The sequence below is a fragment of the Pseudomonas sp. NPDC090755 genome, from assembly GCF_044769005.1.
In the GTDB taxonomy this organism is placed as follows: Bacteria; Pseudomonadota; Gammaproteobacteria; order Pseudomonadales; family Pseudomonadaceae; genus Aquipseudomonas.
Genome location: NZ_JBIVXC010000021.1, coordinates 1 through 56,915, shown reverse-complemented (window position 1 = coordinate 56,915; position 56,915 = coordinate 1). Strand labels below are relative to the sequence as shown.

General features: G+C 60.2%; 51 protein-coding genes and 2 pseudogenes (1 of these 53 running past the window's edge). 24 read left to right on the top strand and 29 right to left on the bottom strand.

The window, feature by feature from the left end:
- The 11 genes from ACIQUS_RS23595 to ACIQUS_RS23545 form a co-directional block, all read right to left on the bottom strand.
- On the bottom strand, positions 1-89 hold the start of the coding sequence (locus tag ACIQUS_RS23595; RefSeq protein WP_403052299.1) for a FecCD family ABC transporter permease. It extends 973 nt beyond the left edge of the window; 89 of the gene's 1,062 nt are visible here — the first part of the coding sequence; the start codon lies at positions 87-89; the stop codon falls past the left edge of the window.
- Positions 86-1,267: an ABC transporter substrate-binding protein gene (locus ACIQUS_RS23590; RefSeq protein WP_403052296.1), complete on the bottom strand. Its 1,182-nt coding sequence runs from the start codon at positions 1,265-1,267 to the stop codon at positions 86-88. The genes ACIQUS_RS23595 and ACIQUS_RS23590 overlap by 4 nt, the downstream gene beginning before the upstream one ends.
- A gap of 60 nt (positions 1,268-1,327) precedes the next feature.
- Complete coding sequence (locus tag ACIQUS_RS23585; protein WP_403052293.1) at positions 1,328-3,742, bottom strand: TonB-dependent siderophore receptor; 2,415 nt, start codon at positions 3,740-3,742, stop codon at positions 1,328-1,330.
- A 100-nt stretch (positions 3,743-3,842) separates the two neighbouring features.
- A complete protein-coding gene (locus ACIQUS_RS23580) occupies positions 3,843-4,820 on the bottom strand; it encodes a FecR domain-containing protein (protein ID WP_403052290.1) in 978 nt (325 codons plus the stop codon).
- Entirely contained in the window at positions 4,821-5,336 is a 516-nt protein-coding gene (locus ACIQUS_RS23575) for a sigma-70 family RNA polymerase sigma factor (RefSeq protein WP_403052287.1), read from the bottom strand. It abuts the gene before it with no gap.
- Positions 5,337-5,421: 85 nt separating this feature from the next.
- Positions 5,422-6,606: an aminotransferase class V-fold PLP-dependent enzyme gene (locus tag ACIQUS_RS23570; RefSeq protein ID WP_403052284.1), complete on the bottom strand. Its 1,185-nt coding sequence runs from the start codon at positions 6,604-6,606 to the stop codon at positions 5,422-5,424.
- 16 nt (positions 6,607-6,622) lie between these two features.
- On the bottom strand, positions 6,623-7,867 hold the full coding sequence (locus tag ACIQUS_RS23565; RefSeq protein WP_403052281.1) for an MFS transporter: 1,245 nt from the start codon (positions 7,865-7,867) through the stop codon (positions 6,623-6,625).
- A gap of 13 nt (positions 7,868-7,880) precedes the next feature.
- Positions 7,881-9,731: an IucA/IucC family protein gene (locus ACIQUS_RS23560; protein ID WP_403052278.1), complete on the bottom strand. Its 1,851-nt coding sequence runs from the start codon at positions 9,729-9,731 to the stop codon at positions 7,881-7,883.
- A 38-nt stretch (positions 9,732-9,769) separates the two neighbouring features.
- Positions 9,770-10,930 (bottom strand): NAD/NADP octopine/nopaline dehydrogenase family protein, encoded by a 1,161-nt coding sequence (locus ACIQUS_RS23555; RefSeq protein WP_403052275.1) that lies wholly within the window; start codon positions 10,928-10,930, stop codon positions 9,770-9,772.
- A 28-nt stretch (positions 10,931-10,958) separates the two neighbouring features.
- Positions 10,959-12,002, bottom strand: coding sequence for a PLP-dependent cysteine synthase family protein (locus ACIQUS_RS23550; RefSeq protein WP_403052272.1), 1,044 nt, complete (start codon positions 12,000-12,002; stop codon positions 10,959-10,961).
- Positions 12,003-12,016: 14 nt separating this feature from the next.
- Complete coding sequence (locus ACIQUS_RS23545; protein WP_403052269.1) at positions 12,017-13,411, bottom strand: Y4yA family PLP-dependent enzyme; 1,395 nt, start codon at positions 13,409-13,411, stop codon at positions 12,017-12,019.
- 524 nt (positions 13,412-13,935) lie between these two features.
- On the opposite strand from ACIQUS_RS23545, the gene ACIQUS_RS23540 reads away from it, so the two are divergent.
- The 5 genes and pseudogenes from ACIQUS_RS23540 to ACIQUS_RS23520 form a co-directional block, all read left to right on the top strand.
- Positions 13,936-14,916 carry an HpcH/HpaI aldolase/citrate lyase family protein gene (locus ACIQUS_RS23540; RefSeq protein WP_403052266.1) on the top strand — a complete coding sequence of 327 codons (981 nt, stop codon included), beginning with the start codon at positions 13,936-13,938 and terminating at the stop codon, positions 14,914-14,916.
- A gap of 25 nt (positions 14,917-14,941) precedes the next feature.
- On the top strand, positions 14,942-15,343 hold the full coding sequence (locus ACIQUS_RS23535; protein WP_403052263.1) for a ParB N-terminal domain-containing protein: 402 nt from the start codon (positions 14,942-14,944) through the stop codon (positions 15,341-15,343).
- Positions 15,344-15,453: 110 nt separating this feature from the next.
- Positions 15,454-17,694, top strand: coding sequence for a TonB-dependent receptor (locus tag ACIQUS_RS23530; protein ID WP_403052260.1), 2,241 nt, complete (start codon positions 15,454-15,456; stop codon positions 17,692-17,694).
- A 67-nt stretch (positions 17,695-17,761) separates the two neighbouring features.
- Positions 17,762-18,136 (top strand): fe2+ zn2+ uptake regulation protein, encoded by a 375-nt coding sequence (locus tag ACIQUS_RS23525; protein WP_403052257.1) that lies wholly within the window; start codon positions 17,762-17,764, stop codon positions 18,134-18,136.
- Positions 18,137-18,529: 393 nt separating this feature from the next.
- Positions 18,530-19,000 (top strand): annotated as a pseudogene (locus ACIQUS_RS23520) (type VI secretion system baseplate subunit TssF); the annotation flags it as partial.
- 3 nt (positions 19,001-19,003) lie between these two features.
- On the opposite strand, the pseudogene ACIQUS_RS23515 reads toward ACIQUS_RS23520, so the two are convergent.
- Both ACIQUS_RS23515 and ACIQUS_RS23510 read right to left on the bottom strand, forming a co-directional pair.
- A pseudogene (locus ACIQUS_RS23515) lies at positions 19,004-19,720 on the bottom strand (type VI secretion system Vgr family protein); the annotation flags it as partial.
- Entirely contained in the window at positions 19,701-19,895 is a 195-nt protein-coding gene (locus tag ACIQUS_RS23510; protein ID WP_403052412.1) for a hypothetical protein, read from the bottom strand. The pseudogene ACIQUS_RS23515 and the gene ACIQUS_RS23510, both read right to left, overlap by 20 nt.
- Before the next feature lie 910 nt (positions 19,896-20,805).
- Between ACIQUS_RS23510 and ACIQUS_RS23505 the strand changes: the two genes are divergently transcribed.
- From ACIQUS_RS23505 to ACIQUS_RS23480, 6 genes are all read left to right on the top strand, one after another.
- Positions 20,806-21,372 (top strand): putative adhesin, encoded by a 567-nt coding sequence (locus ACIQUS_RS23505; protein WP_403052254.1) that lies wholly within the window; start codon positions 20,806-20,808, stop codon positions 21,370-21,372.
- Between the two features lie 315 nt (positions 21,373-21,687).
- Entirely contained in the window at positions 21,688-22,239 is a 552-nt protein-coding gene (locus ACIQUS_RS23500) for a putative adhesin (RefSeq protein ID WP_403052251.1), read from the top strand.
- 505 nt (positions 22,240-22,744) lie between these two features.
- On the top strand, positions 22,745-23,326 hold the full coding sequence (locus ACIQUS_RS23495; RefSeq protein ID WP_403052248.1) for a putative adhesin: 582 nt from the start codon (positions 22,745-22,747) through the stop codon (positions 23,324-23,326).
- A gap of 222 nt (positions 23,327-23,548) precedes the next feature.
- Entirely contained in the window at positions 23,549-23,992 is a 444-nt protein-coding gene (locus ACIQUS_RS23490) for a CopD family copper resistance protein (protein WP_403052245.1), read from the top strand.
- 29 nt (positions 23,993-24,021) lie between these two features.
- On the top strand, positions 24,022-25,212 hold the full coding sequence (locus ACIQUS_RS23485) for an NnrS family protein (protein ID WP_403052242.1): 1,191 nt from the start codon (positions 24,022-24,024) through the stop codon (positions 25,210-25,212).
- Positions 25,213-25,444: 232 nt separating this feature from the next.
- Complete coding sequence (locus ACIQUS_RS23480) at positions 25,445-25,660, top strand: DUF3079 domain-containing protein (protein ID WP_403052239.1); 216 nt, start codon at positions 25,445-25,447, stop codon at positions 25,658-25,660.
- Between the two features lie 34 nt (positions 25,661-25,694).
- Here the strand turns inward: ACIQUS_RS23480 and ACIQUS_RS23475 are convergent, their stop codons facing one another.
- The 3 genes from ACIQUS_RS23475 to ACIQUS_RS23465 form a co-directional block, all read right to left on the bottom strand.
- Entirely contained in the window at positions 25,695-25,943 is a 249-nt protein-coding gene (locus ACIQUS_RS23475) for a hypothetical protein (protein WP_403052236.1), read from the bottom strand.
- A gap of 119 nt (positions 25,944-26,062) precedes the next feature.
- Positions 26,063-27,106 (bottom strand): LLM class flavin-dependent oxidoreductase, encoded by a 1,044-nt coding sequence (locus tag ACIQUS_RS23470; protein ID WP_403052233.1) that lies wholly within the window; start codon positions 27,104-27,106, stop codon positions 26,063-26,065.
- A gap of 94 nt (positions 27,107-27,200) precedes the next feature.
- A complete protein-coding gene (locus ACIQUS_RS23465; protein ID WP_403052230.1) occupies positions 27,201-27,686 on the bottom strand; it encodes a flavin reductase family protein in 486 nt (161 codons plus the stop codon).
- 319 nt (positions 27,687-28,005) lie between these two features.
- Here ACIQUS_RS23465 and ACIQUS_RS23460 point away from each other — a divergent pair, with 319 nt between their 5' ends.
- Positions 28,006-29,403 (top strand): purine-cytosine permease family protein, encoded by a 1,398-nt coding sequence (locus ACIQUS_RS23460; protein ID WP_403052227.1) that lies wholly within the window; start codon positions 28,006-28,008, stop codon positions 29,401-29,403.
- Positions 29,404-29,484: 81 nt separating this feature from the next.
- Here the strand turns inward: ACIQUS_RS23460 and gloA are convergent, their stop codons facing one another.
- Together gloA and ACIQUS_RS23450 are read right to left on the bottom strand one after the other, a co-directional pair.
- On the bottom strand, positions 29,485-30,006 hold the full coding sequence (gloA, locus tag ACIQUS_RS23455) for a lactoylglutathione lyase (protein ID WP_403052224.1): 522 nt from the start codon (positions 30,004-30,006) through the stop codon (positions 29,485-29,487).
- A 212-nt stretch (positions 30,007-30,218) separates the two neighbouring features.
- A complete protein-coding gene (locus ACIQUS_RS23450; protein ID WP_403052221.1) occupies positions 30,219-30,578 on the bottom strand; it encodes a histone-like nucleoid-structuring protein, MvaT/MvaU family in 360 nt (119 codons plus the stop codon).
- Between the two features lie 363 nt (positions 30,579-30,941).
- Here ACIQUS_RS23450 and ACIQUS_RS23445 point away from each other — a divergent pair, with 363 nt between their 5' ends.
- Both ACIQUS_RS23445 and cobF read left to right on the top strand, forming a co-directional pair.
- Positions 30,942-32,231, top strand: a complete 1,290-nt coding sequence (locus ACIQUS_RS23445; RefSeq protein WP_403052218.1) for an OprD family porin — start codon at positions 30,942-30,944, stop codon at positions 32,229-32,231.
- Between the two features lie 68 nt (positions 32,232-32,299).
- The gene (cobF, locus tag ACIQUS_RS23440; RefSeq protein WP_403052215.1) at positions 32,300-33,049 is read left to right on the top strand and encodes a precorrin-6A synthase (deacetylating); all 750 of its coding nucleotides are present in this window, start codon (positions 32,300-32,302) and stop codon (positions 33,047-33,049) included.
- On the opposite strand, the gene ACIQUS_RS23435 is transcribed toward cobF, so the two are convergent.
- Positions 33,015-34,334, bottom strand: coding sequence for a glycosyltransferase (locus ACIQUS_RS23435; RefSeq protein ID WP_403052212.1), 1,320 nt, complete (start codon positions 34,332-34,334; stop codon positions 33,015-33,017). The genes cobF and ACIQUS_RS23435 overlap by 35 nt on opposite strands.
- Before the next feature lie 113 nt (positions 34,335-34,447).
- Positions 34,448-34,789 carry a response regulator gene (locus ACIQUS_RS23430; RefSeq protein ID WP_403052409.1) on the bottom strand — a complete coding sequence of 114 codons (342 nt, stop codon included), beginning with the start codon at positions 34,787-34,789 and terminating at the stop codon, positions 34,448-34,450.
- Positions 34,790-35,026: 237 nt separating this feature from the next.
- Between ACIQUS_RS23430 and ACIQUS_RS23425 the strand changes: the two genes are divergently transcribed.
- From ACIQUS_RS23425 to ACIQUS_RS23405, 5 genes are read left to right on the top strand one after another with little or no spacing between them, the layout of a single operon-like run.
- Positions 35,027-38,500, top strand: coding sequence for a response regulator (locus ACIQUS_RS23425; protein ID WP_403052209.1), 3,474 nt, complete (start codon positions 35,027-35,029; stop codon positions 38,498-38,500).
- A complete protein-coding gene (locus ACIQUS_RS23420; protein WP_403052206.1) occupies positions 38,497-39,318 on the top strand; it encodes a CheR family methyltransferase in 822 nt (273 codons plus the stop codon). Before ACIQUS_RS23425 ends, ACIQUS_RS23420 begins: the two co-directional genes overlap by 4 nt.
- Positions 39,315-39,890 carry a chemotaxis protein CheB gene (locus ACIQUS_RS23415; protein ID WP_403052203.1) on the top strand — a complete coding sequence of 192 codons (576 nt, stop codon included), beginning with the start codon at positions 39,315-39,317 and terminating at the stop codon, positions 39,888-39,890. The genes ACIQUS_RS23420 and ACIQUS_RS23415 overlap by 4 nt, the downstream gene beginning before the upstream one ends.
- Positions 39,884-41,110: an ATP-binding protein gene (locus tag ACIQUS_RS23410; RefSeq protein ID WP_403052200.1), complete on the top strand. Its 1,227-nt coding sequence runs from the start codon at positions 39,884-39,886 to the stop codon at positions 41,108-41,110. The genes ACIQUS_RS23415 and ACIQUS_RS23410 overlap by 7 nt, the downstream gene beginning before the upstream one ends.
- A gap of 44 nt (positions 41,111-41,154) precedes the next feature.
- Positions 41,155-41,532, top strand: coding sequence for a response regulator (locus tag ACIQUS_RS23405; protein WP_403052197.1), 378 nt, complete (start codon positions 41,155-41,157; stop codon positions 41,530-41,532).
- Positions 41,533-41,569: 37 nt separating this feature from the next.
- Here ACIQUS_RS23405 and ACIQUS_RS23400 read toward each other — a convergent pair whose 3' ends face one another.
- From ACIQUS_RS23400 to ACIQUS_RS23390, 3 genes are read right to left on the bottom strand one after another with little or no spacing between them, the layout of a single operon-like run.
- Positions 41,570-42,163 carry a TetR/AcrR family transcriptional regulator gene (locus ACIQUS_RS23400; RefSeq protein ID WP_403052194.1) on the bottom strand — a complete coding sequence of 198 codons (594 nt, stop codon included), beginning with the start codon at positions 42,161-42,163 and terminating at the stop codon, positions 41,570-41,572.
- A 12-nt stretch (positions 42,164-42,175) separates the two neighbouring features.
- A complete protein-coding gene (locus tag ACIQUS_RS23395) occupies positions 42,176-43,024 on the bottom strand; it encodes a 3-hydroxybutyryl-CoA dehydrogenase (RefSeq protein ID WP_403052191.1) in 849 nt (282 codons plus the stop codon).
- Positions 43,025-43,041: 17 nt separating this feature from the next.
- A complete protein-coding gene (locus ACIQUS_RS23390; protein WP_403052188.1) occupies positions 43,042-44,226 on the bottom strand; it encodes an acetyl-CoA C-acyltransferase family protein in 1,185 nt (394 codons plus the stop codon).
- Between the two features lie 168 nt (positions 44,227-44,394).
- Between ACIQUS_RS23390 and ACIQUS_RS23385 the strand changes: the two genes are divergently transcribed.
- On the top strand, positions 44,395-45,414 hold the full coding sequence (locus ACIQUS_RS23385; RefSeq protein ID WP_403052185.1) for an AraC family transcriptional regulator ligand-binding domain-containing protein: 1,020 nt from the start codon (positions 44,395-44,397) through the stop codon (positions 45,412-45,414).
- 3 nt (positions 45,415-45,417) lie between these two features.
- On the opposite strand, the gene ACIQUS_RS23380 is transcribed toward ACIQUS_RS23385, so the two are convergent.
- From ACIQUS_RS23380 to ACIQUS_RS23370, 3 genes are all read right to left on the bottom strand, one after another.
- On the bottom strand, positions 45,418-46,944 hold the full coding sequence (locus ACIQUS_RS23380; protein WP_403052183.1) for a catalase: 1,527 nt from the start codon (positions 46,942-46,944) through the stop codon (positions 45,418-45,420).
- A gap of 183 nt (positions 46,945-47,127) precedes the next feature.
- Positions 47,128-48,012 carry a dihydrodipicolinate synthase family protein gene (locus ACIQUS_RS23375; RefSeq protein WP_403052180.1) on the bottom strand — a complete coding sequence of 295 codons (885 nt, stop codon included), beginning with the start codon at positions 48,010-48,012 and terminating at the stop codon, positions 47,128-47,130.
- A 38-nt stretch (positions 48,013-48,050) separates the two neighbouring features.
- Positions 48,051-48,833, bottom strand: coding sequence for an aldolase (locus tag ACIQUS_RS23370; protein WP_403052177.1), 783 nt, complete (start codon positions 48,831-48,833; stop codon positions 48,051-48,053).
- Positions 48,834-48,993: 160 nt separating this feature from the next.
- Here ACIQUS_RS23370 and ACIQUS_RS23365 point away from each other — a divergent pair, with 160 nt between their 5' ends.
- Positions 48,994-49,536 (top strand): helix-turn-helix domain-containing protein, encoded by a 543-nt coding sequence (locus ACIQUS_RS23365; protein WP_403052174.1) that lies wholly within the window; start codon positions 48,994-48,996, stop codon positions 49,534-49,536.
- 5 nt (positions 49,537-49,541) lie between these two features.
- Positions 49,542-50,327 carry a helix-turn-helix domain-containing protein gene (locus tag ACIQUS_RS23360; RefSeq protein WP_403052171.1) on the top strand — a complete coding sequence of 262 codons (786 nt, stop codon included), beginning with the start codon at positions 49,542-49,544 and terminating at the stop codon, positions 50,325-50,327.
- Here the strand turns inward: ACIQUS_RS23360 and ACIQUS_RS23355 are convergent.
- Positions 50,316-50,903 carry a LysE family translocator gene (locus ACIQUS_RS23355; protein WP_403052168.1) on the bottom strand — a complete coding sequence of 196 codons (588 nt, stop codon included), beginning with the start codon at positions 50,901-50,903 and terminating at the stop codon, positions 50,316-50,318. The two genes, ACIQUS_RS23360 and ACIQUS_RS23355, sit on opposite strands and share 12 nt — an antisense overlap.
- A gap of 357 nt (positions 50,904-51,260) precedes the next feature.
- Here ACIQUS_RS23355 and ACIQUS_RS23350 point away from each other — a divergent pair, with 357 nt between their 5' ends.
- Positions 51,261-52,832: a transporter associated domain-containing protein gene (locus ACIQUS_RS23350; RefSeq protein WP_403052165.1), complete on the top strand. Its 1,572-nt coding sequence runs from the start codon at positions 51,261-51,263 to the stop codon at positions 52,830-52,832.
- Here ACIQUS_RS23350 and rarD read toward each other — a convergent pair.
- Together rarD and ACIQUS_RS23340 are read right to left on the bottom strand one after the other, a co-directional pair.
- Complete coding sequence (rarD, locus tag ACIQUS_RS23345; RefSeq protein ID WP_403052162.1) at positions 52,795-53,682, bottom strand: EamA family transporter RarD; 888 nt, start codon at positions 53,680-53,682, stop codon at positions 52,795-52,797. The genes ACIQUS_RS23350 and rarD overlap by 38 nt on opposite strands.
- Before the next feature lie 38 nt (positions 53,683-53,720).
- Entirely contained in the window at positions 53,721-55,286 is a 1,566-nt protein-coding gene (locus ACIQUS_RS23340; RefSeq protein WP_403052159.1) for an EAL domain-containing protein, read from the bottom strand.
- Between the two features lie 308 nt (positions 55,287-55,594).
- On the opposite strand from ACIQUS_RS23340, the gene hppD reads away from it, so the two are divergent.
- Positions 55,595-56,671: a 4-hydroxyphenylpyruvate dioxygenase gene (hppD, locus tag ACIQUS_RS23335; RefSeq protein ID WP_285863915.1), complete on the top strand. Its 1,077-nt coding sequence runs from the start codon at positions 55,595-55,597 to the stop codon at positions 56,669-56,671.
- Positions 56,672-56,915: the final 244 nt, after the last annotated feature.

Below are 56,915 nucleotides of genomic sequence, written 5' to 3'. Positions count from 1 at the left end.
ACCAGCCCCGCCAGGATCAGGCGCTTGCGCAATACCAGACGACGATAGGTCTCGCGCTGTACAACCACGGCGTCAGTCAACGAACTCATGGTTTGACCTCTGGCTGGCGCAAGCTGACAAAGTAGCCAGACTTATACGGTAACGGCAGGAAGCGCTCATGCAGCTCGCGAAATGACGCATCCGGATCAAGATCGGTGAACAGCTCGGGATGGAACCATTTCGCTAGTTGCTGGATTGCCACAAACTGATAGGGACTGTTGTAGAACTGATGCCAGATGGCGTGAAAAGCCTGGTGGTCCTGAGCCTTGATGCCGACATAGGCCGGACGCTGGGTGTACCAGGCGAGTTTTTTTTGCGCCTTATTCATGTCCGCGCCAGGACCGACACCGACCCAATGGCCGCCGGGGGCAAAGGCTTCCCAGTTGGCGGTGGTGACCACCACGTGGGCCGGATTGGCGACGATCACTTGCTCGGGATTCAACTGGCCGAATGTGGTCGCAATGATGCGCCGGGCGATGTTGTTGCCTCCGGCCATATCAACGAACAGACCGAAGTTCTCGTTGCCGAAACTCAGGCAGCAATCATCGGTGTAGCCGCCGATACGTTCGATGAATACGCTGGGACGCTGTGGGTGCAGTTTCTCGATGACGTCGGTGACTCGGTGAATCTGCTGGTTGCGAAAATCGATGAAGGCCTGCGCACGTTGTTCCTTACCAAACAGTTGGCCGAACAGGCGCATCGTCGGCTCGGTGTTCTGGATTGGGTTGTTGCGAAAGTCGACGTACACCACAGGAATGCCCAGTGCGTCGAGCTTTTCAATGTACCGCGCATCTTCAGTGGCGTATTGCGCCTCGATGTTGAGGATGATCACATCCGGGCGTTGGGAGATCGCTTGCTCGATGTCGAAGGTGCCGTCTTCAAAGCCGCCGAAGGTGGGGACTTTGGCGATGTCGGGGAATTTGCGCAGGTATGCGTTGTAGGTGTCCGGATCCGACTGAATCAGATCCTTGCGCCAACCGACGATGCGTTCAATGGGGTTTTGCGTGTCGAGGGCGGCGACTAGATACAACTGTCGTCCTTCGCCAAGAATGACGCGTCTGACCGGCAGGTGAACCTTGACCTTACGCCCCAGCAGATCAGTCACCTCGGTCCGCGCTGTATCTGCATCGGCGGCGTGCACATTACGCGGTACCAGGAAGAACAGACCCAGCAGTCCTGCCAGTAGCAGCGCAGCAAATGCGTAGCTGCGTCGATCAAAAATCACCATGGTCAAAGCCTTTGCAAAGTCAGATCGTTCAGCGGTTCACACGCCGACCGACTGAACGTTTCAGAAATCGACAGTTGCCGACAGTAATAAAGTGCGCGGTGAACCCTGAGAGAACGCGCCATATGAGGCGACGCCCGACCAGTATTCTTTGTCGAACGCGTTCTGCACGGTGGCGCGAAATGTGGTCGGTCGTTCGTCGATGCGCGTGGTGTAACGTGCGCCGACGTCGAAACGGGTCCAGTCATCAAGTTTTTGAGTGTTGGCCTGGTTCACGTACTGGCTTGCGGTATGGATCGCACCACCTGTCAGCGTCAGTCCTTCGAGCCACGAGGTATCCCATTCGGCCCACAGATTGGCTTGCACCTCGGGTACGCCTACCGGCTTATTGCCACGGTTGCCAGCCACCGAGGTTTTGGTCAACTGCGCATCGAGCAGGGTCACGCCACCGAGCAGCCGAGTTCCAGGGGCGACTTCGCCGAACACATTCAACTCCAGGCCGCGATTGCGTTGCTCGCCCTGCACAGAAAACACCCCGGAGGCCAATTCGCCGCTCGGTTTGGTGATCTGGAAAAGAGAAAGGGTGGAGCTGAAGGTGCCGTAATCGGCCTTGACCCCGAGTTCATGCTGACGGGAAACGTAAGGGGCAAAAACTTCACCGGCGTTCGATGCAGTGGACGGCGCAATGTCGCCTTTGCTCAGACCCTCAATGTAGTTGTAGTAGAACGAAACGTGGTCCCAGGGTCTGATCACCACGCCGTAGAGCGGCGTGATCCGGCCGTCGTCGTAGGACGTGGTGACGACTCCGGCGGCGTTGTAGTTGTCGGATTTGATGTTCTGCTGGCGTACGCCGACGGTTAGCTGCACCCGTTCATCGAGCACTGACAGCGTGTCAGCCAGTGCCACGCCAGTCTGTTCGCTCTCGGATACTTTCGGTGTGTCCGGCTTGGGGATGTTGGGCTTTGGACGATCCACCGGGTGATAGATGTTCGACAGGATCGGAGCGCCGGATATGATCCCGCGCGACAGCACATCGCGATAGCGGCTGACTTGCAGGGACGTGCGGTGATTGATCGGCCCGGTGTCGAAATGCAGGCGTGCACCGGCATCGAGGGTGTAGCGCTCGACTTCGAACTTGTAATAGCCGGGAATCGACGAGGTATCACCCGCGGCATTGACGATGGTCGGCGTCTGGTCGGACATCCGGGCGACATCCGACTTGCCGCCGCCAGCGTGGGCGAAGACAGTCAGTGCGTCGCTCAGATCGTATTCGCCGCTGAGCAGGGCGGATTTGTCACGGGTTCGCGACCAGCCCCATTCCTGGCTTACATTGGTACGGCCGTTGGCCGCCGAGGGAATGTCCACGCCTGGGGCGATCAGAAAGGGCCGCGAGGCGGCGTCGAACTGCTCCTCCTGATTGAGCCAGTCGAAGCTGGTGCGCAGGCGCTCACCTTGATAATCAAGGGATAGTGCACCGATATCGACATGGCGCGTTTGATCGTTGATCACGGTGTCGCCCTGTTGCGTGCTGCCATTAAGGCGCACGCCGAACCGGCGTTCTTCACCAAAACGTCGGCTGACGTCGAGGTGGCCGCCGAGTTGCGAGTCCATGGCGTAGCTGGCGGTGAAGCGGGTCAGGTCTTCATCGAGGGAGCGCTTTGGCACCACGTTGATCACACCGCCGACCGCATTGTTAGGCGACATGCCATAGAGCAAGGCCCCGGGGCCTTTGACCAGTTCGATGCGCTCGGCGTACTCGGTGAACACCCGGTAGTTGGGGGCCACACCGTAGACGCCATCGAACGCCAGTTCACCGAGGTTGCCTTCACCAACGGGAAAACCACGGATGAAAAACGAGTCGACGATGCCCCCGGTTTGCCCGGTGGAGCGCACCGAGGAATCACGCTCCAGTACATCGGCGACGGTGACGGCCTGTTGATCTTTGATCAGCGTCGAGGTGTAGGTGCTCACGCTGAAAGGGGCATCCATTATATCGGTATTGCCGAGGATGCCTAAGCGTCCTCCATTGGCCACTTGTCCGCCAGAATACACTGGTGGCAAAGAGTCGCCGCGCTTGTAGGTGCCGATTACTGCCGTTTCGTCCAGCGTAAGCTGACGCGGAACCAGGGTGTAGCTGCCATCGCTGCGCAAAACCATTTCCAGGCCACTGCTTTGCAGCAGGCGATCAACTACCTCCTGAGTCGAAAAATTGCCAACCAGCGCAGGGCTGGACAGGCCTTCGGTCAACGAAGGTTGGAAGGACAGGGCAATGCCAGCGTCGACGGCAAAACTCGACAGGGTCGCGCCAAGCGGCCCTGCGGGAATGTTGTAGGCACGAACCGCGACAGCGTCCAACTGCACCGGCACGTCGGCCAGGACAAACGGGCTGACGGTTCCGATCAGGACAAGACTGAACAACGCACTGCGAATAACTGGTTTGAACTGACGATCCGGACGCAGATGGCGTGCAGCAGGCATGAATGGATGAACCTATAAACAGGACGGTAAAGTTCTTCTCCCCAATAGCCAGTCGAGATCAAAAAAAGTATCACCGGTACGGCAATTTTTTTTCGACGACTCAGGAGGGGGAAAGCATGACCCAGAAGCCATTCAGATGGTCGCTGACAAGGATCGGGTAGGTTTGCGCCAGCATGTTCAAGGTACGCTGGGTGTCGCTGATGGGGTAGGCACCGGAAATGCGCAGGTCGGCAATTGACGGGTCGAGGCGCACAAACCCACGGTGATAGCGCGTCAGCTCGCCGACAAAGTCGGACAGGCGCATCTTGTCAACCATCAACATGCCTTTCGTCCAGGCGCCGACGTAGCGGTCGGCAACGGTGATCTGGCCAAAGGTGTGGGAAGAAAAATCGGTGCGTTGCCCGGCATTGACGATCAGCGGTGGTCCCAGGCGATTTTCTGCCAGTTCTACCTTCACTGCTCCTTCTAGTACGGCAAGGTGCGTGCGTGGTTGCAGTTCGCGAACAGTGAAGCGCGTGCCCAGAGCCTGCATTCGGCCCTGGCGGGTGCTGACCAGAAATGGCCGGGGCGACGGTGAGTTGTCTGGCGCGGTCTGCACCAGTATTTCGCCTTCGCGCAGATGTATGAGGCGTTGGCTAGCGTCGAACAGCACGTTGATGGCGCTGTCGGTGTTAAGGGTGATTCGCGAACCGTCGGCCAGGGTCAGTTCGCGTCGCTGGCCAACAGCGCTGCGATAATCGGCCGACCATTGCAGGGACTCTGCCAGCTTCCAGCTGCCCCAGCCGGACGGCAGGATCGCCAGGATCATCGCCAGTTTACCCAGCGCTGCACGACGCCCCGGGCTGTTTGGTCGATCAAGCGCCGACATCGCCAGAGACGGCGGTAGGCCGCCGAGCTTGCTCTGCAACAACTGCGCCCGCGCCCAAGCACGACCGCGCTCGGGAGTGCTGGCTTTCCAGCATTCCCATTCGGCATGTTCAAGGTTACTGAGTTCGCCTTCACTCAAGCGAATCAGCCAGTCGGCGGCTTCTTCAAGGGACTGCTGATCGGAGGGAGGCGTGTTGCGACGGGTGAGCATTCACTCCACCAGCAACAGACATTGCACGAAGGCTTGCTTCATGTAGCGTTTGACGGTGATCAGCGATACGTCCAGTTGCTCGGCAATGTCGTGGTATTTCAGGCCGCTAATCTGCGAGAGCAGGAACGCACGTTTGACGAGCGGCGGCAGTGCATCGAGCATCGCGTCAATTTCGTGCAGCGTCTCCAGGACCATAAAGCGCAATTCCGGCGAAGGCACTTCCGGTGAGGGCACATGGGCAAGAGCGTCCAGATAGGCGCGTTCCAGTGCCTTGCGCTGATACCAGTTGGACAGGATGCCCTTGGCCACGCAGCTCAGGTACGCACGAGGCTGCTCGATTTCAGTGACCCGTGAGGCGAGGATGCGGGTGAAGGTATCCTGTGCCAGATCCGCTGCATCCATGGCGCTACCCATTTTTTTTCTCAGCGTCTCGTACAGCCAGCCGTGATGGCCGCTGTACAGGGCTTCGATCGCGAGCAGGTGGTTGTCGTTATTCGCGGGAAGGGTTTCACTCATGGCTGCAGATTTTCATGCAATTGAGAAGTATTCCCAATGCTAAATTACAAACCGGCTTTGACGCAAGCGCCGATTGGTGTCCCGTTCAAACTCTCGGCAGACGGCCAAGCGCAGTGATCATCGCATCGATTTCCGCTTCGGTATTGTATGCATGAAGCGAAGCGCGACTGACTTCCAGCAAGTTCCTTTCTTGCATATCGAGCAAGGTCGAACGGAACGTCGAGGTCGTCACGTTGATGCGTTTGCCCTGTGCGGCCAGCCACTGCTGAACCTGCGCTGCGCTGCTGCCCTGATGAGTGAATGTTACGATGCCAGATTTGACGCTGCCGACGTCGCACGGTGAGATGCCCGGGATATCCGCCAGACGCTGACGCAGGTAGCCGGCCAGATGTTGAATGTGCAACCACATCGGTTCGATGCCTTGTGCCAATGCGTACTTCACCGCAGCACCGAGGCCCAGCTTGGCGGCGACGTTGCATTCCCAGTTCTCGAAGCGGCGGGCATCGGCGCGAATATTGAAGGTGTCGGCTGTCTGCAACGATGCAGCGTGCAGGTCGAGCAACACCGGCTCCAGGTTCTGGCACAAAGACCTTTCCACATACAGAAATCCCATGCCGCGCGGTCCGCGAAGGTACTTGCGGCTGGTGGCTGCGAGCATGTGACAACCGATTTTCTGCACATCGATCGGCATCTGCCCGACACCCTGGCAGGCGTCCAGCAGAAACAGCACGCCGGCAGCGCGGGCGAGGGCGCCAATCTGTTCGATGGGCTGCACCGGCCCTCCGTTCGTGGCGATTACCGGCAAGGAGATCAATGCGACGCGCTCGTCCTCGAGCATTTTTTTCAGTGCCGGCAATGACACCTGGCCGTGTTCATCGTTTGGTATGACGCGTATTTCAATGCTGCGCCGTTGCTTCAATTGCAGGTAAGGAATGTAGTTGCCGGCGTACTCGGTAGTCGAGGTCAACACCACATCACCGGGTTGCAAAGGCAATGAATAGAAGGCCATGTCCCAGGCGCGCGTCGCGTTCTCGATAACGGCGATTTCGTCTGGTTGAGCGTTGATCAACCGCGCTATGGCGCCATACACGTTTTCCAGTTCGGCCGCGCATTGCCCAGCCGCTTCATACCCGCCAAGGCTGGCTTCGAGCTGGATATGGCGGGTCACGGTTTCGATCACCGGCGTCGGCATTAGCGCCGCGCCGGCATTGTTGAAGTGGATCAGTTGCGCGACAGCGGGCGTATCGGCGCGCAGTTGTTCAATGTTCAAAGCACAAACTCCTTAATCAATCCCTGGGCGGGGCATGACTCGGTTGTATGACCGCCGGCCAGTAGCGCAGCGCGACAATCGGGATCAACGCCACCACGTAGGCCAGGCAAACGAACAGGTAGGTGTATTGCAAGCCGTAAACCTGGCTGAGTAAGCCACCGGCTGAAATCCCCGCGATGGAGGCAAATTGTGCCGTGCCCTGGGCAATTCCCAGCACGTGACCTTGTTGCGAGCTGTCGGCGGCTTTCGAGATCAGCGCCATCAGCACCGGCGTAGTAGCACCGAGCAGTACGCCCCAAATGAAGTAGGCGACAACGAACACGACCGGATTACGCGTGACACCCGCCACAGCTGTCAGGGCGATGCAGCCAAGCACAACGTAGGTCATGCGATGCAGGGTGTCCTGCTGGCCGCGGTGTTCGAAATAGCGCGACCAGGCCGTGGCCGAAAGAATGAATCCCAGAGCCAGCAATCCGTAGCACAGGCCGACTACCGAGTTGCTGACCTCGAACACCGAGCTGACATACAGCGAAAAAGAAGTCTGTGGCAGCATCCGCGCAAGCAACAGAATGCCCATCACAGTGAGCAGCGACAGTAGGGGCGAGCCTTGCCAGATACTGCCCGTACGGTCGGCGGGGGGAGTCTTGTCGCAAGCCGGGGCTTTCTTCATCGGCGGTACATCCGGCAAGGTCACAGCGGCGATCACGGTGCATACCGCACACAGTGCCGAAGCGATGATGTTGATCCAGAAGAATGTCGCGTAATCAAGGATCAAACCACCGATCACGGCGCCGAGCAACGAACCGACATTGGTCGAAATTTGCAGGATGGCAAACAATCGTGCCCGCCGTGATGGAGCCTCGATGCTCACGCCATAAGCCTGCGCCGGAGCGATGTAGCCGGCGAAAGCGCCTTGCAAGAAACGCAGGATCAGAATGATCCAGATGTCACTGAACAGGGCCAGCCCAAGTTGGGTCAACGACAAACCGGCGAGGGCACGGATCATCATCAGCTTATGGCCATAACGGTCGCCGATACGGCCCCAGAATGCGCTGGTCAGAATAATGCCCAGCATCGGCCCGACGTACACGGCGATGCTGGCGAAGCTGAAAACCGACTCCGAAGTGGTCAGCCCATGCAGGTGGACAGGCCAGAACGGCCCGCTCATTTCCATCGCACCCATCGATACCAGCTGGATCGCAAATAGAAGATAAATCAGGATTCGTACTCTCGAACCCTGGATGACACCTGCTTGGGACATGAGTCAGCCTCGGTTAAACGCTAGCGAGCGGGTTGGTCAGGGTGTGTTGCAAACGATAGTTGCTGTATTGCATCAAGTGCATTCGCAGCAACGACCGGGTTGGCCACGGATCTTCGACGAACGCCTTGTGTTCAGTCTCCCACAACGCCGGCGAAACACGGTGGCGTACGGCTTCGAAGGCCAGATCGGTTTCTTCGCGCAACACCTGCCACAACCGGGTGTTGTTCAACCCGTACTCCTTGGTCAGCCACAACGCCATCTCGTGCAGATGTGTGAGGAATGCGGCATCGAGCACGAACATGCGCACCGGTTCGATATCATCCCAGAACACCGTCGGCAGAATACCCGGCTGGACATGCGGTTGCAGGCTGTATCCACGCCCTTCCAGTAGCGGCGCGTAAGTGCGGCCATCGCCGAAATCACGGATCAGTAGGCTCCGTGCCTGGCCGTCTGGGGAGAACAGCACCATGGTGTTTTGTTGATGCGCTTCAAGGCCGATGCCATACATCAAGTAGATCGCCACCACCGGCTGAGTGACTACTTTTGCGTATTCGCGATACCAGTTTTCTACCTGGGCCGCGTTGGCCCGCACGCCGTCACGTTCGATCAGATCCGTGAATAATGGACGACCATTGCCGGGCAGTCGGGTAAACAATGATGCCACGGTAATTGGCAGACGATCGTCGTTGCGCTCAAACGCAGGCTTGCTGGAGCGATAGACCACAGACAAGTGGCGGCCGGGATGATCGTCTTGAGTGACCGCGTTCTTGTAGCGCACGCCGATTTCTTCCGGGAAGATTTCCAGATGCTGATCGAAGCCGTTTTCCACCTCCAGAATCTTGGTGATCACCGTGCTGATGCGCGGGCCCATGTGTATCGATTTGGCTTGCAGGCTGCGCAGCTCACTGGTCATCCACACGGCAATCGGCAGCTTGATCAGCGGCGCGCAGTCATCCAGCACCGGCATCATGGTGCGATAGGACATGGTCGGCAGGGTGGAAATGTCCGGCCCGTCGGTGATCAGGATGCCTTCTTCGATTTCCGCTGCGAATGTCTTCAGGACGTAGGCTTGCAAGTGCCAGGCGTGAATCGGCAACGGCAGCCACTGGCTCTCGTCCAGGCCTTTGCTGTTGAGCGAAGCTTTCCATTGCTCCCATTGCGCTGGGAAATTGCTGGCGAACCAGTCGTGGTAACTGGTCACGTGCGGCATGCTTTCGCTTTTAGCGTTGTCGGCACGCAGCGAGGCGATACGAAGCGGCACCTGCGCATTGAACTCGGGGGACAGTTGATTGACTTCGGCATCGGTCAGACCCGGGCGCGATTTCCACGTCGGGTAGTACGGATGACCTTCCAGTGAACCCCACTGATCAAGCAGGATTGCGGCGTCCTTGGTTCTGGCATGCTGGCGCAGGTAGTCGGTAAAGCTGTCGAGGCCCTGATCCCGGGCGGCCTGTTGCAGCTTGGCGTTCCATTGCTGGCGATGCTGACGGGCGTGGGCATCGTTGGTCAGGCTGTTTTCCATGTCTGACTTGAGCCCTGCCACACCTTCGTCAGTGGGGTCGAAGTCGAAGCTGTCGCGCAACACATCCAGCATGTCCTGATGGCTGGTGATGACCTGGCGTACGCCTTCGTCGGTGACCAGCACCACGTCACCGTCGTTGACCACGGTGTCGGCCGGGCCTTTGGCGATGTCGGAAAAGGCCAGATGAGCGCGGCCTCCCTTGAGTGGGTAAGTGGCCTGGTTGCCCTCGGCGGAGAAGTCCAGGGCCGAGCGGTCGAGGATGTTTTCCGCAAAAAGGCAGCGAATCAAGCGTCGCATGGCGTTTTTGCGTGAGTAGGCGATCAGTGTCTTGAAGTCATCCATATCAGCGGTCTGCTCGTCGAAAAATGTGAATAAAGGGTTCAGGCGGCAGCGGTTGCCGGGCGGGGCCAGTGGTTTGGGAAGTAATCGAGTGCGGAGTCGCGCAGGCCTTGCATGTAGCCAACGCTCCAGTGCAAGACTTCTTCGATATAGGGCACTTTGAGGTCGAAGCGCTTGGCCATTTCCACCAGCAGCACCAGGCCGTAGGCGACGTCCTCGTTGAATGCACGGCTTTCGCGTTCGATCACGTAGCCGGCGCGGTTGTCGGCAGCGGGCACCATTGGTGCGAGGATGTCGTTGTAGGCCTGATTGGTGCGCAGAATCGAGAGCATGCTGCTCTGGTCGCGGATCTGCTCGCCGTAGGCTTCGACGATTTCCTGTTTCAGCGATTTGACCGAGGACAGGTCAACGCCCATGCGCTGGCTGATGACCGCGCACAAGTCCTGGCTTTCCTGATCCATGCGTTCGAGGAAATAGGCGCCCAGTTCCGGGCACTCGGTCCACCAGCACATGCGCTGCGGGAAGATCTTGCGGTGCCATTGGCCGTAGGGCCCGATCAACCCATAGATCACCGAGCTGTGCATGATCGGGTTGCCCGGAGTCAGGGTGATCTCCAGGTAATTTTCCAGCATCGTCACGCAAGGGCCGTACAGTCTGGTGAGTATTTTCTCCAGCTGTCGTTGCGCTGTTTGCGGCTCCCTGGCGTGGGTCGCCACATACAATTGGCTCTTGCCGCCGCCCATTTTGATCGACAGTCCCGGGGTCAGCTCGAACGCGGTATGCGGGACATCCTTCATGCCCCAGATCACCAGGTTCGGGCGGTCGGGCAGAGTGGCTTCGGCCAGCCAGTCGAAACCGCAGAAACCCGGAATCGCGCCGATGTAAACCGGTTTGCTTGCGTTCAGATGCGGTGCGATGTCCTTCAGCGTTTGCGGACGGGCATGGGCAGGCACAGTGATGATGACGATGTCGGCATCCTCGACAGCTGCCCTTGCATCGGTGGTCACCCGATCCAGTCGGGCCTGCAGAGTCGAGCCGTCGGGCAACAGCGCCTGCATCGGCGTCTGGCGGGCGTGCTGTTCGATGATTTCCAGATTGCTGGTAAGCATCGAAACCTGAACATTGGGCAGCTGTTTGAACAGGATGGCGTTGAGATGGCCGGTCCTGCCGCCACCGCAGATGGCGACTTTCAACAGATTCATCGAGAGGCGTTCCTGTTTGAAGAGGAGGTCATGCGACGCTCAGTTGCAGCGGCGCGTAAACGGAGTCCAGCCATTGGGTCTTGCCCAGCCAGGCGTCCAGTTGAGGCGCGATACTCGGGTCGATAAGATCGCGTTCCTGCAGCCATTTGTCGTCGAATACGGTGTGCAGGTACTTTTCACCACCATCGGCAATCGGCACGACCACATTGCCGCTCAGCACGCCTTTGTGGATCAGTTCCAGCGCCTTGAAGATCGCACCACCGGTTGAGCCGCCGACCAACAGCGCCAGGTTTCGGGCGATATAGCGCGCGGTTTCGAACGCCTGGGAGTCAGTGACTTGCACGCCCAGATCGATACAGCTGTAGTCGAGCACCAGACCCACGGTGTCACCGGCCGGGGTGCCGGTGCCCGATTGGTAGTAGGGGTAGCCTGGATGACCGAAGACAATTGAACCTGCCGGTTCCACCGCAACGGTCACGGTGTCGGGGTTGTGCTGCTTAAGGCCGCGGGCGATGCCGGTCATTGAACCGCCGGTGCCGACACAACCGACGTAGGCACCGACAACTCCTTCGGCCTGACCAATGGTCTCGCGGACGAAATCACTGTAGCCGCCAGAATTGGCCGCGTTGTCGGACTGATTCATGAATACGGCACCGGGAATTTCGTTGGCCAGTTCTGCCGCGAGCCGTTGGCGTTCGACCACTGCGACTTCATCTTCGCGATAGATACCTTTGACGAAACGAATGTCGGCTCCGAGGGCCTTCATCACGGCGATCTTGTCCTGGGCGGCGTGATGATCAACCACCGCGATGAATTGCAGCCCGAACTCGACAGCAGCCATGGCGAGACCGATTCCGGTGTTGCCGGAGGACGACTCGACAACCACTCCACCCGGTTTCAGCCGTCCGGACTTGAGCGCAGCCAGCACCATGTTGCGCGCCATCCTGTCTTTGATACTGCCGCCGGGATTGTTCTTTTCAATCTTGAGTAATAAGCGCGCGTTTGTATCGGGAATATCAATACCCAGCATTGGTGTATTGCCAATAAGGTCAGAGACTTTATTCAATATCATTTCATTTATTCCCTTTAGTAGTCAGGTGAGAATGTGTAGTTACCTTCCGTACAACAGGTTGCCGTCAACCGCCGAGGCAGGGGGTGGCGATGAAACTCATTCTCCAGCAAGTCCATTTGGTAACCGGCAGTATTGATGTAAATCAATAGGTCGCCGGGCTGTGGTGTAGTGGAAAAGTTGATCAGGCGGTGGGTGATCACATCATCATCCAGGCAACTGTGGCCTGCGATATAAGCTTGAGTCGGAGTGCATGGAAGGTCTTGCGAACTGATCAATAGAGGATCAACAAGATACTCGGAAGCGAACCAGGTCTCACACGCGCTGAAACTGCTGCCCTCAACAAAGATGACGGTTTTGTTGTCGGCGAGTTTCTTCGTGCGGGTGACGCAAAAGATTGAAATAGCCGCTTGGTCGACAAGACTCCGGCCAGGCTCCAGGGCCAGGGTTATATTTTGTTGTTTCAAATAACTGGCGATGGATAATCCTGGCGAGCATTCAGCGTCGAGCAACAAGTCAAGCCATTGCGGTGCAGTCAGTTCGCCGCCGTACGGGTAGTAAGCATCGGGAACTTTCTGGTTGTAATAATGGCTCGGCTTATTATCGTTTTCTAGGAAACGGGTATAGGTCTGCGGCTCGACATATCGTATTGGCAAGCCGCCACCGATATCGATCATCCGCGGTTTCAAGCCCATTTCCCGTGCCGCTTCGACGAATCCGCCGACTTCTCTCACTGCTTGTGCGCGAGACTCGAATCCATAGCCGCTCAGATGAAAATGGAAACCTTCAAAGTGAAAAATATCGGTGCGTTTCGTCAGTCTTTGAAGGCCTTCCAGCAAGTCTGTCGCACCCATGCCAAAGCGGCTCTTTGGGCTGTTTTTCGGCCTGTAGCGCAGTAATACTCTGGCTTTGCCGAGGAGCAATTGCGCTTCGAGCACCTCCTGCAGATGACCGAGTTCCTCCAACGAGTCGATGCTAATCAGCGATTCAGCACTAACCAGTGCCTGATGAAACACGGTGGTTTTGGCCGGTCCCGTGGCGCAGATTTTTGCGCCGGGCATACCGGCTCGTAGTGCCGCTTGCAGTTCGTGGATGCTAGATACATCGACGCCGATAGGCGAATTGGCCGCTGCGATCAGCAGGCTTTGTGACTTGTTGGCCTTGGCGCCGTAGAAAATTTCGCAAGACACGTTGTGCTGCTTCAACACGGCCAGCAAGGCCTGTGTATTTAGTTGAAAAGCATGCGGCCAAACCAGATTCAAGGGTGAACCATGTTGCTTGACCAGTTCCTTAAGTATCTCTGGGGACTTGTTGATAAGCGTAGAGATTACTGGGTCGATCAGCGGTTTTAACATGTCTGGCTGATGAACTTTAGTTGACTGTTCAGCAGGCTGTGAGTTTGTTGCAGGCATAGTTACCCCCTGACGTCGAAAATAGTCTCGCCATTGATGTTTCGACAACTGAACGTTATCGATTGATGTAGTCTTTTTGCTCGTTAAAAACGAGGACTCAAACAGCTCGGAGGCGGGTGCCAGGCAATATCTGAAGTTGGATTCTTAACGCTGGTCGTAATAAATGGTTCACAGAACAATTGCATGACAACCCCCATTCCATAAGGTTTTTACGGGTGTTCTGATTGGCCACAAAATTGGGTGGCAAATCCTTTTAGACGGCCAGTGACTGATACTTAAGTGACATCACTGGCATGTGCGTCTCGAAGCGCTAATGGCGTACTCGGAAGCGAGGATAGTTCCTCTTGGCGGCGTGAACAATATTGCTAACACGAACGATTATCAAGTAAGGTTTTCAAAATTTTTTGAATTTAGACCTGCGCAAGGCGAATCAATGAACGTGTATTTACACGCTCAAGGAAGCGTTCGCCCTGAGATTAAAAAGCCCTTAATACCTTGATCAATAAGGCGTTGGAGGTTGTTTCGTGGAGGTGCTGGCCGGTACGCAATTTCGCCGCCAGAGGGGCCTGAAATTTTTCAGAAATCACGACTGGTTCACGCCAAGGAGCTATGCCATGCAATCCGATCGACTTAGCAGCAAAACCCCACTCGCGATTAGCTACTTGTTCGTGCCGGGCAACCGGCCAGAACGCTTTTCCAAAGCCGTCGATGCAGGGCCGGACGCAATCATTCTCGACCTCGAGGATGCCGTCCACCCAGAGAGCAAAGCCGCAGCCCGCGTCGCCATTCGGGCCTGGCAGGAGAGTACGCCGAAGGTTTCCTGCGAGCGCTACATCCGCCTGAACAGCGTCAGCAGCACGCTGTTTCCCCAGGACCTGGATTGGCTCGGCGACATGCGCTTTGCCGAACGATGCGACGGAATTTTCCTACCCAAGGCCGAATGCCCCGAGGCTCTGGCGCGGGTGGTCGAAGGCCTGCTCGAGTGGCATCCCCGGTTGAAAATCATCGCAATCATCGAGACCGCGAAGGGGTTACAGCAGGTCGAGTCGATTGCGGCGATCCCGGGCCTGGCGCGGCTGGCATTCGGCTCGCTGGATTTCTCGCTCGATATCGACTGCAGCCAGATTCCCGAAGCGTTTCTGTTCGCCCGCAACCGCATCGTCCTGGCTTCGCGCACGGCTGATTTGCCGGCACCGATCGATGGGGTCACCCCGGCGATCAGCGATTTGGCAGTAGTGACCAAAGATTCGCACTACGCTCGCTCGCTGGGATTCGGCGCCAAGCTGTGCATTCATCCCGCGCAACTGGTCCAGGTGCAACGTGCCTTCCTCCCGGATTCGCGCCAACTGGCCTGGGCCGACCGGGTGATGAGGGCGGTCGCAACGGGCAGTCACGCTGTACAAGTGGATGGCGAAATGGTCGACCTGCCGCTGATCGAGCACGCTCAGCGCCTGCTGGATGTGGCCCGCCAGCACGCGCCGGTTTCTCACGCCGATGTCTGCTGAAACTCGGCGAATCAGGAGACTGACCATGGAACACGGTTATCAGATAGCGTTGCGACCGTTGTGTGAAGTCCAGCAGTCGGAGCAGGTCGATCCAGCCAATGTGACGATGCTTAGGGAGTCGATCATGCGCGCCGGACATTGGCTGGAACCGATCATCGTTGAACGTTCGCAAGGTATCGTCATGGACGGCAACCACCGCTTCAACGCGGCGGTGCAATTGGGCTTGAAGCGCGTGCCGTGCATCCAGCTCGATTACGCCGATCCACGGGTGTGCGTACGGCACTGGCAGACCGGGCAGGCGTTCGAAGTGGCGAGGATTTTCAGCACCATCGCCCGCGGCGAGATCTTTCCGTACAAGACCACCCGGCACGCGTTTGACCCCGCGTTACCAGTGGTCGCAATACCGCTGGAACGCCTGTATGACTAGGTTTGACCCGATCCGATCAAAAAAACTTTATTGAGGGTGATACTTTTTCGCAGCTCGACTGGCAATAGGAGTGATTACCATTTTCCATTGATGAAAAGGATCCTAACGTCATGCCCGTTGTCAGTCGTCCCTGCGGTGAGCGCGTGTTAACACTCGCCATTCGTACCGCTATGTTGAATTTTGTTTTGGTCGCAGGAAGCGCCAGCGCCTGGGCTGCAAGCCCCGAGCAACAAGACGTTGCCGTCGACAAGACTTCGAATATTCCAACAGCGACTCCAACTGACGACAGCGTCGATCCGCTGGTTCTCGACACCACCGACATCAACGCCCGTTACAACGGCCCGACCGCATTGCCGGAGGTACTCGCTGGCGGCCAGGTCGCGCGTGGTGCACGACTCGGCATGATGGGCAACAAGGATGTGATGGACACGCCGTTCAGCGTCACCAGCTACACCGCCAAGACCTTGGCTGATCTGCAGACAGTGACAGTGGCCGATGCGCTGGCGCGCGATCCTTCGGTGCGCTCGACCGGTCAGACGGGCGGCATCGTCGATTCGTTTTTCATTCGGGGCTTTCCGATCGGCGAGGGCAACCTAGGTGAGCTGGCGTTCGACGGCGTGTATGGCGTCGCGCCCAACTACCGGGTGTTCACCGATTACGCCGAGCGTGTCGAAGTGCTCAAGGGGCCGGGCGCGCTGATGTACGGCATCTCTCCGAACAGTGGCGTGGGCGGGGTGATCAACATCGTTCCCAAGCGTCCGCTCGAGGAAGACCTGACGCGTGTCACCACCACTTACGCCTCGGATTCCCAGGTGGGGGGGCACCTGGATCTAAGCCGTCGTTTCGGCTCGGAAAACCAATTCGGTGTTCGTTTCAACGGCAATCTGCAAGGCGGTGACACCGCCATCGATGATCAACATCGAGACCTGGGTATCGGTGCTATCGCCCTGGATTATCAAGGCGAGCGTTTGCGCTTGAACCTGGATTACATCAGCCAGAAGGAAAGCTGGGAGGCCGCTTCGCGACCTTTCACCATCGCCCCGGGCGTCGATGTTCCGTCCGCGCCGAATGGCCGCACCAACCTGCCGCAGGACTGGGGCTGGTCGGACACCAAAGAGCAGTCGGCATTGCTCGGTGGTGAATATGATCTAAGCGATACGGTGACAGTGTTCGCCCATGCCGGTGGCGGAAGGTCGGACGTCAAACGTATGTCCGACCAGGTTCCAAGGATCCTTAACGAGGCGGGTGACACCAGTAACATTCCGGGTTACTACAAATTCAATGTCGATCGTTCAACCGCTGATGTCGGAATCCGCGGTTTGTTCGCCACTGGGCCGATCACCCACACAACCACGCTGATGGCGACCCGGTATCAGGATGAGTTATCCCGCGGGATCAACAACGGGACTGAAATTCGTTCGAACATCTATCACCCGATCGATGTACCCAAGCAATACATCAATACGCCGAAGGTGCTGCGGGTTTCCGAGTCGGATCTGTCCGGGGTTGCGTTCACCGACACGCTATCCATGCTCGATGACCGCTTCCAGCTGACCCTTGGCGTTCGTCGGCAGGATATTGAGTCACGCAACTACAACGCAGCGGGCTCGGTCAGTTCCAAATACAACGACAGCGCCACGACTCCTCTGGTCGGTGTAGTGGTCAAGCCTTGGGAAGACGTTTCCCTTTACTACAACTATGTAGAAGGCTTGAGCAAAGGTGACATTGCCCCGGGGACGGCGGCAAACGCCGGCGAGACATTTGCCCCCTACGAATCGAAGCAGCATGAAATCGGTGTGAAATACGAACACGGCACTTTCTTGACCACCCTGGCGTTGTTCCAGATCGAGAAACCGAGCGGTGAAATCGGCGCCGACAACGTGTTCTCGGTGCAGGCCGAGCAGCGTAACCGCGGGATCGAATTGAGCATGTTCGGCGAGGTGGCACCGGGTACCCGCTTGATGGGGGGCGTGACGGTGCTGGATGGCGAGTTGACCGATTCGGCGACTGCCGCCAATCGCGGCAACAAACCGGTCGGTGTGCCGGACGTTCAGGCCAACCTCTGGGCTGAATGGGATACGCCATGGTTGGAGGGTTTCACCCTGACAAGTGGTGCGATTTACACCGACAGCCAGTTTGTCAACCAGGCTAATACCCAGGAGCTGGATTCCTGGACGCGCTTCGATGCTGGTGCACGTTATTCGACGAAAATCGAAGGCCGGCCGACGACATTCCGCGCCACGGTGCAAAACGTGTTCGATCGTGAGTACTGGTCGGGCGTTGCTTCATACGGCGCGTTTTCACCGGGTTATCCGCGCAACTTGCAGTTGTCCGCAACGGTCGATTTTTGACGCAGAAGGGCAGGTACAGCCAAGCGGCTGCTGCCTGCCCGGCTCATTTGTGAACAGGAGTATTCAAATGTTGGACAACCAGGGATTCACTTCAACTGACAGGTGTCGTCTGTTTCATGCCACGATCAATCAGCCGGCACTCGAGTCTGATTGCAGTGCAAACCGCCATATCCGTCAGATGCTACACGCTTATGGATTGCGTACCAGTCTGTTTCGTTTGAAGGTGATCAATGCGCTGGTCCTGGCTACCCAGGAGGAGCGAGGAATCGGCGTGCAAGGCGTGCATGCTTATATAGAAGCGTCTACTTCGCCGTTGACCACTATCCGGGTCCGCGAAGTGCTCAAGCGTCTTGCGGAGGTGGGTGTCATCGCACTCCAGCCGGACAGAAACTACCGTTTTACCTTCGAGGCGTGGGAGATGCTCGAGCCGCATCTTGGATAAAACATTACCCGCCCCAGTGTATTGCCGTTGGGTGAGGTACTGGCGCTCCCATCACCTCTGCTCGGCGATGAGTAAAGTTCAGCATGGGTGGGTATTTTCTCCAGATCGGCCAGTTCATTACGAAACGCTTCTTGGCGCAAAGCCTCGTATTGTGCCTCGTTGAGCTCCAGTGATTTGCCCCACTCGTTGACCCCATCGGCAAAGTCCACCCGCACTTTACCGGTGCCATCGGTTTGCACGAACATCCTGTCCGGCCCACCCGACAGCTTACGTAGCGGTACTTCATGGACCTGAACGACGAGGGTGGGGGCAACCAATGCCCGAGCACCTGTACCTGAAAACCGAACTTGACCTGGAGGTCGGTGACATGAAGCTCTATGACATCGAGTTCCGATGAACGAGAAACTGCTGCGCTACTACGAGCGCGAATTGCAGCATCTACGGGAAATGGGCGGTGAGTTCGCCCGGGACTATCCCAAGGTGGCAGGCCGCCTGGGGCTGGAAAACCATACCTGTGCCGACCCTTATGTTGAGCGTTTGCTGGAGAGTTTCAGTTTTCTGGCGGCGCGGGTGCAGTTGAAGATCGACGCCGAGTTTCCTCGTTTCACCAATCATCTGCTGGAGCTGGTCTATCCCCATTATCTGGCACCCACACCAGCGATGGCGGTGGTGCAAGTGCAACCTGATATGAATGAGGGCAGCCTGGCCCAGGGGTTTACCGTGGCCCGCGGTACGGTGTTGGACAGCCAGTTGGGCAAGGGCGATCAGACCGCTTGCGAGTTCCGTACCGCACACGATGTCACCCTGTGGCCCGTCGAACTGGCCGAGGCGCGTTACTTCGCCTGTTCCGCGCACGTCGGTGGTGTCGATGGTCACGCTGCGGTTGGCGCCGATGCTGATGGTTTCGTTCTTGCCAACGTCTTCGCTGCGGTGGTCACCGATGGAGAGGGTTTCGTTGTGGTCCACCCGCTCGCTGCGGTCATTGCCGACGGAGGTGGTTTCGTTGTGCTTGACGACATTGTTCTGGTCCTTCTCGGCATGGATGAACACCTCCTGCCGGCCCAGCTCATCCTCGAAGCGCAGCTCATTGAAGCCAGAACCCTTGTGGGTCTGGCTTTTGATGGTCATGCGCGTCTTGTGCGCGGGCAGGTCGTAGGGCGGCAGCTGGTTGCCGCAGTAGGTTCGGCCGGTGATCATCGGTTGATCGGGGTCGCCGTTGACGTACTGGATGATCACGTCCTGGCCGATGCGCGGAATGGCCATCGAGCCCCAGCTGCCGCCGGCCCAGCCTTGGGAAACCCGCACCCAGCAGGAACTGAACGCGTTGTTCTGGCTCTCGCGGTCCCAGGGAAAGCTGACCTTGACCCGGCCCCATTGGTCGCAGTAGATCTCTTCACCGGGCGGGCCGACCACGGTGGCCATGTGCGGGCCGTCGATGCGGGGCTTGTCCAATGGGGCAGGGCGCCACTCGGTTCGGCCGGGGACAAGCTGTGCGGTTTGTGCGTAGCGCGTGCTTTGATCGACCCCGACGGCTTCCTCTTGCAGGCTGGTAAATTGAGTGCCTTCATGGGTGACCGTGTTCATAGTCGTGCACGGCAACGATGTTGGGATGACTCAGGCGGCCAGCAGCCCGGGCTTCGTTCTGCAGGCGATTGACAAACTGTTGCCGCTGACCGTCATCGAGCAGCGCCGTGTGCAGGGTCTTGAGCGCCACGACGCGGCCGATTGAGGGGTCAAAGGCCTTATAGATCGTGCCCATGGCGCCTTGGCCCAGCACACGGTCAATACGGTATTTGCCCAGTTGCTCGCGTACCACTGGGTTTGTATCCCTGTTTCGGCCAGGTTGATGGCATACCCCTGGCGAGTGTGCAGGTGCGCTAACGGCTGGCTTGTCGTTCTGCTCGAGGCTGACGCGCGAGGCCAGGTTTGCCATGTGCTTCACGTGGCGCGTGATGAACAGGTAGTACAGCAGGTTCAGTGCGCAAAACAGGCACACGAACAGGCCTGACATCGACAGCATGAAGCTGTGCACCCATTCATTTGCGCCTTGCCCTGCGGCTGGTGGTGCACGCTGAGGCAACAAGTGATGGGCCAGCAGGCAGCTGGCAACCCAGCCGGCAACGACGATGATCAGTAGCACGGCGTTGAACTTGGCGGCCAGTGACAGTTTCATGCTGCTTTACCTGCGAAGTGGTTGGACTGGGCAATGGTCGCGGCTGATGGCGCACGGATACATGCCATCCGGCGACAACAGAAAGTAACGGCAGGCTACCGAATCGAGCGGCGCCGGGAATGTCAATTATCTCTATGTTCCTCAGTGAAATAGATTGAACAAGTTCATGGAATAAAATCGCCGAGTAGCGTGTTTTATTGCAGGGCAGAGCTAAAGCCAGTTGCGGTGTGCGCAGCAGTGAATGTTTTTTGTGCGTTGGAATAAATTCGATAACTCGCTTGTTGTCCTTTCAGTCGTCCGGGTTTCTTGTGTGTTGGTCTTTCGGCTGGTGTGTCGAAAACGTCGCAAGTGGGTCTTGGTCTGGATTGTCTGTTTTGGACATGTATCTGGCGATCTCGGTGGCCGGTTGATTGTGTTGGGGGCGATTTAGTAAGAGATTTATCAATAAATGGCACCCTTGTGGAGTCTTGAATGTGTAAGTAGGTAGGAGGAAATTATGCCTAACGAAGCTAAAGATACGGTAGACATCAGGTCTATAAATCCGGGGGCGAAAAAAGTCGTTCTTTTGGCTCATGGCGGGATTGTAGGTAGTATGGATGAATGTATGAAAAATCCAGCTGTTGTTCCGTCGGGCATGAAGCTGAAATATTTTGCTAATCATTCGGAGGCGAATGAGGCCTTGCCAGCTTACAATATGGCAGGGAACTTATTTGATCGTGCCATGGGAAAGCTATATCCAGAGGTGCCTGTGAAGGAGGTTGTCGAAGGTGGGGAGGAAACCTTTAACTACTTGGTTACACCGAACGTTAATGACAAAAAATTGCAGCCTAACATGCAATACGACGTTGCCGGTGTCAGGGGGGCGGGGACCGACATCCAAACGGTGATGACGGAGATCAAGAAGAAAAAGCCGGGGATTGAGGAGGTTTATGCAGTTCATTGCAGAACGCACTATGCACAGGGTCAGCGTCAAAAGTTTAATCCGCCTGTTACATACGCCGGTGTTAAAAATATGATGATGAATAACTCAAAGATATATGGAGGGAAAGGTCCCTTTGACTGATTGTTCTTCAGGGGAGCAATATAACGCGAATACGCGTTATCAATCCCTGCCCAAAGAAAATCGCTGCGCCTCAGCAGGTTTCGGGCTTCGAAGCGTCGGTAATGATTTTTATGATTTTGTTCCGCTGGACCCGAAGGCAGCGAGCAAAACTGCTGTCGATGGCGTATTCGCGTTTGTCATTCGGGCCAATGATCAAATGGACGCTCGGCCTGTAGCGAGAGGGCATACGCTATTCGCGGAGCAGAGGCTTTAGGCAAAATCAGGTCGTGTAAATAGCGAACTTGTTAAATTCCCCCTGAAGTAAGGTGGTAGAGAATGGATGAGAAGGATGGTGTATTTATAAGGTCAATCAATCCAGGTGCGAAGAAGGCCGTTCTTGTGGCTCATGGTTCGATCCAAGGCACTACATCGGAGTGTTTGAAAAATCCGGCTGTTGTTCCGGATGATCTGGAGTTGAAGTACTATGCGCATCATTCGGAGTCGGTTCATCTGGATGTGCCCAAAGAAATAATTACTACTAATTATTTGCCTTGCTTGAGTCCGAGAAAAACTCCGGTTAAGGAGGTTGTTGAGGCCGGAGAGCCGTCTTTTAATTACGGTCTTTCACCGGCATCTGAGGTTTTTCAGTTAAAACCGACCAGGGAATATGACATCATCGGCGTCAGAGGGAATACCGATATCGGTAACGTGATGAAGTCGGTTAAGGAGGTAAAGCCGAGTATTAAGGTGATCCATACGGTTAGTTGCAGGACTGAATATGACTGGAAGGGTAAGCCTAAAAAATATGGTCAACCTGTAACGTATGCCGACATGAATAGGGTGGCGAACAACTCAAAAATATATGGAGGGAAAGGCCCCTTTGATTGAACATTCTTGCCGGCGGATGGGTGTGTCTAGTGCTGTAGTAAAAGCATGTTATGGACATGTTGGTGGCGTGGTGCGAGTCGAAGACATTTTACACTCAGAGTAAAATAACTTCGGTATTCGCCGGGGCAGTCAATCATACAGTTGGTAGTGCGGTTGCATGCCAATGCAATAATCTATCATGCTCGGGGATGTTGCGAGCAAGTCAACACACCTCATGGTATCTGTGCTGACACAACCGACGGCCAAAACAGTAGCCGTCATCAGTGCCATGGACTAAATCGACCAATAGCAAGGAAGGGGAGCACGATCCTGAAATGCGACAGACAAAGAAAAGAGGTGTAGGTCATCGGGAGGGGCGCGCACATCGGTGCTGCTGCCGGTTACACCAGTGTGGAAGCGCACATGCCGCGTGTTGCAATTTCACCTAGCGATCAAGAACGGTAGGATTGTACCAGCGTCGGGCGCCTTGCATGCCCGTGAACATTGAATCAGTTAGGAGAGCGATGTGGGTGACGAAAAAATTTACACAGACAAGGAAGTGTTTATAAGATCAATAAATCCTAAAGCGGAGAATGCTCTTGTTTTTGCCCACGGTGGGATACGGGAAGATTCAAAGGAATATTTAAAGCCGACCATTGTTCCGCCCGGAAAGACATTGATCTATTATTCCAGTCATTCTGAGGACACTCATACTGCTGCAGGCTGGCGTCTGGCGCACACGGGAAGTACCTATGATTCGAGCGCAACAGGCTCTGCGCCGAAAAATATAAACCCTTCAGAGTTCGTTCAGGCTGGAGAAGGCTCTTTCAATTACAAGCTTAATGTGGCGACAGAAGGCTATCAAGTGCCTCCCAGTAGGAATTTTGACGTCGTCGGTATTACAGGTCACGTTAAGCTCAGTGATGTGATGTCAGCGATCGCGAAAAAAAAGCCAGAAATTAGATATGTGCATGCGTTCTTTTGTCGGGGTGTTTACGATAAGCAAAGGGCAAGAAGTTATTATAACGAGCCTATGTCATTCGTGGCAGTTCAAAATGAAATGTCGAGAAACTCAAAGATTTACGGAGGAAAAGGCCCTTTTGATTAACCATTCGATCCGCGCATGGGGCTGACGAGGTCCCACCCCTGACGCTTCGGTCGTGGGCTGCACACAATCCACTTCAGGTCTCTGGCGCCTTGTATCGCCCGCTACCGGCTCTTGCCCGACCGAACCAATATCACCCCGGCTTTCTTGATGGGCGTCAATCCTGCCTGTCGCCGTGTCCTGTAGTCTCCAAGCAACCTCCACCCCAGGTGCTTCGAGGGCCCCATGCTCTATCCTCTGTTCTTGACGCTGCACCTGTTCGCTGCGGTGATCTTCATCGGCACGGTGTTCTTCGAAGTGCTGTTCCTGCGCAGTATTGCCCGCCAGCTTCCGGCCAGGCTCATGCTGTTGCTCGAACAGGCCATCGGCCAGCGCGCTCGCCAGTTGATGCCCTGGGTGCTGCTGGTGTTGTTCGGCGCGGGGCTGGGGATGGTCTGGGTACGCTACCTGCCGGTGCTGGCTGCGCCACTGCAGTCATCGTTCGCTACCTTGCTGCTGCTGAAGATCATTGTCGCGCTCAGTGTGCTGGGGCACTTTCTTGCGGCGATGCTGTTGTTCAGGCGCGGGCGCATGACGGCAGCAAGGGTGAAGTACATACACATCAGCGTGTTCATGCACATGGTGGTGATCCTGCTGTTGGCCAAGGCGATGTTCTATCTCAGTTGGTAAGCGCGGTGCGCAGGTAAAGGAGTGACGTCATGCAAGTGCTCGACCGCCGTAAAGCGCTGGCCATCGTGCCGTTGCTACGCCTGGCGTTTCGTCCTTTCTTTCTTGGCGGTTGCGCACTGGCGCTGCTGGCGGTGCCGTTGTGGCTGGCTGCCCTGCAAGGCCCGCTCGGTGACTGGCAGCCGGCCGGGGGCTGGCTGGCCTGGCATCGCCATGAACTGCTGTTCGGCTTCGGCCTGGCGATCGTTGCCGGATTTCTTCTGACTGCCGTGCAGACCTGGACCGGCCAGCCGGGCCTGAGCGGCACGCCGCTGGCCGCCCTGGTGCTGCTCTGGCTGGCTGCAAGAATCGCCTGGCTGGCCAATCTGCCCTGGCCGGTGCTTGTACCACTGGAGCTGGGCTTTCCCGTGGCGGTGGCCTGGTTGATGGCGGTCACGCTGTGGCGGGTGCGGCAGAAACGCAACTACCCGGTGGTGCTGGTGCTGGCGTTGTTGATCGCGGTAGATGCACTGGCGATGTACGGGCTGGTTCAGGGGAATGACGCTTGGCAGCGCCAGGCTGTGTTCGGCGGCCTGTGGCTGGTGGCGGCGATGATGACGCTGATCGGTGGGCGGGTGATTCCGTTCTTCACCCAGCGCGGCCTTGGGCGGGCCGAAGCGGTGCCGCCCTGGCCCTGGCTGGACCGCGTGTTGTTGGCCGGCTCGGTGCTGGTGGCGCTGTTGTATGCTGGCGGTCATGGCTTGTCGACCAATGCCTGGAACGGGGGGCTGTTTCTCCTGTTGGCGGCAGGCCACAGCCTGCGCCTGTGGCGCTGGCATGATCGCGGCCTGTGGCGGGTGCCGTTGCTGTGGTCGCTGCACCTGGCCTATGGCTGGATGCTGCTGGCCTGCCTGGGCATGGCCCTGTGGCACTTCGGTGTGACGCTCAATCCCAGCCTGGCGCTGCATTGCCTGAGCGTCGGGGCCATGGCGGGCTTGATCCTGGCCATGGTCGCCCGGGTCAGCCTGGGGCATACCGGGCGTGCCCTGGTGCCCCCGGCGGGGATGACCCTGGCCTTCATCCTGCTCAATCTGGCGGCGCTTGCCAGGGTCTTGCTGGTGCCCTGGTCGGCCCCGGTCGGCTTGTGGCTGGCAGGGGTGTGCTGGACCCTGGCCTTTGCCCTGTTCATCTGGCGGTACGGGCCAATGCTGTTGCGAGCCCGGGTCGACGGGCATCCGGGCTAGCAGTCGGCGGGGCGTTGATGTGGGTCAAAGGTCACCCGCCGATGGTGCGTTAGGCTCTGTACGAAATGCATCCGAACTCGCCCATGCTGCGTTGAAAACAGGCTCGGAATGCTCATTGACAACCAGTCAACTCCGCATCCTCGCCTGTTTTCGCCTTGCCTGGCCTTCGCTCGAATACATTTCGTACAGATCCTAGGGTGAACAGGCCCTGATCGATAAGCGGGAGGTTTTCATGGCCAAGCCCTTTCCCCTCAATCCCGGTCATCCGGAGCGGATCTGCTGGGGGTGCGATCGCTACTGTGCGAGCAACGCCCTGGCGTGCGGCAACGGCGCTGACCGGACCATGCATCCTTGTGAAATGCTGGGTGACGATTGGTACCTGCATGGCGATTGGCAGATCGAGCCGCCGATCGACAAGGAGGTGGTCGCAAAGGCAGGGCCCGGCTAGGGCGGGCCCGAAACGCCGATACAGCGCTATGCCGTCAGAACAACTGCTGGTGCTTGTCCAGTTGCTGATCGACCAGCCATTTGCCATGGGCCAACGAGGCATGCTGGGCGTTATCAAGGTCGGCCATGAATGTCATGTTCACCGGCAGCGACAGTCGCCTGCTGGTATGGCCTTCGGGGTCGGTGATCCGGCATCCGGCGGCATAAGGGGTGAGTATGCCGTCATGGGTTTCGACGCTGGCGGTGATGGTATGGTTGCGATGCACGCATTGCAGGGTTTTCATCGTCCTGACCTCGCTGCTGTGGTATCGAAGGTGTCCTCGCTCCTGGTGCAGGCTGGGCTGCTCTTTCGTGTATACCACGGCAACGGCCCGGGATGTCCCGGGCCGACGAACGCGACCGATCAGATGAACGCCGGTACCACTTCCTTGATGAACAGCTCCAGCGATTTCTTTTTCTCGGCATGGGGCAGGCTGTTGTCGCACCAGAAACTGAATTCGTCCACGCCCAGTTCCTGGTAGTAGCGGATGCGCGCGATGATCTGTTCGGGTGTGCCGATCATGGTGTTCTTGCGGATGTTCTCCAGTTCGAACTCCGGACGCTCCTTGAATTTCTCTTCCGGGCTTGGCGCGAGAAAGCCGTTGACCGGCGCCTGCTTGTTGCCGAACCAGGCGTCGAAGGTGCGGTAGAAGCGCGAAATGGCCTGGGCGCCGACTTTCCAGCCGTCGCTGTCGTCGGCGCTGTGTACGTGGGTGTGGCGCAGCACCATCAGTTGCGGGCGTGGCACGTCGGGGTTGTTGGCCAGGGCGGCGTCGAACTTGTTCTTCAGGTCCAGCACTTCTTCATCACCCTTCATCAGTGGGGTGACCATGACATTGCAGCCGTGCTTGACCGCGAAGTTGTGTGAGTCCGGGTCGCGGGCGGCGATCCACATCGGTGGCATGGGTTTCTGTACCGGCTTGGGTACGCAGGTGGAGGTGGGGAACTTCCAGATTTCGCCGTCATGGGCGTAGTCGCCCTGCCACAGGGCGCGGACCACCGGCACCATCTCGCGCAGGGCCTGGCCGCCCTCGGAGGCGGGCAGGCCGCCGGCCATGCGGTCGAACTCGAACTGGTAGGCGCCACGGGCCAGGCCCACCTCCATGCGGCCATTGCTGATCACATCGAGCAGGGCGCATTCGCCGGCCACCCGCAGCGGGTGCCAGAACGGCGCGATGATGGTGCCGGCGCCCAGGTGGATGGTGTGGGTGCGCGCCGCCAGGTACGCCAGCAAAGGCATGGGACTGGGCGAAATAGTGTATTCCATGGCGTGGTGTTCGCCGATCCATACGGTGCTGAAACCGCCGTCTTCGGCCATCAGGGTCAGTTCGGTCAGGTCTTCGAACAGCTGGCGGTGGCTGACCTGTTCATCCCAACGTTCCATGTGTACGAACAACGAAAATTTCATGACGCTTTCCTCGGATCTTGTTGTGGGTCGCCTGTCGGATCAGGCGGCGTGACGCTCGACGGGCGACCTGCGCCTGTCGTAAGGATAGTGGGGCTCAGGCGAAGGCCGGCAGCTCGGCCATCTTGCCCCGGCAGTACACCAGCGGGCTGGGCGCCTGCTCGGGGACGATCAGGTTCTTCACCGCGCCGACCATGATGGCGTGGTCGCCGCCTTCATATTCGCGCCACAGTTCGCACTCGATGATTGCCGTGGCGCCGGCCAGCAAGGGATTGCCCAGCGCGCTCAGGGTCCACTGGATGCCCTGGGCCTTGTCCTTGCCCTTGCGGGCGAAGGCGTAGGCTTCGGCCTGTTGGGCGCCGGACAGCAGATGGATGGCGAAGCGCTTGTTGCGGATCAGCACCGGGTAGGAGTCGGAGCTGTAGTTGGGACAGAACAGCACCAGCGGCGGGTCCATGGATAGCGAGCTGAAGGCGCTGGCGGTGAGGCCGACTACCTGGCCGTCATCATCGAGGGTGGTGATCACAGTGACGCCGGAAGGGAAGGAGCCCAGGACGTTCTTGTAGACGGTTGCGTCGATCATGGTGGTTCCTCGCGGCGTCGGGCCGCTATTCTTGGCTTGTGTGTCTGATGGTATACCGTAATACCTAATTTGCAAGCGCTATTTTGCCCTGGCCGAGCGGCCCGATGAACGGGGGAAAGCCCCGTAATTGCTGGGTTTTAGGGTGAAGTCGGGTGGTGTGGGGTGGACAATAAACAGATCAGATGCAGGCAAAACAAGCGGTTCAGTCTTGTGGAAATGATGGAATACCATAATATGGTGCGCAGCTTAGCGGCCGCTTCGAACACTCCGCGGCGGTTTCCTACAAAGATAAAAACAGAACCTTTCGAGCTAATTGCCCATGTCCCAGCCGTCTTCGCAACAACAGTTGATCGAGAACCATACGGTCGATTACGTCCCGCCCGCCGAGCGCCATGGTCGGGCGCGGGATCTGTTCACCTTGTGGTTCAGTACCAACATCGCACCGCTGCCGATCGTGACCGGGGCCATGGTGGTGCAGGTGTTTCACCTGAACCTGGTCTGGGGGATGCTGGCCATCGTCCTGGGGCACCTGCTGGGCGGTATCGTGATTGCCCTGGCCTCGGCCCAGGGGCCGCAGATGGGCATTCCGCAGATGGTCCAGAGCCGCGGCCAGTTCGGTCGCTTTGGTGCGTTGCTGATTGTGTTTTTCGCAGCGGTGATCTATGTCGGATTCTTCATCTCCAACATTGTCCTGGCTGGCAAGTCGATCCACGGCATTGCGCCGGCTGTGCCGATGCCGGTGGCGATCATCATCGGTGCGTTGAGTGCCACGGCGATCGGGGTGATCGGATACCGTTTCATCCATACCCTCAACCGCATCGGCACCTGGGTGATGGGCACGGCGCTGCTGGCAGGTTTTGTGATGATGTTCGCCCAGGAATTGCCAGCCGACTTCTTCAGCCGGGGCGGCTTCAACCTTTCCGGCTGGGTCGCGACCCTGTCGTTGGGGGTGATCTGGCAGATCAGCTTTTCGCCTTACGTTTCGGACTATTCACGCTACCTGCCGCGAGAGGTCGGCATTGCCCGGCCATTCTGGGCGACCTACTTCGGCGCCACCCTGGGTACCATTCTGTCGTTCAGCTTTGGCGCGGTCGCGGTGCTGGCGGTGCCCGAAGGCACTGAAGCCATGGCGGCGGTGGAGCAGGCCACCGGCTGGCTGGGACCGATCCTGATGGTGTTGTTCCTGCTCAACATCATCAGCCACAACGCCCTGAACCTGTACGGCGCGGTGCTGTCGATCGTCACCTCGATCCAGACCTTCGCCAGTACCTGGACGCCCAGTATCAAGGTGCGCGTAGTGCTGGCCAGTGTGATTCTGCTGGGGTGCTGCCTGATGGCCCTGAGTGCTTCGGCGGACTTTATCTCGCACTTCATCGGCCTGATACTGGCGCTGTTGCTGGTGCTGGTGCCCTGGGCGTCGATCAACCTGATCGATTTCTACCTGATCAAGCGTGGTCGGTACGATATCGCGTCGATCTTCAGTGCCGATGGCGGTATCTACGGGCGTTTCAATGCCCATGCGATCATTGCCTACGCCTGCGGCATCCTGGTGCAGTTGCCGTTCGCCAACACGTCGTTGTATGTCGGTCCGTACGCCAACCTGGTGGAAGGGGCAGACTTGTCGTGGCTGGTGGGATTGCTGGTGACGTGCCCGCTGTATTACTGCCTGGCGACCCGGGGCAGGGAGCAGGCTGCCCGTCAGGCGGTGCGGGCGTAGATTGCGACCGCTTTGCGGTCGATCGCAGCCTGGCGGCAGCGGCCACGGTCGGTGTAGCCGCTGCTGCCAGCCGGTCGTCGCTTAGAACTCGGTCGGCTGGATGATCTCGACCCAGTAGTCGTCCGGGTCCTTGATGAAGGCCAGGTGCTTCATGCGGCCGTCGCTCAGGCGCTTCTGGAAGTTCACGCCCAGTTGCTCGAAGCGCTCGCAGGCCGCGCGGATATCCGGCACCGAGATGCAGATGTGGCCAAAGCCACGTGGGTCGGTGTTGCCATTGTGGTAGGCAAAGTCCGCGTCGTTTTCCGTGCCGTGGTTGTGGGTCAGCTCAAGGATGCCGGGGATGGATTTCATCCATTCGGTGCGCTTGGCGGCATCAGTCGGGATCTGCGCCTTGTCGACCAGGGCGAGGAAATACAGGCTGAACTCGGCTTCGGGGAAGTCGCGTTTTTCCACCAGGGTAAAGCCCAGCACGCGGGTGTAGAAGTCCAGGGACCTGGCGACGTCCTTGACCCGCAGCATGGTGTGGTTGAAGACGAAGTGGCGGGTGGCGGCATCCGGCTGCGCGGTGACACCCGGGAGGGTGTCGAGAGTGTTCAGGCTCATGGGTACTCCGCTGAGAGGGGCTGGCAACTGCATGGCCAGCAAAAAGTCAGGGAACCATGATACGGAACTGAAGCGATTGCGCAAACGCTTTGCGCCCCGCCCAAAGGGCGAGGCGCAGGAATAAAGCCCGCCGTGGCGGGCACATGGGGCGCTAGTCCGTTAGCGGTCTTCATCCTGGGCGAGGGGATGTGAAAAAAGTGTGAAGCCGCCCCTCACTTGCGCAACCAGCTGTCGACTGTCTTGGCGCCGTACTGTTCTTTCCAGGCCTTCAGGCCGCGGTGGTTGCCACCCTTGGTTTCGATCAGCTCGCCGGTATGGGGGTTTTCGTACACTTTGACCACCCGTGCGCGACGGGTCTTGGGTGCAGCCGCTGCGCCCTTGGCCACGGCCTTGGGATCGAGAATGGCGATGATGTCACGCAGGCTCTTGTCATAGGATTTCATCAGTCCGACAAGTTTTTGCTCGAACTCGATTTCGCGCTTGAGGCCGGCATCCTTCTTCAACGCCTCCAGTTGCGCCATCTGCTCTTGAAGCGCTTTTTCGGCAGCACGAAACTCTGCAAGTCTGGACACTGTCTTCACTCCTTTATGTCGGAAGTGGTCCGGCCTGCGTAAAACCGCGAAACAACCTGACTAACGCAGCCGCCACCGGGTGGGCATAACATTGCACTAATAAAGAGTGTAGTAGTCTCTCGGCACGGGGTAAACAGCTAACTTTTAATTGTTCGGTAACGGAACTTTCTTATTTGTTTGTGCTGTAACGTGAAATAACTAGGCGGCCACCCGGCTCGGGCTTTAGACCATGGTCCAATGGTCCGTCCTAGAGCGGTTGCGAGACAATGCTCGGTCAGCATTGGTGTTCACTGGCGCTGAGCGCATTACCGGCATTCGGATGGTTGCCGGTTGTTTTTGTCATTCTTTCGGATTGTGCTTCTCATGTTTGCCCCATTCCCTTTCGCCACCGGGCGCGGCAGTGCCGGCCTGCTCGCGATGTTGGCTGCCGCTTCGACTCAGGCCGGCGGTTTTCTTGAAGACAGCAGTGCCAAACTCGAGGCACGCAATGTCTATTTCAATCGCGACTTTCGCGATGGCCACTCCAGTTCCAGCCAGGGTGCGTCAAAGCGCGAAGAATGGGCGCAGGGTTTCATTCTCAATGTGCAGTCCGGGTACACCCAGGGTCCCGTGGGCTTTGGTGTCGATGCCTTGGGTATGCTCGGGATCAAACTTGATTCCAGCCCGGCCGACAGCAACAGTGGCTTGTTGCCGTCCAGCGGTCACGATCCGCGCCGCTCGGTGGATCAGTACGCCAAGTTGGGCGTGACCGGGAAGATGCGCTATTCCAGAACCGTACTCAAGTACGGTTCGATGTTGCCGGATGTGCCGCTGCTCAAATACAACGACGGTCGCCTGCTGCCGACCATGTTCCAGGGGGCGATGCTGACCTCTGAGGAAATCAACGACCTGAAGTTCAGCATTGCCCGGCTGGACAAGTACACCGCCCGCGACTCCACCGATCGCCAGGACATTCGCGTGCATTGCAAGAACAAGCGTTATGCCTGCGATATCACGGCCGATCATTTCGACATGGCCGGGGTCGATTACAAGTTCAACGATCGACTCAGTGCCCAGTACCAGGTGGCCAAGCTGGAAAACATCTACCGCCAGCACTTCCTGGGTGTGGTGGCCAGTCAGCCGCTGCACCTCGGCAGCCTGTCGGCGGACCTGCGCCTGATCAAGAGTGACGACATCGGCAATGCCCGGGCCGGCGAGATCGATCACCGTGCCTTCAGCGGCATGCTCGGCTACAGCCTCGGTGGTCACAAGGTCAGTGCCGGCTGGCAGCGCATGTATGGCGAGAACGCCATGCCGTACCTCGATGGCAGTAACCCGTACCTGGTCAACTATGCGCAGGTCAACGACTTCGCCGCCGCCCAGGAACGCTCCTGGCAACTGCGCTATGACTACGATTTCAAGGCTCTGGGCGTGCCCGGCCTGAGCTTCTTCACCCGCTACATCAACGGCGATCACATCAAGGTGCCGGGCAGCCTCGACGAGGGCAAGGAGTGGGAGCGCGACACCGAGCTCAAGTACCAGGTACAGAGCGGTACTTTCAAGGATGTCAGCGTGCGCCTGCGTAACTCCACCTTCCGCAGCAACTATGAGAAGTATGCCCGCGACATGGACGAAACCCGGGTCATTGTCAGCTACAACTTCTCGATCTGGTAAGTCGCGCATTGCCTGCCAGGCCCGGCCGGTCGACAATGGCGACGGGTCGGACCCTGGAATGAACTGCAATGAAACAGCTGCTGTTGATCGGGATCGGGCCGGGCAATCCGCGCCAGATCACCCTCGAAGCCATCGATGCGTTGAACCGCGCCCGGGTGTTCTTCGTCCTCGACAAGGGGGCGGACAAGCACGCGCTGTTGCAGGTGCGCAAGGATATCCTTGAGCGCCATGTCAGCCAGCCGGGTTACCGGCTGGTGAGTGTCGAGGATCCGCAGCGCGACGCCGGGGATACTGACTACACCCGTGCGGTGCAGGACTGGCACCAGCAGCGCGCCGCACTGTATGCCGAACTGATAGACAGCGAATTGGCCGACGACGAATGCGGCGCCTTCCTGCTCTGGGGCGAGCCTACCCTTTATGACAGCACCTTGCGGATTCTTGATCTCGTCCAGGCGCGCGGCCTGGCGCTCGATCTTGAGGTCATCCCGGGTATCAGCAGCGTGCAGGCCCTGGCCGCGCGCCATCGTGTGCCCCTGAACCGCATCGGCGAGCCGCTGACTGTGTTGCCGGGGCGGCGACTGGCCGAGCAGGCGCGCATCGACAACCTGGTAGTGATGCTCGACGGGCAGTGCGCCTTCGCCCGTCTGGACGACCCGCAGCTGTACATCTACTGGGGCGCCTACCTGGGAACGGCGGACGAAATCCTCATCAGCGGGCCGTTGCAGCAGGTCAAGGCGCGCATCCTTGAGCAGCGCGAACAGGCACGGCTGCGCAAGGGCTGGATCATGGACACTTATCTGCTGCGTCGGCCGCTGTAGCCAGGCGGTTCTTGGCTTCGATCCACTGCGCCATGTACTGGGTGCTCTTGTGCTGGTGGTGGCGCAGCATGGCCCCGGTGAAGTTGAACAGGCGGTGCTGGTCCAGATCGCCCAAGGCGTATTCGATGCGTTCGACCAGTGCGGCGCTGTGCTGGCGTCGATCGTACCGTGCGCCGAGCAACTGCAAACCTTGCTGCTGCGCTTGCCGCCAGCGCACCTCATCGCTGTACAGCAGGGCGGCGGCCTCGGCCAGGGCTTCGGCGGTGCTGGCCACGGCACCGGGCCAGGGCAGGGCGCCGTGCATGGCTTCGGCGCCGATCGGGGTGGTCACGCTGGGGGTGCCGCAGAGCATGGCATCGGTCAGCTTGCCCTTGATCCCGGCCCCGAAGCGCAGCGGCGCCAGGCAAATGCGCGCATCGCCCATGACCTGCAAGGCATCCTCTGCCCAGTCCATGATGTGAAAGCCCTCGGCCGGCTTGTGCAGGGCGGTGGCCTTGGGCGGGGTGTAGGCGCCGTAGATGTGCAACTGGGCCTGGGGCAGGCGGCGGCGGATCATCGGCCACAGGGTGTTCTTCATCCACAGCACGGCGTCCCAGTTGGGCGCGTGGCGGAAGTTGCCGATGCTGAGGAAGTTCGCTCGCTCGGCAAACGGCTTGAACGGCTGGCTGGGCACATCGACCATCAGTGGACACCAGTGCAGCAGGTGTTCAGGCACGCCAAAGCCGTTGAGCAGCAGGTCGATCTCGGTATCGGAGATCATCAGCGACAGGTCGCTGCGGTAGATGGCGGCCAGCTCGCGCAGGGTCAGGTCGGCCGTGGCCATTTGCCGATAGAGCGCAGGACCGGAGGTGCTGAACAGGTCACGGAAATCGTTGGGATCCAGGCCTTCGATCAGGCGCTTGCGCAGCAGCTGATGGCGGGCATCACGCAGGCTCTGCAGGTCGGAGGTTTCCAGCACGCGCAGGGCGCCGGGGCAATGTTTTTCCACGCGCCAGCCGAATTGCTCTTCCATCATGAAACGGTCGAACAGCACCACGTCCGGCGCCAGTTCGCTGACGAAGCGGTCGAAGCTTTCGTCATTGAGGACAATGGCCTGCTCGGCGATACCGAGGCTGGCCAGGTCCGCCTTGTGCTCCCCCACGGTGGCCGGGCTGCTGAAGGTCACCCGCCAGCCGCGCTGCACGAAGCTTTCGAGGATCTGCATCATGTGCCCGCCGGCTGCCGACGAGCGTGGCTCGGGCCAGACGTAGCCAATGACCAGGACGTTGAGGGCGGGCTTGAGCATGAGGGACGGGGCCTTGGCAAAAACGCCCATTCTACAGTGAATTACCGGTAGGAGCGGGCTTGCCCCGCGATTACGGTTTATCAGTCAGGTCCTATCGCGGGGCAAGCCCGCTCCTACAGGATGGTGTTCACTTTGTCGCGCAACTGCTCGAGGGTGAACGGCTTGCCGATCAGGTGCATGCCTTCGGGCACCTGGAGGTTCCCGGCATAACCGCTGGCGAACAGGACCGGCAGTGAGGGCCGGGCTTGGCGGACTTTTTCGGCCAGTGCCTTGCCGTCCATGTCGGGCAGGCCGTAATCGGTCATCAGCAGCGCCAGCGACTGCCCCGGGTTTTCGATGATCTTCAGCGCCGCAGCGGCATCCTGCGCCTCGATCACCGAGTAGCCCAGCTCCTGGAGCACTTCGACGATCAGCATGCGCACGATGTCGTCATCCTCGACAACCAGCAGGGGCAGGGTAGTTGATGGCATGGCAGGGGTCCTGTACAGGTGTCTGTTGCTGTTCTGTACCCAGGGCGGGGCCTGAAGTACCCTGCCTGTAGCGCAGGATAACCCACCAGGCGCATGCAGGGAACGATTGGCGGCCACAGGTCTCAAATGCTGGCTAAATGCCCTGCCGGAATCGGCAAAGCTGTTTAGACTCATGACAAGATGGCACTCTTGTGTTTGATTCACTTGCCTGGATGGACCGCAATGACTCAGCCTGCCTCGATCGATCAGCAGAGTTTTCGCCGGTTGCTGAGCCGCAACATCGCTTTGCCGCTGGGCGTGGGCCTGCTCAGCGCCGTGGTGTTCGTGGCCGTGATCAGCTACCTGTTGTCGGCCAGCCAGTGGGTGGAACACACCGACCGGGTGATCAACAACGCCAACGAGGCGGTGAAACTGTCGATCGACATGGAAACCGGCATGCGCGGCTACCTGATCACGGGCGATGAGCGTTTTCTCGAGCCCTACGAGGTGGCCAAGCCGCAGGTGCTGTCCGGCCTTCGGAGCTTGCAGGGGCTGGTGGCCGACAATCCCCAGCAGGTCGATCGACTGCAACGGCTGATGAGCCTGCAGCGCGAATGGAACGACTTTGCCAGCGGGGTGATTGCCCTGCGGCGCCAGGAGGGCGAGTACAGTGCGCCGATCCGCAGCGGCCAGGGCAAGCGCATCACCGACGAGATCCGCCGCGAATTCGATGCCTTCATCGCCATGGAGCAACAGTTCAGGGTCGCGCGCAACGAGCAGGTCGGTACCCTGACGGTGGCGGCGATTTCGGTGTACCTGGTGTTCATCATCCTACTCAGTGCCTTGCTGGCGTTCCTCGGTCGACGTGACCTGCTGGAATTGTCGAGTCGCTACGCCGGCAGCCTGGAGGCCCAGCAGCGCGCCAACCAACGCCTGGAGCAACAGGCCTGGTTGCGTACCGGCCAGACCCGGCTGGCCGAGCAGGTGCTCGGTCAACTGTCCCTTCCGATGCTGGGCAGCAATATCCTGCGCTTTTTTGCCGATTACCTGGGCAGCGTGGTGGCCGCGTTGTACGTGCGTGACGAGCACGGTGGCCTGCGCCGGGTTGCCAGCTATGGCTTGTCCGGCGAACAGCAGGCGCGCGAGCAGGTGATCGGCGACCAGGAAGGACTCCTCGCTCAGGCGGTCAGCCAGGGCAAGCTGCTGCGCCTTGAGGACGTGCCGCCTGACTATTTCAAGGTCAATTCGGGGCTTGGCGAGGGGCTGCCACGCAGCGTGCTGGTGGTGCCGGTCAGCAATGACGGGCAGATCAATGGCGTGGTCGAGCTGGGTTTCCTGCGTCGGCTGGATGATCGCGACATCGAGTTCCTGGAGCGGGTGGCCGACAACCTCGGTACCTCCATCGAAAGCGCCCGCTACCGCCAGCGCCTGCAGGAAGTGCTGGCCGAGACCCAGCAGCTCAACGAAGAACTGCAGGTGCAACAGGAAGAGCTCAAGACCGCCAACGAAGAGCTGGAAGAGCAATCGCGGGTGCTCAAGGAGTCCCAGGCGCACCTGGAAATCCAGCAGGCCGAGCTTGAACAGACCAACGAACAACTGGCCGCGCAGCGCGACGAGCTGGACCTGCGCAACAGCGAGTTGAACCAGGCCCAGGTCGAGTTGCAGGCACGCGCCGAGGCGCTGCAGCGCTCCAGCACCTACAAGTCCGAGTTCCTGGCCAACATGTCCCACGAGCTGCGTACGCCCCTCAACAGCTCGCTGATCCTGGCCCGGCTGCTGGCGGAGAATGCCGAGCAGAACCTGACCGAGGAGCAGGTCAGGTTCGCCGAGTCGATCCATGCTGCGGGCAATGACCTGCTTCATCTGATCAATGACATCCTCGACATTGCCAAGGTCGAGGCCGGCAAGCTTGAAGTGCGCCCCGAGACCACTCAGGTCGCGCGCCTGGCCGAAGGGCTGCGTGCCCAGTTCGAGCCGCTGGCAAGCGAGAAAAACCTGGGCTTTGCCGTGGTCGTCGAGCCGCAGGTGCCGGCCACCCTCTACACCGATCGCCAGCGCCTGGAGCAGATCCTCAAGAACCTGTTGTCCAATGCCGTGAAATTCACCGAGCAGGGCCAGGTCAGCCTGACCGTTGGCTGGCAGCCGGACACGGGCATGGTCTTCTCGGTGCACGACAGCGGCATCGGCATCGCCGCCGACCAGCAACAAAGCATCTTCGAGGCCTTCCACCAGGTCGATGGCACCAGCAATCGCCGCTACGGCGGAACGGGGCTGGGCCTGTCGATCTCCCGCGACCTTGCGCAGCTGCTTGGCGGCCGGATCAGCGTCCAGAGCAGCCTGGGTCAGGGCAGTGTGTTCAGCCTGACACTGGCGCAGCGCTATGAGCCGGTCAGCGACCCGGCACCGGCGGTGATCATCGATCAACCACCACTGCCGGCCCGTGTGCCCGAGGACCCGGCGCCGGCCAGTACGCAAGACCGTGTGCGACCGACGCCGGCCTTTGCCGATGACCGCGAACGGGCGCCGTTCAGCAACCGCTGTATCCTGGTGATCGAGGATGAGCCCGGTTTCGCCCGCATCCTCTTCGACCTGGCCCATGAACTGGAGTACAGCTGCCTGGTCGCCCAGGCGGCAGACGAGGGCTATGAACTGGCCGCAGGCTTTGTTCCCGATGCGATCCTGCTGGACATGCGCCTGCCGGATCATTCCGGCCTGACCGTGCTGCAGCGGCTCAAGGAGCAGGCTGCCACCCGGCATATCCCGGTGCACATCATCTCCGTCGAAGACCGGGTGGAGGCCGCCATGCACCTGGGCGCTGTCGGTTACGCGGTCAAGCCCACCAGTCGTGAAGAGCTCAAGGCGGTGTTCGCCCGCCTGGAAGCCAAGCTGACCCAGAAGCTCAAGCATATCCTGCTGGTCGAAGACGACGACCTGCAGCGCGAAAGCATCGCCCGCCTGATCGGCGACGAGGACGTCGAGATCACCGCGGTGGGCATGGCCCAGGAGGCCCTGGACCTTCTGCGCGAGCATGTCTACGACTGCATGATCATCGACCTGAAATTGCCGGACATGCTCGGCAACGAACTGCTCAAGCGCATGTCGGCCGAAGACATCCGCGCCTTCCCGCCGGTGATCGTCTACACCGGGCGCAACCTGACCCGTGATGAAGAAGCCGACCTGCTCAAGTACTCGCGCTCGATCATCATCAAAGGCGCCCGCTCGCCGGAGCGCCTGCTCGATGAAGTGACCTTGTTCTTGCACAAGGTCGAGTCAACGCTGTCCCATGAACGCCAGCGCATGCTCAAGACTGCGCGCAGCCGCGACAAGGTCTTCGAGCGGCGCAAGCTGCTGTTGGTGGACGACGATGTACGCAATATCTTCGCCTTGACCAGCGCCTTGGAGCACAAGGGCGCGGTGGTGGAGATCGCCCGCAACGGCCGCGAAGCCATTGCGCGGCTGGAGGCCTGCGAAGACATCGACCTGGTGCTGATGGATGTGATGATGCCGGAAATGGACGGCTATGAAGCCACCCGGCTGATCCGCCAGGACCCGCGCTGGCGCAAGCTGCCGATCATCGCCGTGACCGCCAAGGCCATGAAGGACGACCAGCAGCGTTGCCTGGAGGCCGGCGCCAATGATTACCTGGCCAAACCCATCGACCTGAACCGTCTGTTTTCGCTGATCCGCGTCTGGCTGCCGCAACTGGAGCGAATTTGACTATCGAGCGCAACACCGACATCGAGATCCGGCTGTTGATCGAGGCCATCTACCTCACCTACAGCTACGACTTTCGCGACTACTCCGGCGCTTCGATCAAGCGCCGCGTCCAGCATGCCGTGCGCCAGTTCGGTTGCAGCAGCATCTCGGCATTGCAGGAGCGGGTACTGCATGACCCGGGCATGTTCATGCAATTGCTGCAGTTGCTGACCATTCCGGTCAGCGAGATGTTTCGCGATCCTGAACACTTCCTGGCCATTCGCCGCGAGGTGGTGCCGCTGTTGCGGACCTGGCCCTCGCTGAAGATCTGGATCGCCGGGTGCAGCACCGGCGAAGAGGTCTATTCGTTGGCGATCCTGCTGCGCGAAGAGGGCCTGCTGGAGCGCACGATCATCTACGCCACCGACATCAACCCCAGTTCCCTGGACAAAGCCAGGCAGGGCATCTACTCGATGCAGGACATGCTCGAATACGCCGAGAACTACCGCAAGGCTGGCGGCTTGCGCGATTTCAGCGAGTACTACACCGCCGCCTACGGCAATGCCATTATCGATGGCAGCCTGCGCGACAACGTGACCTTTGCCGACCACAGCCTGGCCACCGACAGCGTATTCTCCGAAACGCAATTGGTGTCCTGTCGCAACGTGCTGATCTATTTCAACAAGACCCTGCAGGACCGTGCCTTCGGCCTGTTCCATGAGTCGCTTTGCCACCGTGGCTTTCTGGCGCTGGGCAGCAAGGAAACCCTGGACTTTTCCGCCTATGCCGGTCGTTTCGACACCCTGGCCAGGCCTGAACGGATCTACCGCAAGTCATGAACGGCGTCGAAGCGGTCACCCTCGGTGCCTCGGCGGGCGGCGTCAGTGCCTTGCTGACTCTGTTCCACGCCTTGCCGGTGGATTACGCCGTGCCCCTGGTGTGCGTGCTGCACCTGCCGGATGACCGCCACAGCCACCTGGCCCAGGTGTTCAGCCGCAGGCTCCGGCGCCCGGTGTGCGAAGCCTGCGATAAGCAACCCGTGGCCCCGGGCATGATCTATTTCGCCGGTCCCGGTTATCACCTGTCGGTGGAGCAGGACCGCAGCTTTTCCCTTAGCCAGGAGGCGCGGGTGCACTTTTCCCGGCCATCGATCGACATCCTCTTCGAGTCGGCTGCCGATGCCTATGGCCCGGCGTTACTCGGGGTGCTGCTGACCGGTGCCAATGAAGACGGTGCCAGGGGCCTGGCGCGGATCAAGGGGCTGGGAGGGCGGACCATCGTCCAGGACCCGCGCGAAGCGCAGGTCGCCACCATGCCCCGGGCCGCGCTGGCCTTGCACCATCCTGACCATATACTGCCGTTGAGCGGCATCGGGCAATTGCTCGCCACGCTGGAACTCCCTGAATGTTGAGCCCTATCCAAGCCAAACTGCTGATCGTCGACGACCTGCCGGAGAACCTGCTGGCCCTGGAGGCGCTGGTCAAGGGCCGCGACCGGGAAGTGCATCAGGCGCGGTCCGCCGACCAGGCCCTGTCGCTGCTGCTCGAGCATGAATTCGCCCTGGCCATCCTCGATGTGCAGATGCCCGGGATGAACGGCTTCGAGCTGGCCGAGTTGATGCGCGGCATGGAGAAGACCAAGAGCATCCCCATTGTCTTCGTCAGTGCCGCCGGACGTGAAATGAACTACGCCTTCAAGGGCTACGAAAGCGGCGCAGTGGACTTCCTGCAAAAGCCCCTGGACAACCACGCGGTGAAAAGCAAGGTGGCGGTGTTCGTCGACCTGTTCCGCCAGCGCAAGGCGCTGGACCAGCAGTTGCAGGCGCTGGAGCGCAGCCGTGCAGAGCAGGAGCAACTGCTGGCCCAGCTGCAGGTCACCCGCCAGGAGCTGGAGCATGCGGTGCGCATGCGCGATGACTTCATGTCGATTGTTTCCCATGAGCTGCGCACGCCGCTCAACGGATTGATCCTGGAAACCCAGCTGCGCAAGCTGCACCTGGCCCGGGGCAATACCGAGGCCTTTACCCTGGACAAGATGCGCGCGATGGTCGAGCGCGATGAGCGTCAGATCAACAGCCTGATCCGCCTGATCGAGGACATGCTCGATGTGTCGAGGATTCGCACCGGCAAGCTGTCGATCCGCCCCGGCCAGTTCGACCTGAGCAAGCTGGTCGCAGACCAGGTGGAGAACTTTACCGCCCAGGCTGCGGCCTTGGATGCGCAGATCGACTTCAGCGCCCAAGCCTCGCTGGTGGGGGGGTGGGATGAGTTTCGCATCGAGCAGGTGGTGGCCAACCTGTTGACCAATGCCCTGCGCTACGGCATGGGCAAGCCGATTCAGGTGCGCACCTTCGCCCAGCACGACATGGCCTGTGTCGAGGTCCGCGATCAGGGTATCGGTATCAACGCGCAGGACCAGCAACGTATTTTCCAGCAGTTCGAACGGGTGGCATCGGCCCCGGGCAGCGCGGGACTGGGCCTGGGCCTGTACATCGCCGAGCAGATCGTGCTTGCCCATGGTGGCAGCCTTGGCGTACACAGTGTCGAGGGCCAGGGGGCGACCTTCACCGTACGTCTGCCGCTGTCGAGCCTACGGCAGGAAACCGACCTGCAACAGGCAACCTCTGCCTGAGCCCGGGGTCGTACTGTTGAATGACTGAACAATAAGGCGTGGGTATGAGTGAAGATGCGCAGGACGTGGTGCTGGTCGTCGAAGATGAGCCGTCAATTCGCATGGTGCTGCGGGACTACCTGGCCGGTGAGGGGTATCACGTGCTGGTGGCTGAAGACGGTCAACAGGCGTTCGAGATCCTCGCCAGTAAACCGCACCTGGACCTGATCGTCACCGATTATCGCCTACCAGGGGGAATCTCCGGGGTTCAGGTCGCTGAGCCGGCCCTCAAGCTGCGCCCGGACCTCAAGGTCATCTTCATCAGTGGCTATCCGGCAGAAATCCGCGAATCGGGTAGCCCGATCGCCTTCAAGGCGCCGATCCTGGCCAAGCCCTTCGACCTATATACGTTGGGTGACCAGATCCAGGACCTGTTGCGCTAGATGCGCCAGGCGCCGCGGGCGGGCCGCAGCGTCTGGCTCACGCCATCGAGTTGAGGCTTTCGCCGAGCAAGGTCCGCTCGATACCGCCGAGCATCATGCTTTCCATCAGCGCCAGGCCTTGGGCCTGGGGCAGTTGCGAGGCCTGCAGCCAGCCCGGCAGGCTGTTGAGCAGGTTGGCAATGACATGGGCGGTGGCTTGCAGCGCTTCGCCGCGCAGGGTGGCCTTGGGCACGATCAGGCGCAGCAGGGCGGTTTCGTACTGCTGGCGCAGCTGGCCGATACGTGCTTGCTGGTCCGGACTCAGGCAACACTGGTCACGCTCGGCCAGGCGAAACTGCAACGGGCGTTCGGCATGCAACGCCCAGTGCGCGGCAATCACCTGGACCAGGGTCTGCGGGTGGCCCCGCCGGCCCTGGTTGAGGCAGGCCAGCAGTTCCTCGTACAGCTCCTCGATCAAGTCGTACAACAGGTCCTGCTTGCTCGGGAAGTGGTGATACAACGACCCCGCCGTCAGGCCCAGGTGGCTGGCCAGCTCGCGCATGCTGACCTGGCCGAAACCCTTCTCGGCGAAAAGCGCCAGGGCCTTGTCACGCCGCTCTTCGAAGTTTCCACAGCGCATAACGGCGTTCATCGGCAATGCCCCTCAGTAGGTGAAGAAGCCGCGCCCGCTCTTGCGTCCCAGGTAGCCGGCGGCGACCATTTCCTTGAGCAGGGGGGCAGGGCGGTACTTGCTGTCGTTGTAGCCGTCGTGGAAGGCCTCCATGATCGCCAGCAGGGTGTCCAGGCCGATCAGGTCGGCCAGGGCCAGCGGGCCGATCGGCTGGTTGCAGCCCAGGCGCATGCCGGTGTCGATGTCTTCGGCACTGGCCAGGCCTTCCTGGAAGACGAAGATCGCTTCGTTGATCATCGGCACCAGGATGCGGTTGACCACGAAGCCTGGGCGGTTGCCGGCGCTGATCGGGGTCTTGCCGACCTGTTGGGTCAGCGCCAGGGCCGCGGCATAAGTGGCGTCGCTGGTCTGCAGGCCACGAATGATCTCGACCAGGGCCATCATCGGCACCGGATTGAAGAAATGCACGCCGATAAAGCGCTCGGGCTGGCTGACCGCCGCGCCCAGCTGGGTGATCGACAGCGACGAGGTGTTGGTGGCAATCACGCAGTCGCTGCTGACGCTGGCGGCGATCTGCTGAAGGATGCGCTGCTTGAGCTCGAGGTTCTCGGTCGCCGCTTCGATCACCAGCTGCGCTTGCGAAAGCTGGGCGTAGTCGGTGCTGGTGCGGATGCGTGCCACGGCAGCCTGGGCGTCTTCGGCCGCCAGGGTTTGCTTGCTGACCTGACGCTCGAGGTTCTTGCGCAAGGTGGCCAGGCCACGCTCCAGCGCCGCGTCGGACACATCGATCAAGGTGACCTGGTATCCGGCTACCGCACACACCTGGGCAATACCGTTGCCCATGGTGCCGGCGCCGATCACGGCAATCTGTTGAATAGTCACTTCACTGGCTCCTTGATTCACACGCGTTCGAAGACGACAGCAATACCCTGACCGCCGCCGATGCACATGGTGGCCAGGGCGTAGCGGCCTTCGATGCGCTGCAGTTCGTGGATCGCCTTGGTGGCGATGATCGCGCCAGTGGCGCCAACCGGATGGCCCAGGGAAATGCCCGAACCGTTGGGGTTGACCTTCTCGGGGTCGAAGCCCAGCTCACCGGCCACGGCGCAGGCCTGGGCAGCGAAGGCTTCGTTGGACTCGATGACGTCCAGGTCGGCAACGCTCAGGCCGGCCTTTTCCAGCGCCTTGCGAGTGGCAGGTACCGGGCCCAGGCCCATCAGTTCGGGTTCCACGCCGGCATGGGCGTAGGTCACCAGGCGGGCCAGCGGACGCAGGCCATGACGCTTGACGTAGTCACCGGTGGCCAGCACCAGGGCGCCAGCGCCATCGTTCAGGCCGCTGGCGTTGCCGGCGGTGACGGTGCCGTCCTTCTTGAAGGCAGGCTTCATCCCGGCCAGTTGTTCGGCAGTGACCTGGCCACGTACGTGCTCGTCGACGTCAAAACGCACGGTGCCTTTGCGGCCCGGCACCTCGATCGGCACGATCTGGCTGGCGAAGCGACCTTCGGCGATGGCGCGGGCGGCGCGCTGCTGGCTGACCAGGGCCACCTCATCCTGCATTTCGCGGGTGATGCCATTGCGCTCGGCAACGTTCTCGGCGGTGATGCCCATGTGGAAGTTGCCGAACGGATCGTGCAGGATGCCGAGCATGTAGTCGACGCCCTGAATGTTGCCCATGCGTGCACCCCAACGGGCTTGCGGCAGCAGGTAAGGGCCGCGGCTCATGGATTCGGCACCGGCGGCTACCACGACTTCGGCCTCACCCAACAGCAGGCTCTGGGCGGCGGAGACAATCGCCTGCAGGCCCGAACCGCACAGGCGGTTGACGTTGAAGGCCGGGGTTTCCTTGGGAATGCCGGCATTCATCGCGGCCACGCGGGCCAGGTACGCATCGCGGGTTTCAGTCGGGATCACGTTGCCCATCACCACGTGGCCGATGTGCTCGGGCGCAACGCCTGCGCGTTCGATGGCGGCGCGGGTCACGGTGCTGGCCAGGTCGGCCAGGGGCAGGTCCTTGAGGCTGCCGCCGAAACTGCCGATGGCCGAGCGGACGGCGCTGACTACGTAGATTTCCGGGGTATTCATGAAAGACTCCAATAGGCGAAAGCATGGCGGGACAGTGGCCGGCTCTGCCAGAATGCACACCGCGCCAGGTTCAGGTTGTCATCGAGTCTAGGCAAAGCCTGCTGCCGGGCCTATGCCAAAACTGCCCACTGCCCCTGGTATTTTTTGCCACACCCTGCGGAATCGGTAATGCGGGAAAACGATACAGTCGCGGTCTACTTCGTCCATACCATGCTGCACGCCCTGCGTGACCGGCCAGAGCGGGCGCAGGCTTTGCTGCGCGAAGCCGGTATCGATGAGGGTGTGCTCGACACGCCGGGCGCACGGGTGCCGGCCTCGGCCTTCGCCCGGCTCTGGTTGCTGTTGATCCAGTCCCTGGGCGACGAATTCTTCAAGCTGGACAGCCATGGCATGCCGCTGGGCAGTTTTGCCCTGATTTGCCGTGGCCTGATCCAGGAGCCGACGCTGGAGAAGGCCTTGCGCCAGTGCCTGGGCAGTTTCGCTCTGTTCTTGCGTGACCTGCGGGCCACCCTGACGGTCAAGGGGCCGCGGGCGCTGATCAGCCTGCAGTCGCGCATCGACGACCCGCTGACCCGGGTCTATGCCGAGGAAACCTTCCTGGCCCTGGTCATCAGCCTGTTGTGCTGGCTGGGTGGGCAACGCATTGTCATTGACCGCATGACGCTGGCCGACCCACGCCCGGTACAGGAGGGCGACCCTTTGCTGTGGGGGCCCAACCTGCAATTGGGCGCGGGCGTGACCGAACTCGAATTCGCCGCCGACTACCTGCGCCTGCCGGTGGTCCAGGACTTGGCCGGCCTCAAGACCTTCCTGCGCAGCGCGCCGCAGTGGCTGGTGATCCGCTACCGCAACCAGAGCGGCCTGGTGGCCAGGGTCTATCGCTACTTGCGTGAGCGTGAGCCGGGCCAGTGGCCCACCCTGCAGGCCATGGCCCAGTGCCAGGGGCTTGGCCCCAGCAGTTTTCGCCGGCAACTGGAGCGCGAAGGGCGTGCCTACCAGCAGATCAAGGATGAAGTGCGCAGGGCGACTGCCTTCGAGTGCCTGCGCGCAACCGACATGAGCATCGCCGAGGTGGCCGAACGCACCGGGTTCCAGGAACCCAGTGCGTTTCATCGGGCGTTCAAGAAGTGGACCGGCGAGAGCCCGGGCAGCTACCGGCAGCGTATGCTTGCCTTGCGTCGGGCGTGACACTCAGTCCTTCAGTTGTGCCGCTAGCCGCTTGACTCTGTTCAGGTCGCCGCCTGCGGCCTTGCACACGCGCTTGCCGTACTCGGCATCGGCCTTGTACAGGAATGAAAGAATGATGTGCTTGCTCTCGTCGTCGCTACCGGCCAGCGACTGGCCGAAGCTGTTGACCAGATCCCGGCGATTCTTGGTGTCATAGCTGCGGTAGAGCTCACCGGCCTGCTTGAAGTTTTGCGTGCGCATGATGGCTTGCTGTTGCGTGGTACCACTCAAGGGCAACCGGCTATAGCGCGCCGACTCGGTGGCCGGGCGCGGTTGCGTGCGGCTCGGTTCGTAATTGATGCTGCCGACCGTGTGTGCCGCATTGAGCGCGCCGTCCTGGTTGCCATTGTTCACGCTGACCTTGGGCCGGTTGACCGGCAGGCTCATGGCATTGGCACCGACGCGATACATCTGGGTGTCGGCGTAGGAAAATAGCCTGCCTTGCAGCAAGCGATCTTCGGATGGCTCGATACCGGGTACCAGGTTCGATGGCGCCAGGGTGACCTGTTCGGTTTCCTGGTAGAAGTTGTCGACATTGCGGTTAAGGACCATCTGGCCGACCTTGCGCTCCGGCACATCGGGCCAGACCTTGGTCGGGTCGAGCGGGTCATAGTCCAGGGCTGCCATCTGCCCTGGCTTGAGCGTCTGTATGTACAAATCCCACTTCGGGTATTCACCACGGTCGATCGCGCCGACCAGGTCGTTGGTCATGTGGCTGAAATCCAGGCCCTGGATCTTTGCGGCCTCGTCGGGGTCGAGGTTTTTCTGCCCCTGCAGCGTCTTCCAGCGGAATTTCACATAGCTGGTTTCACCCTTGGCATTGACGAACTTGTAGGCGTGGACGCTGTTGCCGTCCATGTGTCGGTAGCTTTGTGGCGTGCCTTCGTTGGAATACAGCAGGGTCAGGGTGCGGGTTGCCTCGGGCAGGTGCGAGAAGAAGTCGAAGCGCCTGGCATCGTTGCCCAGGTTGGTCCGCGGGTCGGGCTTCATGGCGTGGACCATGTCCGGGAACTTGATCGCATCACGAATGAAGAAAGTCGGGAAATTGTTGCCGACCAGGTCCCAGTTGCCATCGGCCGTGTAGAACTTGGTGGCGAATCCGCGCGGATCACGCAAGGTTTCTGGCGAATGGGTTCCATGCACGACGGATGAAAAGCGTACGAACACGGGCGTTTTCTGACCCGGGGTGAATACCTTGGCCATGGTCAGTTCGGAAATATCGGTGCTGGCAATGAATTCGCCATGGGCCCCGGTACCGCGAGCGTGTACCACGCGCTCCGGTATTCGCTCGCGGTCGAAACGTTGCAGCTTCTGGATCAGTTGCACGTCCTGCAACAGGGTAGGGCCGTTGCTGCCGGCTGTCTGCGAGTGCTGGTTTTCCCCGACCGGCGAGCCGTTGTCGCGGGTCAGCGGGTTGGCGTTGACGCTGGTGGTCAGGATCGCCGCAGCGAGCAAGCCCAAGGTGTAGCCTGAAAAGGTCCTGGTTTTCATAGGTCTGAGCGCAGCTCCCTGTCGATTGGTGTTGGCCAATCGATGCTAGGTCGCGCCAGACAGCTGTCCTATCGGTGAAGTCATCAATGCTTGTAGGGTAATCGGAGAAGCGCAGTGTTTTTATGGGGTATGTTGCGTCATCCCGGTGCCAGCCGCATGACACGGCTGGCGGTCGGGCCGGGTTCAGCGCAGGGTGTTCAGCAGATCCTGCAGGTAGTCCTTCCCAGGTTGGTCCAGGGCAAACACGGGTAGGCGAGGCGCTCCGACCGGCAGGCCGGTGATGGCCAGGCCCGCCTTGATGGTGGCGGGCAGGCCGCCCTTGAGGATGAACTCCAGCAGCGGCAACTGGCGGTAGAACACTGCCCTGGCAGTGGCCAGGTCGTTGGCTTGCACCGCCTTGTACAACTGCAGGTTTTGTGCCGGGATCAGGTTCGGCGCAGCCGTGCACCAACCGCTGGCGCCTGCTACGAAGGCTTCAAGGGCCAGTGGATTGCAGCCATTGTAGAAGGGCACCTGACCCTCGCCGAGCAGATGCAGCTTGTGCATGCGCTGGATGTCGCCGGTGCTCTCCTTGACCATGGTCACATTCTCGACCTCGCGCACGATGCGCAGGATCAGCTCCACCGACAGGTCGGTGCCGCTGGTGGCCGGGTTGTTGTAGAGCATGATCGGCAGATCGATGGCGGAGCCAATGGCCCGGTAGTGCTGGATGATCTCGGCTTCACTGAGCTTCCAGTAGGCGGCCGGCAGGACCATCACTGCGTCGGCGCCATGGGCCTGGGCGAAGCGGGCGCGGCGAATGGCCCCGGCGGTGGTCAGGTCGGAGACGCTGACAATGGTCGGCACCCGGCCGGCGACATGCGCCAGGCTGAACTCGGCGACCTGTTGCCACTCCAGGTCGCTCAGGTAGGCGCCTTCGCCGGTGCTGCCCAGTGGCGCGATAGCGTGGACACCGCCCGCGATCAAACGGTCGATGGACTGGCCCAGGGCGGGCAGGTCGAGTTGCTCGCCGTCATGGCTGAACGGGGTGATGGTGTAGCCGATGATGCCGTGGAATGTCGTGGTCATGAAAGATGCTCCGCAAGTAAGGCAAATGGGGCCGGGAATCAGTTCAGGCAGTCGGCGTGCACCCGCAGGCACTGTCGCGCATAGTAGTTGAAGGCGGCGCTGTGGCGTTTGGGCCGTGATATCCAGTCGTGGGCTTCGCGGCCAAGCGCCGGTTCAATCGGTTTGATGTCGCCTGCGGCCATGGCCAGCAACTGCAATCTGGCGGCGCGCTCGATCAGTTGGGCGATGACACAAGCCTCCTCGATGCTGGCGCCGGTCGACAACTGGCCGTGGTGTGAAAGCAGGATGGCGCGTTTGTCGCCCAGCGCTGCGCTGATGATCTCGCCTTCTTCATTGCCCACCGGCACGCCGGGCCAGGCTTGGAGGAACGCGCAGTCTTCGTAGAGCGGGCACAGGTCCATGTGCGAGACCTGCAGCGGCACTTCGAGCATCGACAGGGCGGCGACGTGGGTCGGGTGGGTGTGGATGATGCAATTCACGTCCGGGCGCGCCCGGTACACCCAGCTGTGGAAACGGTTGGCCGGGTTGGGCATGCCCTGGCCTTCGAGCACGTCCAGGTCTTCGTTGACCAGCAGCAGGTTGCTGGCGGTGATTTCATCGAAACCCAGGCCCAGTTGCTGGGTGTAGAAGGTGCCAGGTTGGGGGCCACGGGCGCTGATTTGCCCGGCCAGGCCCGAGTCGTGGCCGTTATCGAAGAGAATTCGACAGGTCAGGGCCAGCTTTTCGCGTACAGTCCACGTATTATCGGCAAGCGAGCCTTGCATCTGTGTAAGGGCCTGCTTGACCAGCTGGTCCTTGGGCAATGCCATAGTCTTGGCCATGGGGATATCCTCGGTGGTGTTCAGACGTGTCACGGCTGGCCCGCCCCGGCTACTTGGAAGGTGGAGGGGCGGTCAGCGAGATGACACGGATAAGGCTAAATGACACAATGTGTCATTGGCAAGTAAAAACCTGCCCGTGACACTGGGAAATTTGCGTCGCATGTCTATCCGATTGAAATTGTTAAGAAAAAAACTGGGTATTACCCTGGAAGCGCTGGCCGAAATGTCCGGCATGACCAAGAGCTACCTGTCCAAGGTCGAGCGTGGCTTGAACACGCCGTCCATTGCGGCCGCCCTGAAGCTGGCACGGGCGCTGAATGTCAACGTCGAAGAACTGTTCGCCGAAGACCTGCCCGGCCAGGCCCGCTACAGCCTGGTGCGCAGCGGCGAGCGCCAGGCGCTGGCGAGCAGTACCCAGGGCCAGGGGTATTCGGTGTTGGCCAAGCACATCGGCAGTCGCAGCCTGTTGCCGTTCATCATCAGCCCGCCCGCCGACTTCAGCGACTCGACGTTCAAGGAACACCTGGGCGAGGAGTTCCTGTTCGTCCACGAAGGGCAGGTGGAAGTGGACTTCATGAACGAGCGGGTGATTCTCGAGCGCGGCGACGCCCTGTATTTCAATGCCCAGACGCCCCACAGGCTGCGGTCGCTGGGCGAGGTGCAGGCGCAGTTGCTGGTGGTGGTGCATGATGCCGAGGGCTAATGGAGATGAGTACGCACTCGCGATTCTGGCGTGATCCGGCGCTGCCCTTCATCGAGGCGCGCAGCGTTGATGACGGGCGCAAGGTCCGCTATGCGCCGCACTCGCACCAGAGCTTTTCCATCGGGGCGATTACGGCAGGGCGCAGCACCTATGTGAGCGGCGACAGTCATCAGGAGGTGTCGGCCGGCACGGTGGTGATGATGAATCCCGGCGTAGTGCATACCTGCAATCCCATCGCCGGTGAGCCCTGGTCCTACCTGATGTTGTATGTCGACCTGCACTGGCTGCAGGCCCTGGGTTTCCAGCCACTTCAGGTGCTCAGCAGCCGATTGCCGTCCCTCTACCGGGAACTGTGCGACCTGCACGCCTTGTTGCTCGACGAGCACTGCAGCGCGGCCAGCAAGCACAGCGCGCTGGAGGTTTTTTTCAGCGCGTTGATCCAGCGCTTTGGTACGGGCAAGGCGCGTCGCCCGATGAACAATCAACGGCTGCTGGCCGCTGCCGGCTACATCCGTGAACACTGCACCGAGCCCCTGCGCCTGGAAGACATTAGCGAGGCCGCCGGACTGTCCACCTCGTACCTGATCCGCGCCTTCAAGCAGCACTTCGGCCTGACGCCCCACGGTTACCTGCTCGACCAGCGCGTACAATATGCCCGCGCCCAGTTGCGTCGTGGCCGGTTGATCGCCGAGGTGGCGCTGGAGGCCGGGTTTGCCGACCAGGCCCACCTGCAGCGGGCGTTCAAGCGTCACCTGGCGGCGACGCCCGGCCACTACCGTTCAGGCCAGTAGCAGGTAGAGGGCGCTGGCCACCAGCAGGGCCGCCAGCACGCGATTGAACAGACGCACGCGTGCGGGGTTGTCCAGATAATGGCTGATTACGCTGCCGGCCCAGGCCCAACTGGCAATGGACAGGTAGCAGATGACGAAATAGATCCCGGTGAACTGCCAGAGCAGGGCGGTCTGGCCTTCGCCCACGTATGCCCCGATCCCGGCGACACTGGCCAGCCAGGCCTTGGGGTTGAGCCATTGCAGGGTTGCCCCGGTGAGTAGCGACGGGGGCGGGGTGTGGTTGTCGCGACCCAGTTCACCGCGGTCGCTGGCCAGTTTCCAGGCCATGTACAGCAGGAACGCCACGCCGCCGATATGCAGCACCCGGGTCATGGCTGGCCAGTGGCGCAGCAGTTCGTGCAGGCCCAGGCCGATCAACAGCAACAGCAGGCTGAAGCCGACGGTGGCGCCGGTGACGTGCTTGAGACTGGCGCGCAAGCCGTGGCGTGCGCCGCTGCCCAGGGCGACGATATTGACCGGGCCGGGGGAGATGGAGGCGGCCAGGGCGAAGGCGGCCATTGAAAGGGTCAGACTCATGGGTGTTCGTCCTTAAGATGAGGTTGGACGAGTCTGAAGGTCCGATACATCCAGGTATTGAAGAAAATTACCCTATAGCCGCTGCCGCCTGGCTGCGAAGCGGTCGTAGAGGCATTGCGACTGCTGCACAGTCGATCGCAGGCTTCGCCAGCTCCCACACGGTGTCCGGTTGCTATTACAGAATTTGAAATAGTTTCGCGCTGTGAGAAATCCCTGCTGCAATTGTAGGATCTCCCTCCCTAATTGATCTCAGGTTGATATGACTTCGTTCTCGGAGCCCCCCAGTAGCTGGCCGTCCCGGCCTTTCTCCCGTCCTTGTGACGCCTTCCCTTTGTACCTGCAGATGAGTGCCCGCCCATGGAATGGCTAGCCGACCCCACGGCCTGGCTGGGCCTTGCCACGCTGATTGTGCTGGAACTGGTACTGGGTATCGACAACCTGGTGTTCATCGCCATCCTCGCCGACAAGTTGCCGCCCCATCAGCGTGACCGTGCGCGGGTGATCGGCCTGTCCCTGGCGCTGATCATGCGCCTGGGCTTGCTGGCCAGTATTTCCTGGATGGTGACCCTGACCGCGCCCTTGTTCGAGGTGTTCGACAAGAGCTTCTCCGGCCGTGACCTGATCATGCTGTTCGGTGGTGTGTTCCTGTTGTTCAAGGCCACCATGGAGTTGCACGAGCGCCTTGAGGGGCATGTGGCCCAGACTAACGGCAGCGCCCGTCATGCGGCGTTCTGGCCGATCGTGGCGCAGATCGTGGTGCTTGATGCGGTGTTCTCCCTGGATGCGGTGATCACCGCGGTGGGCATGGTCGAGCAGTTGTCGGTGATGATGATCGCGGTGATCTTCTCCATCGGCATCATGATCGTCGCCAGCAAGCCGCTGACACGCTTCGTCAACAACCACCCGACAGTGATCATGCTGTGCCTGGGCTTTTTGATGATGATCGGTTTCAGCCTGACCGCCGAAGGCCTGGGGTTCCATATTCCCAAGGGCTACCTGTACGCGGCCATTGGCTTCTCGATCCTGATCGAGGTGTTCAACCAGCTGGCCCGGGCCCGACGCAAGCGCAGCCTGCAGCAGCACCGGCCCTTGCGTGAGCGCACTGCCCATGCGGTGTTGCGCCTGCTGGGCGGGCGCCGCATCGAGGCCGATGAGGTGGGCGAGGAGATTGCCGACCTGGTCGAGGGCGGTGAAGAGCAAGTGCTGTTCGACCGCCGCGAGCGGGTGATGATCAGCGGCGTACTGAACCTGGCCGAGCGGCCGATCAAAACGCTGATGACGGTGCGGGCCCAGGTCGATGCGATCGACCTGACCCAGTCACCTGAGGCGATCCGTACGGCGTTGATGCATTCGTCCTACTCACGCTTGCCGTTGATCCGCAACGGTCGCATCGAGGAACCGCTGGGCTTCGTGCACAAGAAGGAGTTGCTCAAGGAGCTGCTGGCCGGCAACCAGCCGGACCTGGAAAGCCTGGCGCGTGCGCCACTGAACCTGCTGGAGAGTTTCAGCATCCTCAACGCCCTGGAGCAGATGCGTAACCAGTCGACCCACATTGCATTTGTGGTCAATGAATTCGGTGATTTCACCGGCGTCCTGACCATGACCGACATCCTCGAGTCCATCGCCGGTGAGTTGCCTGATGCCAGCGAGGTCGAAGGGCCGGGGATTATCGAGGACGAACAGGGCTTTGTGGTCAGCGGTGCCCTGAACCTCAGCCAGATCCAGGCGCGCACCGGTTTTGCCGCCAGGCCCACCGAGGACTACCAGACCCTCGCGGGCCTGGTGATGAGCCTGCTCGATCGCTTGCCGGTGGTCGGCGACAGCCTGCACTGGAATGGCTGGCAGATGACCGTGGTCGCCGTGGAAGAGCGCCGGGTCCGAGAGGTGCGCCTTACGCCGAACGCCGCTGCTGGCGAAGCAGGTGCCTGACGCCTTCGAGGATCAGCACCAGCACGGCCAGCCAGATGGGCAGGTAGGTCAGCCACTGGTCGGGACCGATGGTCTCGCCCAGTAGCAGGGCCACGCCGACCAGCAGTACCGGCTCGACATAGCTGAGCAGGCCGAACAGGCTGAACGCCAGCAAGCGGCTGGCCATCACGTAGCAGATCAGCGCCAGGGCACTGATCGCGCCCAGGAGCGGAATCAGGCCATACAGGGCCGGGTGCTCGGCCAGGTCCCGGGCACTCAGCGGCCCCTGGATGACAAAGTACAGCGCCGTCGGCAACAGCAGGCACATGTCGGCCCACAGGCCGCCCAGGTGGTCGGTGCGACATTTGCGTCGGAGGATGAAGTACAGCGGGTAGCCGACGGCCACCAGCAGGGTTTCCCAGGCAAAACTGCCGTGCTGGTACAGCTCATGGCCAACCCCGGTAGCGGCACAGGCCACGGCGACTGTCTGCAGGCGCGACAGGCGCTCGCCATAGACCAGGCGTCCGGTCAGGACCATGGTCAGCGGCAGCAGGAAATAGCCCAGCGACACTTCCAGGCTGCGCCCGTGCAGCGGCGCCCAGAGAAACAGCCAGAGTTGCACGCCCATCAGTGACGAGGTGCCGAACTGTCCCAGCAACAGGAGCGGCTTGTGGCGCATCCGTGCCAGCAGGCCGGTGACCAGTGGCCAGTCCTTGCTCACCAGCATGAACAGGGTCAGGCAGGGCAGGGTCAGCAGGGTACGCCAGCCGAACACCTCTTCGCCGTCCAGCGGGGACAGCAGGGACGTATAGAAATACATCACGGCGAACAAGCAGGACGCCATGACCGATGAAACAATACCTTTGGACACGAGGGCCTCGGTTGTGACTTGGGTGGGAGCAACAGTGACTATGTGGGCTGCGCCAGCGTGGGTACCAGTGCCTTTGTTTCCAGGGCCTGGATGAATGCGTGCGCCGACATTGGCCGGGCGAACAGGTAGCCTTGCTGGAAGTCGACGTTGTGCCGGGCCAGGTAGTCACGTTGTGTCTCGTTCTCCACCCCCTCGGCGACGATCCCCAGCCCCAGTTTGCTGGAAAGCTCGATGATGCTGTCGAGAATATGCAGCGACAACGCATCGACGCCGATCATGGCGACGAAGCTCTGGTCGATCTTCAGGTAGTCGATCTGGAACTGGCGCAGGTAGGCCAGGCTCGACTGGCCGGTGCCGAAGTCGTCCAGGGCGATCATTACGCCCAGTTCATGCAGCTTGCTGAACAAGGCCTGGGTGACGGCGCTGGGGGTGATCAACTTACGCTCGGTCAGCTCCAGGGTCAGCCGCACCCGGTCCTTGGGGAAGGCACTGAGAAAAGCCTGGCAATCCTCGAGCAAGGTCATGTCCTGGCAATGGTCGGCGGTGATGTTGACACCGATATGGAAGCCGTCTGCCAGCGCGTCGGCATGGGGTGCCAGCCATTGCGCCGTACGCTCCATCAGTTGGCGGGTCATGGGCACGATCTGGCCGCTGTGCTCGGCATAGGGGATGAACAGGTCGGGCCGCACCAGGCCTTCACGGGGATGCTGCCAGCGCATCAGCACCTCGACACCGGCCCAGCGGTAGTCGCCGCGGCGCACCACCGGCTGGAAATAGGGCACGAACTCGTTGGCTTCCATGGCCCGCTGCAACTCGGCCCGTGGCGAGCTGGCCCGGCGCAGTTGCCAGAAACAGGTCACGCCGGCCATGGCACCGATGATGACCAGCAGGCCGAACAGCGCTGGGTACTCGCTGCGCATCAACTGGCCCACCTTGCCCTGGCCGTAGCCGCCATGGATCGCGAAGGGGTAGCGCGTCGAAGCGAGCCTGGCCGGCGCCACCTCGGCCTGCGGCACAGGGCCGGCGCGGACCTGACCGTCGCGGTTCATCCAGTGCCGGCCGACTTGCAGCACCAGGCGGCTATCGCCTCCCAGCCACTGCAAGGCACTGGTCAGGTGCTCGCCATCGACCGTGCTGATGGCGCCGTGTTCGCCATCGCTGACCCGGTAGACCAGCAGCGGATGCCCCGGGGTGACCGAGTTGCCGTTCATCAGCCAGAGCGTGCCCTGGGTATAGTCACTGGCATTGACCGGCTCGCTGTAGGGGCCGAACAGTGAGCTGCAGTACAGCTCGCCACGATACTCGAGGTTGGTGGAGCGGACGAAGGCACGCCGGGCCACCTGGTCGCGCAGTGCCAGTTTCTCCGCGCTGCAGGGCTGACCGGCCAGCGGCAGTAACTCCCGGGCGGCGGCGGAGATGTTGTCGAGGATGCGCTCGACCTGAATGACCATCTGACGTGCGTTCGCCACGCTGCGGCTTTGCAGCTCCCGCTCGGCCTGCCAGTACATGATCAACATGCCGCCGGCGATGGGCAGCAGGCCCACCAGCCAGGGCAGCAAGGTGCGCCAGAGGCGGCGAGGGCGGCGTTGTACCGAAAGGGGCATGGGGTCTAACCTGAAAAGAGCAATCTGTGCACAGGATAGCCGTTCGTCGGCCAGCCGCCGGAACTTAAAGTGCGACAAATCGGATTACGCACTGTAGAATCACCTTACGCATACAATAATAAGGTTCCTCGCGCCTGAGGAATCAACCCGCCGAGAATGGGTCCATATGAAGTGTCATGGGTTCAAGCTGATCTATGGTGACTACCTCGCACGCAGTGTGAGGGGCATCTCCTGCGCGCCGCCATCTTCGCTCGACATCGATAGCAAGTGATCACCGTTATTAGCGCTTTGATGATGAGGTAAGGAACATGGCTGACATTTTTGAAAACCCGATGGGTCTGATGGGCTTCGAGTTCATCGAGTTCGCATCGCCGACTCCCGGCACCCTTGAGCCGATCTTCCAGATCATGGGCTTCACCAAGGTGGCGACCCACCGCTCCAAGGACGTGCACCTGTACCGCCAGGGCGGTATCAACCTGATCCTGAACAACGAGCCGAAAAGCATCGCCTCGTACTTTGCCGCCGAACATGGTCCTTCGGTCTGCGGCATGGCTTTCCGCGTCCGCAACGCCCATGAAGCCTATGCCCGCGCACTGGAACTCGGTGCCCAGCCGGTGGAGATCGAAACCGGCCCGATGGAGCTGCGTCTGCCGGCGATCAAGGGTATCGGCGGCGCGCCGCTCTACCTGATCGACCGCTTTGAAGAAGGCAGCTCGATCTATGACATCGACTTCAACTTCATCGAAGGCGTCGACCGCAACCCGGTCGGTGCAGGCCTGAAGATCATCGACCACCTGACCCACAACGTCTACCGTGGCCGCATGGCCTACTGGGCGGCGTTCTACGAGCGGCTGTTCAACTTCCGCGAGATCCGCTACTTCGACATCAAGGGCGAGTACACAGGCCTCACCTCCAAGGCCATGACCGCACCGGATGGCATGATCCGCATCCCGCTGAACGAAGAGTCGTCCAAAGGCGCCGGGCAGATCGAAGAGTTCCTGATGCAGTTCAACGGCGAGGGCATCCAGCACGTGGCCTTCCTCACCGACGATCTGCTCAAGAGCTGGGATGCCTTGAAAAAGCTGGGCATGCGCTTCATGACCGCGCCGCCTGAGACCTATTACGAAATGCTCGAAGGTCGTCTGCCGGGGCATGGCGAGCCGGTTGGCGAGTTGCAGGCCCGTGGCATCCTGCTGGACGGCTCTTCCCAGCCCGAGGACAAGCGCCTGCTGCTGCAGATTTTCTCCGAGACCCTGATGGGCCCGGTGTTCTTCGAGTTCATCCAGCGCAAGGGCGATGATGGCTTCGGTGAGGGCAACTTCAAGGCACTGTTCGAGTCCATCGAGCGTGACCAGGTCCGTCGTGGCGTGTTGAACGTCGAATAACGACGCTGGGCGATAGAAAGGCCATCGGGAGTGATCCCGATGGCCTTTTTTTTTTGGTTCTTCACTGATTGTCGGGGAAGAGGGGCAGGGCTGGGTTGGGTTGGGTTGTGGAGGCTGTAGGCTTATCCATTTGATGCAGTGACGCTGCCGGCCCCTTCCGCCCTTACGGCGGCCTACTTTTTTCTTGGAAAAAGTAGGCAAAACCGCTCGCTCCTGCATCCGGCCCTACGCTGCGCTCCGGGTC

Excerpts from the sequence above, each read along its gene's own strand:
- ACIQUS_RS23590 (WP_403052296.1), bottom strand. The coding sequence starts at position 1,267 with ATGGTGATTTTTGATCGACGCAGCTACGCATTTGCTGCGCTGCTACTG.
- ACIQUS_RS23585 (WP_403052293.1), bottom strand. The coding sequence starts at position 3,742 with ATGCCTGCTGCACGCCATCTGCGTCCGGATCGTCAGTTCAAACCAGTT.
- ACIQUS_RS23580 (WP_403052290.1), bottom strand. The coding sequence starts at position 4,820 with ATGCTCACCCGTCGCAACACGCCTCCCTCCGATCAGCAGTCCCTTGAA.
- ACIQUS_RS23575 (WP_403052287.1), bottom strand. The coding sequence starts at position 5,336 with ATGAGTGAAACCCTTCCCGCGAATAACGACAACCACCTGCTCGCGATC.
- ACIQUS_RS23565 (WP_403052281.1), bottom strand. The coding sequence starts at position 7,867 with ATGTCCCAAGCAGGTGTCATCCAGGGTTCGAGAGTACGAATCCTGATT.
- ACIQUS_RS23560 (WP_403052278.1), bottom strand. The coding sequence starts at position 9,731 with ATGGATGACTTCAAGACACTGATCGCCTACTCACGCAAAAACGCCATG.
- ACIQUS_RS23555 (WP_403052275.1), bottom strand. The coding sequence starts at position 10,930 with ATGAATCTGTTGAAAGTCGCCATCTGCGGTGGCGGCAGGACCGGCCAT.
- ACIQUS_RS23550 (WP_403052272.1), bottom strand. The coding sequence starts at position 12,002 with ATGATATTGAATAAAGTCTCTGACCTTATTGGCAATACACCAATGCTG.
- ACIQUS_RS23545 (WP_403052269.1), bottom strand. The coding sequence starts at position 13,411 with ATGCCTGCAACAAACTCACAGCCTGCTGAACAGTCAACTAAAGTTCAT.
- ACIQUS_RS23535 (WP_403052263.1), top strand. The coding sequence starts at position 14,942 with ATGGAACACGGTTATCAGATAGCGTTGCGACCGTTGTGTGAAGTCCAG.
- ACIQUS_RS23530 (WP_403052260.1), top strand. The coding sequence starts at position 15,454 with ATGCCCGTTGTCAGTCGTCCCTGCGGTGAGCGCGTGTTAACACTCGCC.
- ACIQUS_RS23525 (WP_403052257.1), top strand. The coding sequence starts at position 17,762 with ATGTTGGACAACCAGGGATTCACTTCAACTGACAGGTGTCGTCTGTTT.
- ACIQUS_RS23510 (WP_403052412.1), bottom strand. The coding sequence starts at position 19,895 with ATGGGCACGATCTATAAGGCCTTTGACCCCTCAATCGGCCGCGTCGTG.
- ACIQUS_RS23505 (WP_403052254.1), top strand. The coding sequence starts at position 20,806 with ATGCCTAACGAAGCTAAAGATACGGTAGACATCAGGTCTATAAATCCG.
- ACIQUS_RS23500 (WP_403052251.1), top strand. The coding sequence starts at position 21,688 with ATGGATGAGAAGGATGGTGTATTTATAAGGTCAATCAATCCAGGTGCG.
- ACIQUS_RS23490 (WP_403052245.1), top strand. The coding sequence starts at position 23,549 with ATGCTCTATCCTCTGTTCTTGACGCTGCACCTGTTCGCTGCGGTGATC.
- ACIQUS_RS23485 (WP_403052242.1), top strand. The coding sequence starts at position 24,022 with ATGCAAGTGCTCGACCGCCGTAAAGCGCTGGCCATCGTGCCGTTGCTA.
- ACIQUS_RS23480 (WP_403052239.1), top strand. The coding sequence starts at position 25,445 with ATGGCCAAGCCCTTTCCCCTCAATCCCGGTCATCCGGAGCGGATCTGC.
- ACIQUS_RS23475 (WP_403052236.1), bottom strand. The coding sequence starts at position 25,943 with ATGAAAACCCTGCAATGCGTGCATCGCAACCATACCATCACCGCCAGC.
- ACIQUS_RS23470 (WP_403052233.1), bottom strand. The coding sequence starts at position 27,106 with ATGAAATTTTCGTTGTTCGTACACATGGAACGTTGGGATGAACAGGTC.
- ACIQUS_RS23465 (WP_403052230.1), bottom strand. The coding sequence starts at position 27,686 with ATGATCGACGCAACCGTCTACAAGAACGTCCTGGGCTCCTTCCCTTCC.
- ACIQUS_RS23460 (WP_403052227.1), top strand. The coding sequence starts at position 28,006 with ATGTCCCAGCCGTCTTCGCAACAACAGTTGATCGAGAACCATACGGTC.
- gloA (WP_403052224.1), bottom strand. The coding sequence starts at position 30,006 with ATGAGCCTGAACACTCTCGACACCCTCCCGGGTGTCACCGCGCAGCCG.
- ACIQUS_RS23445 (WP_403052218.1), top strand. The coding sequence starts at position 30,942 with ATGTTTGCCCCATTCCCTTTCGCCACCGGGCGCGGCAGTGCCGGCCTG.
- cobF (WP_403052215.1), top strand. The coding sequence starts at position 32,300 with ATGAAACAGCTGCTGTTGATCGGGATCGGGCCGGGCAATCCGCGCCAG.
- ACIQUS_RS23435 (WP_403052212.1), bottom strand. The coding sequence starts at position 34,334 with ATGCTCAAGCCCGCCCTCAACGTCCTGGTCATTGGCTACGTCTGGCCC.
- ACIQUS_RS23425 (WP_403052209.1), top strand. The coding sequence starts at position 35,027 with ATGACTCAGCCTGCCTCGATCGATCAGCAGAGTTTTCGCCGGTTGCTG.
- ACIQUS_RS23415 (WP_403052203.1), top strand. The coding sequence starts at position 39,315 with ATGAACGGCGTCGAAGCGGTCACCCTCGGTGCCTCGGCGGGCGGCGTC.
- ACIQUS_RS23410 (WP_403052200.1), top strand. The coding sequence starts at position 39,884 with ATGTTGAGCCCTATCCAAGCCAAACTGCTGATCGTCGACGACCTGCCG.
- ACIQUS_RS23405 (WP_403052197.1), top strand. The coding sequence starts at position 41,155 with ATGAGTGAAGATGCGCAGGACGTGGTGCTGGTCGTCGAAGATGAGCCG.
- ACIQUS_RS23400 (WP_403052194.1), bottom strand. The coding sequence starts at position 42,163 with ATGAACGCCGTTATGCGCTGTGGAAACTTCGAAGAGCGGCGTGACAAG.
- ACIQUS_RS23390 (WP_403052188.1), bottom strand. The coding sequence starts at position 44,226 with ATGAATACCCCGGAAATCTACGTAGTCAGCGCCGTCCGCTCGGCCATC.
- ACIQUS_RS23385 (WP_403052185.1), top strand. The coding sequence starts at position 44,395 with ATGCGGGAAAACGATACAGTCGCGGTCTACTTCGTCCATACCATGCTG.
- ACIQUS_RS23380 (WP_403052183.1), bottom strand. The coding sequence starts at position 46,944 with ATGAAAACCAGGACCTTTTCAGGCTACACCTTGGGCTTGCTCGCTGCG.
- ACIQUS_RS23375 (WP_403052180.1), bottom strand. The coding sequence starts at position 48,012 with ATGACCACGACATTCCACGGCATCATCGGCTACACCATCACCCCGTTC.
- ACIQUS_RS23370 (WP_403052177.1), bottom strand. The coding sequence starts at position 48,833 with ATGGCCAAGACTATGGCATTGCCCAAGGACCAGCTGGTCAAGCAGGCC.
- ACIQUS_RS23365 (WP_403052174.1), top strand. The coding sequence starts at position 48,994 with ATGTCTATCCGATTGAAATTGTTAAGAAAAAAACTGGGTATTACCCTG.
- ACIQUS_RS23360 (WP_403052171.1), top strand. The coding sequence starts at position 49,542 with ATGAGTACGCACTCGCGATTCTGGCGTGATCCGGCGCTGCCCTTCATC.
- ACIQUS_RS23355 (WP_403052168.1), bottom strand. The coding sequence starts at position 50,903 with ATGAGTCTGACCCTTTCAATGGCCGCCTTCGCCCTGGCCGCCTCCATC.
- ACIQUS_RS23350 (WP_403052165.1), top strand. The coding sequence starts at position 51,261 with ATGGAATGGCTAGCCGACCCCACGGCCTGGCTGGGCCTTGCCACGCTG.
- ACIQUS_RS23340 (WP_403052159.1), bottom strand. The coding sequence starts at position 55,286 with ATGCCCCTTTCGGTACAACGCCGCCCTCGCCGCCTCTGGCGCACCTTG.
- hppD (WP_285863915.1), top strand. The coding sequence starts at position 55,595 with ATGGCTGACATTTTTGAAAACCCGATGGGTCTGATGGGCTTCGAGTTC.